This window comes from Chryseobacterium sp. PMSZPI (genome assembly GCF_002835665.1).
GTDB lineage: Bacteria > Bacteroidota > Bacteroidia > Flavobacteriales > Weeksellaceae > Chryseobacterium.
The window spans coordinates 1-57,671 of record NZ_PIZV01000033.1 but is presented as its reverse complement, the minus strand read 5'-3'; the positions used below and the strand labels follow the sequence as shown (position 1 = coordinate 57,671).

The following is a 57,671-nucleotide window of genomic DNA, read 5'->3' as shown; positions in this document are numbered from 1 at the left end:
AATCGAAAAGGCAAGAGCAGAAAGATTTAAGAATCAAAACAGAAACTGGGCACAGTTTCCCGGAGGAATCCGTTCAGCTTTCTATGTTGCATGGGATCCGCAGTCTTTGATGTCTTTAAAGAGAAACATCAGACACATCAACCTTGTGTTTCCCGAATGGTTTTTTCTTGATCCTAAAACCGGGGATTTAAAAACCAATGTAGACCCTGAAGGATATAAGATTATTAAAAGAACAGGTGTCGCAGCAATGCCGATGCTGAGTAATAACTTTGATAGAGAGTTCCGTTCTGAAGGATTGGTGAAAGTGCTTAACGACCCACAGAAGAGAACCAACCTGATTCAAAAAATAACCCAGCAATGTAAAAAATATAATTTCAAAGGGATCAATATCGATTTTGAAGATATGAATCTGGATTCTGACGTTAACCTGATTGCTTTTATGAAGGAACTTTCAGAAACTTTTAAAAAGAATCAGCTATTGGTGACTATGGATATCATGACGGATAATGATGATTATAATATCCAAAACTTAGATCCTTATGTAGATTATTTTGTGTTGATGGCTTATGATGAGTATTCTCCGGATAGTGATGCAGGACCGGTTTCTTCCCAAAAATGGATAGAGGCTCAGACAGGTAAAATGGTCAAAAAAACATCTCCTCATAAAATTATTCTGGGGTTAGGTGCCTATGGCTATGACTGGAGTTCCAATAAGGATGACAATACCTCTGTTACTTATATGCAGGCCATTACAAAAGCAAGTGCCAGCAAAGCGGTTATTGATTTTAATGATAATACTTTTAACTTAAATTATTCCTATACCGATTCTAAAAATAATATGCATACCGTATTCTTTAATGATGCGGCATCCATTTTCAATACAATGCGTTTTTCTTCAGAATATCCATTAGCAGGAACAGCTCTTTGGAGATTAGGAAGTGAAGACAGCAGAATCTGGAATTTTTATGATAAAGATCTCACATTTGCCGGCCTTTCCAAACTTAACTTGAAAACACTGGAAAATGTAAAAGGCCAGACTATGGTGGATTATATAGGAGATGGTGAAGTTTTGGATGTATTGAATACCCCTCATGATGGAAAAATTGCCGTGGAAATTGATCCAAAAGAGAAAATCATTACAGATGAAAACTACATTACTTACCCAAGTTCTTATGAGGTGAAAAAGTATGGAAGTGCTCCTCAGAAAGAACTGGTATTAACCTTTGACGATGGGCCGGATGAAACTTATACCCCTCAGGTATTGGATGTCTTGTCCAAATATCATGTTCCTGCTGCGTTCTTTTTAGTAGGTTTAAATGCAGAAAAGAACCTTCCATTGGTTAAAAGAATTTATCGAGAAGGTCATGAAATCGGAAATCACACTTTCACCCATGAGAATGTGGCCAAAGTAAGTCCGGAAAGAGCTCTGCTTGAATTAAAACTGACGAGACTATTAATAGAATGTATAACAGGGCACAGTACTATTTTGTTCAGAGCTCCTTATAATGCCGACTCAGAGCCTACCACTTCGGAAGAAATTATTCCTGTAGCATTGGCAAGACAGCAAAACTATCTGGATATCGGAGAAAATATTGACCCGGAAGACTGGCAACCTGGAATAAAAGCAGATGAAATTGTAAAACGTGTACTTGACGGAATCAAAAAGCAGAGAGGAAATATTATCTTACTTCACGATGCCGGTGGTGATACCAGAGAAGAAACAGTAAAAGCATTGAAAATTTTAATTCCAATGCTACAAAAACAAGGGTATCACTTTACCAATCTGACCAGTATTTTGCATAAAAGTAAAAATGAATTAATGCCGGAAGTACCGAAAACGAAATCATATTATGTGATGCAGCTTAACCTGGTATTGGCTACTGCAATTTATGGAATAAGCCACTTCCTGGTTGCTTTATTTACCATTTTCATTGTATTGGGGTTGATAAGATTATTGTTAATGGCTTATTGGGCTTTTAAAGAAAGAAAAAAAGAAAAAAAATTAGGTGAATTTCCAATTCAGGAATCTTATCCGAAAGTCTCCATCATTGTACCGGCTTATAATGAAGAAGTGAATATTGTTTCATCATTACAAAACTTGTTGAAACAAACTTATCCTAACTTCGATATTATTATGGTGGATGACGGAAGTAAAGATTCTACCTATGCAAAAGCAAAAGAAGCATTTCCGAATCACCCGAAACTTAAAATACTCACCAAAGCAAACGGAGGAAAAGCCACAGCTCTTAATTTTGGTATTTCACAAACCGATGCTGAATATGTAGTGTGTATTGATGCAGATACAAAATTGCAACAGGATGCTGTAAAATATCTCATTGCAAGATTTTTAAATGCAAGCCCTGAAGAAAAAATTGCCGCTGTAGCCGGAAATGTGAAGGTAGGAAATACCGTAAACTGGCTTACAAAATGGCAAGCGATAGAATATACGACAAGTCAGAATTTTGATAGGCTGGCGTATGCTAATATCAATGCAATTACAGTAATTCCGGGTGCTATCGGAGCATTCAAAAGATCAGTAATTACTGAGGTCGGAGGATATTCTTCAGATACGTTGGCCGAAGATTGTGATATAACAGTGAAAATACTGAGAGAAGGATACACTGTAGCTAATGAAAACAGTGCCGTAGCTGTGACAGAAGCTCCTGAAACAGTAAAACAATTTTTGAAACAACGTTTCCGTTGGACCTATGGAATCATGCAAATGTTCTGGAAACAGAGACAAACTTTCCTTAACCCCAAATATAAAGGATTGGGACTTTGGGCAATGCCGAATATTTTGTTATTCCAATACATTATACCATTCTTCTCACCAATGGCGGATGTGATTATGCTCTTAGGAATTTTATCCGGAAACGGAAGTAAAATATTTACCTATTACCTGTTATTCCTTTTGGTGGATGCTTCCTTAGCATTTATAGCATTCATCATGCAACGGGAAAAACTAACGAATTTGTTGTATATCATTCCGCAGAGATTCGGGTACAGATGGCTGATGTATATTGTATTGTTTAAAAGTTTAAGAAAAGCATTGAAAGGCGAAATGCAGTCCTGGGGATTCCTGAAAAGAACAGGGAATGTAAAAGAGATAACATCTTCTTAATATTTGTTTAAATTTGTTTCTCAAAAAAGTAACAAATACTAAATAAATTATACATATTCCATAAATTGTTATCATAATGAAAAAAATAACGCTTTCTTTGTTTCTAATAGCAGGGATCTGCTCTCAAACTACCATGAGTGCACAAGCAAAAGCTGTAAAAACAGCTGTTAATAGTACGGATAAAGGCTTAGACCTTAGTTTGATGGACACTTCAGTACGTCCACAGGATGATTTTTATAACTATGTGAGCGGAACTTGGATGAAAACAGCTAAAATTCCGTCCGACAAGCCAACGTGGGGAAGCTTCAATAAATTAGCAGAGGATACGGATAACAATTCCATGACCATTCTGAATTCTCTTTTGAAAGATAAGTTTACGGATGGAAGTGAAGGTAAAAAAATCCAGGACCTGTATGCTACTTATATGAACATGCAGAAGAGAAATGCTGACGGTATCAAACCAATCCAGGAAAACCTGAATAAAATTGATGCAATCAAAAACCTTGCAGACCTTCAGAACTATATGGTTTCTGTGACAAAAGAAGGGGAAAACGTTCTTTATGGATGGGGCATCGATGCAGACCTTAAAGATTCTAAAATGAATGCTGTTTATTTAGGAAACGCTTCTTTAGGATTAGGAAGAGATTATTATCAAAAAGTTAATGACAAAAACACAGAAGCTATTGCTGAATATCAAAAATATGTAGCTTCTATGTTAAAAGAGTTAGGCTATAAAAATGCTGATGAAGTAGCAAAAGGAATTGTTGGATATGAGAAAAGCATTGCGCAAACTTATTTGACCAACGAGCAAAGCCGTGATAATACGCTTCAGTATAACCCTAAGACGATGGCAGAACTTTCTGCTTTGGTAAAAGGTATTGATCTTCCTGCTTATCTTAAAAAAGTTGGAGTAAATACAGATAAAGTGATTATCGGAGAATTAGGTTATTATAAAAACTTCGATAAATTGGTGAACGCACAAAATCTTCCTTTAATCAAGGATTATTTAAAGTTTAATATGATCAATGGAAGCGCTTCTTACCTAAGCGAAAAATTAGGAGATATGAAGTTTGCTTTCTACGGAAAATATTTAAGAGGCCAGCAAGAACAAAGAGCCCTTAACAAGAGAGGTTTTGAGGTAATCAACAGAAACCTTGGAGAAGCTTTCGGAAAATTATATGTTGAGAAATACTTCCCTGCAGAAGCTAAGGCTCAAATGGTGGAGCTGATCGATTATTTAAAGAAAAGCTTTGCTGTTCATATCAACAACTTAGCTTGGATGTCCGCTACCACTAAGGAAAAAGCAATGCAGAAATTGAATAAATTCACTGTAAAAGTAGCTTATCCTGATAAATGGAAAGATTATTCGAAATTAGAAATCATTCCTGAAGCTAAAGGAGGAACATTATATAAAAACCTTCAGAACGTTTCCGAGTGGCAGTACAATAAAGACTTAGCTAAAATTGGTAAGCCGGTTGATAAAACAGAATGGGGGATGACTCCACAAACGGTAAACGCTTACTACAACCCGGTAAACAACGAAATTGTATTCCCAGCAGCTATTCTTCAACCTCCATTCTTCAACCCTCAGGCTGATGCAGCTGTAAACTTTGGAGGAATCGGAGCTGTTATCGGTCATGAAATGAGCCACGGATTTGATGATTCTGGGGCGCAGTTTGACGCAGATGGTAACTTGGTAGACTGGTGGACTCCTGAAGATAAAGCGAACTTTGAAAAGGCTACAAAAGCTCTTGCTTCTCAATATGACAAATACGAGCCGGTGAAAGGTACTTTTGTAAACGGTACATTCACAAATGGTGAGAATATTGCTGACTTAGGTGGGGTAAACATTGCCTACGACGCTCTTCAAATGTATTTAAAAGATAAAGGAAACCCTGGAAAAATCAGTGGATTCTCTCAGGATCAGAGATTCTTCCTAAGCTGGGCAACTGTTTGGAGAACTTTATCCAGCGAAAAATACATGATCAACCAAGTGAAGACAGATCCGCATTCTCCGGGTTATTTCAGAAGCTTCGGTCCGCTGATCAATGTTGATTCTTTCTATAAAGCATTCGATGTGAAAAAAGGAGACAAATTATATAAAGCTCCGGAAGACAGAATTAAAATCTGGTAAAAATGCAAACCGTTCAGCAATGAACGGTTTTTGTTTTTTAATGAAGGAGAAATATATCAATAGGAGCGGACTTTAGTCCGCTTACAATAAAAAATTAAAATCGTATGGCTTTAGCCGAAACTTAAAATTAAGTGTTATCAACTTATATCTAATCCTGTCTTTTTCGTCTCGTATTTTAAACGCTATTATTGAAGACTTTTCATCATTTGTCAATTACCCTTTATCACTTATCGTTAAAGTTTGTATATTTGATACGTTTGTGTAAAATCAAAAATTATCTTTAATGAAAAAGCTAAATATTGGAATACTTGCCCTTTCGGGTATTGTATTTCTAAATTCGTGTGGTGCGGCGAAGACTGCAGGGACAGATACAAAAGCTGATGCTACGGCCACTGTGGTAAAACCGGTAAAAGAAGAAGTGAAAGAGGAGGGAATCAATTTATCTTATATGGATACAAATGTCCGTCCGCAGGATGACTTTTTTAGCTATGTGAACGGAAATTGGGTGAAAACCACTCAGATTCCTTCAGATAAAGCAAGCTGGGGGTCTTTCAATGCTTTGAGAGAAAATGTAGATGATGCTTCATTGGATATCTTAAACAAAATTCTTACTGAATCCTATTCAGAAGGATCAGAAGGACAAAAAATACAAAATTTATATGCTTCTTTTATGGATACCAATAAAAGGAATGCAGAAGGTTTAGCTCCTATCAAAGGAGATTTGGCAAAAATAGATGCTATTAAAAATCTTAATGATTTACAAAAATACCTTTTAGAAGCAACAAAATTAGGTGATAATTCCTTCTATGGATGGAGAGTAGGTGCCGATATGAAGAATTCTAAAATGAATGCAGTATATCTGGGCGGACCTGATCTTGGATTAGGAAGAGACTATTACCAAAAAGTGAATGAAGCAAACACTAAAACTTTAGCAGAATATCAGACTTATGTGGGTAAATTATTCGGAGTTTTAGGATATAAGAATTCAACTCAGGCAGCACAGAATGTCGTAGACTTTGAAAAACAACTGGCTAATAATCTATTAACTCTTGAGCAGAACAGAGATGCCAATCTAAGGTATAATCCTAAAAATGTATCTGAACTATCAGGTCTGGTGAAGAATGTTGACCTTGCAAAATATCTGAAAGATGCCAATGTGAATACAGACAGAGTGATCATTGGAGAATTGAAATATTACCAGAATATGGATCAGTTTGTGACGCAGAAAAATCTTCCTTTATTAAAAGATTATTTGAAATATCATTTAATTAACGGAAATGCAAGCAACTTAGATGATAATTTGGAGCAGATCAGATTCGATTTTTATTCAAAATATCTGCAAGGACAAAAAGAACAACGCCCAATGAATAAGAGAGGGTTAAGTCTTGTAAATGGTGTGCTTGGTGAGGCTTTTGGAAAGTTATATGTTGAAAAATATTTTACTCCTGAGGCAAAACAGCAAATGGAAACGTATATTGATTATCTTTTAAAATCATTCAAAACCCATATTGCAAATATAGACTGGATGTCTCCTGAAACAAAAGTGAAAGCTCAGGAAAAACTGTCCAAATTTACTGTGAAAATCGCTTATCCTGATAAATGGAAAGACTATTCAAAATTAAAAGTGGAATCTCCAAAACAAGGAGGTACATTATATTCTAATCTCCAGAATGTTGCTGCTTGGCAATATCAAAAAAATCTGGATAAAATAGGGAAACCTGTTGACAAGACAGAATGGGGAATGACGCCACAAACGGTAAATGCATACTATAGCGGTTCAAACAATGAGATCGTATTCCCTGCAGCGATTTTACAACCTCCTTTTTACAATCCTAAAGCAGATGCAGCAGTGAATTTCGGAGGAATTGGTGCGGTAATCGGACACGAAATTTCTCATGGATTTGATGATAGCGGTTCCCGTTTTGATGGAGATGGAAATCTTAATAACTGGTGGACAGATGCTGATCGTAAAAATTTCGATGCAAAAGTAGGAGAATTGGCAGCTCAATACAGTGCTTATGAACCGGTAAAAGGCAGCTTTGTAAATGGTAAGTTTACAAGTGGAGAAAATATTGGTGACTTAGGTGGAGTAGCGGTAGCATATGATGCTCTTCAGATGTATCTTAAAGATAAAGGAAATCCGGGTAAGATTAGCGGATTTACTCAGGATCAGAGATTCTTTATGAGCTGGGCGACGGTTTGGAGAACAAAAGCAACCGATCAATATATGATCAACCAGGTGAAAACGGATCCACACTCTCCTGGAACGTTCAGGGCATTTGGACCACTGGTAAACCAGGATTCATTTATCAAAGCATTTGATATTAAGCCGGGGGATAAAATGTATAAAGCTCCTCAGGACAGAATAAAAATTTGGTAACCTTACCAAAAATTGTTAGAAAAGAAAGAATCCGTCTCCATGAAATGTGAGACGGATTCTCTTTTAATATGCTTTTTTATAATTCCGGATGACAAACTTTATTCCGGTTTCTATAATATCTCCCATCGTTTTGCAATATTTGAAATTCACATCATAAGTGAGTTTTTGTAAAGCAGTTCTTAGTTCTATAACATTGGCTTCCGGTGCAATATTTTCTTTTTTCATAATGGAGATGAGCTCATCGAATCTGTTTTTGCTGCTGGTCACTCTTTTTACAATTTGAGAACGCACTTCCTTACGATACTGCTCTATAGAACTGGGCTTTAGTTTTTCCAGGACCATGTTTACCATTGGGTTATTTTCTTTAAAATACTGGGGAAGATAGACTTTCAAATTTCCCTCATAAGTCTGCTGATCAAAATCAATAGGGCGAATTCTGTAAATTACCTGGTCAAAGTCGTGTATAGGAATAACAACATAATTATAAGAACGCATGTCGCCAAGAAGTCCGATGAGGCAACGTTCATTGAATTTCACAAATTCTTTGGAAATCTGAGCTTTTTCCAACTCCGTACAATTGGATAAATGCTTCTGAATAAAGACATCTCCGGGAATTCCCAAAATATGTTCCTCTATTAAAGTATTTCGATATATCAGAAAATTGATTCGGTTGGGAGAAAGCAGATCTTCGAGCTCCAGCCCATATATGCGGGAAGCATCCGCCTGTTTAATATAAAAGTTAGTATAATTATCATTCAGAATATTTCTTACCCGAATTCGGAACGGTTTAGAATTTCCGAAGGTACAAAAGTCGATTGTGTCTACTTTCAGATAGGGTAAAGTAGCTTCATCTCCGTCGGAATGAAGGAGGGTGTAAATCTTATTTAAATTGGCTTCGATTTCTTTAAATTCATATTCAGAATACAATACTCCAAGCCATAAAGTATCTTTGCCTTCTTTATCCAGAATCCTCACACTATCACTAAACCTTAAAAGATCTTCATACAGAAAATGAATTTTGGTGGTTCTGTTATACTTCTCCAAATATTGTTGTAATGCTTCTGAAACTGGAAATATTGGTTTTCTAAAGGCTATTTTTACATCCTTCATGATTCTGTTTGCTTTGTTTAAATATAAAGAATATTTTTCTTCATGCTGAATGATTTAATATTTTAATCTGAATTCGGAATATTTTAATTTAGGTTGGGTACTTTTATAAGAGCAGAGTGTTTAAAGTTTTTATTTTATCTTTTTATGATTTATTTTATTTATTTTTCATAGCTTAGTGACATCGTAAGAGAGTGATTTCATGTTAAATAATTATAGATAAAGTTAAATAACTCAAGAAAAATCTTGACAAAATTTTGTATGTTACAGTTTTTTTTTAAATTTAAACACTGGATTGGTAATTTATTTAATTCATCTGTAAATTACTCAGAAACAGATCCAAATCAAAATCGTAAATCTCAAAATAATAATAATATGGCAATGTTTAACTATGGTGTTGGCGGAAACGAGGTAAAAGTAGACGCTAATGAAGCTATTCAGGAAATACAAGAAAATAAATCACTGATAGTAAGCCAACTTACAACAGACGAATCTTATACCCCTGAAATTGTAACAGGATTAAAAACTGTGGAAGACGTTTTCAAACATTTCCAGCCTTCTGTATCCGTACAACACGAAACAGAAGATGGTGGTGTAGTGGAAGAAGAATTCCGTTTTCAAAATCTTGCGGACTTCACTCCTAAAAGCCTTACTCAAAAGTCAGATTATCTGCAACAATTGAGCATGGAGCAGGAGCAGTACAACAAAATTGTACGTCAGCTGAAAACAAATAAAATTCTAAGAAATATGTTGGAGAACGATCAGACAAGAGCTGCGTTCATTGAGGTATTGAAGGATGTAGCACAAGAACTTGAAAAATAATTAAAGACTTACATTAAATCATGGATAGCAAATTACAGGCACAGGAAAGCCAGCAGCAGGGACAGCAGCAACACTCAGGGCAACCGAAAGGGAACCCGCTTGCAGAGCTCAATAAAATAGGAGGTTTTGGCTTTGTTGAATCCGTTGTAGACGGTATTGCCAATATGAACCCAACAAGAAAAGCAAGAAAGGAAATTTTCCTTAACGACAGCAATAAAGCAGACGAGAGAAAAGAACTTCTTCAAAAGATTAATCTTTGGGTAAGTCTTTTGGAAGGTAACGAACCTGCAGATAAAATGGCTGAAACGTGCAAAAATAAAGCACAACAAGCTGATCAGAACTTAAAAACAAATTTAAAAAATACACTCGACGCCGTTCGTATGTTGGAAACCAACTATAGAACTGTTGCTCAATTCTACAAAAATACAGAATTGGACAAAGTGGATAACGTAAATATTGTTAATGCAAGCCTTGAACAGGTTTCAGATTTGGATAATCCTTTATTCATTGATGCTATTTCTGAAGAATTTAAAAACTATTATGACCGTTTGGATCTTAGAGATAACTATTCAATTCTTGCCATACCAGGATATTTAGGATCTAATAAGGTGATTGAAAAGTGGGCAAAAATCTGTAACGAGAACAAAGTAATGATGGTTACAGACTTCGCCAACCTTGATAAACCGGATGATGTTGTAGATTTATTTCATTCCGCAAACCTTACCGGAGGCGAGCTTCACAGAAGTAACGTGATTATGACATGTAACTGGCTGGTAGGACGTGGAAAAGCTGAAGAAGTAGGAGAAGAAGAAAACGTAGAACTTCCACCTTCCACTTCATTAGCCGGGAAAATTCATAAAACCCTGATGTCTCAGGTAGCAGCAGGTAAAAAACATGGTAACATCAACGAAGTAGACGCTGTGAAATTCGAATTGAAGAAAAGTGAAATTTCTCAATTAGAAAAAATGGGTCTTGTTCCGATGGTTAACGAATACGGAAAGATCATGGCATTCTCTGCGAAAACATTATTCACAGGAGATAATATCGGTCTTCAAACATATTCCGTAGTTCGTGTATTCGACTATGTAACCAAAGTATTATTAGACTTCCTGAACAGAAGAGCTTTTGAAAACTGGAATGCTAAAAATGAAGATGATTTGAGAAGACAAATTGTAACTTTCCTAGATAATATCAAAGGACCGGACAAATTGATCGAGAAATTCAAAATCGTTCGTTTCGAACAGGATAGAGTGAATAAAGACAGAGTATGGCTTGATATCCGTATGACCCCATATTTCCCTACAAAAAGTTTCGTTATTAAATTAGACGGACACAAAGGAGATGATGGTAACGAGTGGGATGCAGAATATTCTCAAGAATAAAAAGACTTATTTTTAATAACAAAAACCGATGCAATTTTTACATCGGTTTTTTTCTACCAATACCTATGAATATTATGATAAATAAAAAACTTGCCATTGTATTGCCCGTCTTATTGATGGTGTTTTTGGTAAGTTGTGAGAAAAAATACCAAAGCCCGGGCCAATACGAAAACGATTTATTTGCTGATGAACGCCAGGAAGGGAAGGCCTACATTATGAATGAGGATGAGTGTTTTGAAGGCAGTGAGCTGGTTATTGCAAGCTCAGATGTAAAGTTGGCAGACAGTTCAAAAGGACGAGGAAAGCCATTTTTTATCTATAAAGTAAGATCCGGAAAGGTATTAAAAACCGTAAGGGATTCCACTATAGAATACCCGGTTCAGTTTTTATCGCCATACAGGCTAAAATTGAAAAGCGATTCTATGTACGTCTATTTGAAAAACCTTGAAGGCTATCGTCTCATTGCCAAAGATAGAAATCTTAAATATCAGTGGCTGAAATCAGCTCCGGTATATGCTGTGAAGAAAAAATAAAATAAGCTTATCTTTGTTCCTTCAAAATAAATGAAGACTAAGATTCTTCAAAAGTTAAATAGATAAAGCTTTTTGGAAAAAAATAGTGTAGCCTCAAACTTTCTTCATGTAGGAAACAGGCTTTTGGCGTGGTATAAGAATAATGCGAGAGATCTGCCTTTCAGACAGACGAAAGACCCTTATAAAATTTGGATTTGTGAAATTGTATTTCAACAGACGAGAATCAATCAGGGATTAAATCATTATAACAATTTCATTAAAAGATTTCCGGATGTAAAAACTTTGGCTGAAGCGGAAGAAAATGAAGTATTGCTATATTGGAAAGGACTAGGCTATTATTCCAGAGCCATCAATATTCATAAAGCTGCTAAGCAGATTATGACCGATTATCAAGGGATATTTCCTTCCCACTATGAAGACATTTTAAAATTAAAAGGAATCGGAAAATACACGGCAGCTGCTGTTTCAAGCATCTGTTTTGGAGGGAAAATGCCGGCTGTTGATGGGAACTTTTACCGTGTATTGAGTCGTCTTTTTGCAGATGATTTTGATATTTCAAGTTCAAAAGCGTTTACCTATTTTTCAGAACTGGCAACCTTAGTTATGCCGGAAAACGTGGGCGATTTTAATCAGGCTATGATGGATCTTGGTTCAGAAATCTGTAAACCTAAAAATCCTCTTTGTGAAGAATGTCCTATCCATAAAGACTGCCTGGCTTTTTCTTTGCAAAAGGTTACCGATTATCCTGTAAAAACAAAAAAGGTAAAAGCTGAAGATCTTGCTCTGACTTATTATTTTGTTCAAAAAGATGAGCAATTTCTCATCCGTCAGAGAGGAGATGATTTTATCTGGAAAAAATTGTTTGAATTTCCATCATCCATTCCAAGTGAAATGGAACCCTATATCATCGGGTCCAAAACAGTTAATCATAAGTTGACTCACAAAAACTTAAGCATTGAAATATTTAATGTAAAAGTGACCTCTGTCAAGGTTTGGAATGATTTTATAGCTGAAAATCAATACCTCATTACAGATATTGAGGGATCCCATGAAAAATCCTTCCCCAAGCCTCTCGAAAATTACATTCAAAACTCTCTGAAAGACTGAAATTTGTCTTCCGAAATCTGAAATCTAATTTGTACTTTTGCAAAATGATAAAAAAAGTCATTTTTATTTTTATATCGCTGCTTTTAATTTCATGTGGAAAAGACCCGGTCCCGAAACCTTACGGAGAACTGCGTCTTGAATATCCTGCACCGAAATATCAAAAGTTTGAAAACAATTGTGCTTATACTTTTGAATATTCAAATTTTGCAAACATTACAGCAGCCAAAAAACCTTGCTGGTACTATTTGAATTATCCAAAAATGAAGGCTAAGGTTTTTGTTACCTATTATCCGATACAAAATGACTTTGCTGAGCACATCAAAGAAGCAGAAAAAATGGTATATGAACATACGATCAAAGCAAGTGCAATAGATACCAAATCCTTTGAGTACCCGGAAAAAAAAGTTTATGGAAATTTCTATGAGCTTAAAGGGCAAAGTGCTTCTAATCTCCAATTTTATATTACAGACAGTACGAAGCATTTCGTTACTGCTTATTTATACTTTAATTCAAGACCTAAACCCGATTCTTTAGCTCCTGCAGTAAACTATATCAAAAACGATATGAAACATCTGCTGGATACTTTTGAATGGAAAAAATAATTCTTTTTAAAATACATTGAAAAATATATGAAACTTTTAGTTGTAGGAAGTGTTGCATTTGATGCAATCGAAACTCCATTTGGTAAAACGGATAAAATCTTAGGAGGTGCAGCCACTTATATTGGGATCACTTCATCTATTTTAGGCGTTAAATCCGGTATCGTTTCTGTAGTAGGGGGAGACTTTCCACAGGAACATCTTGACATGTTCACAGACAGAGAAGTAAACATCGAAGGAATTGAAATCGTAAAAGAAGGAAAAACATTCTTCTGGTCAGGAAAATATCATAACGATTTAAATACCAGAGATACTTTGGCTACAGAAGTAAACGTATTGGAAAACTTTGATCCAAAAATCCCGGATTCAATGCAGGATGCTGAGATTTTATTACTTGGAAACCTACACCCTGGCGTTCAGTTATCAGTACTTGAGAAAATGAATAAGCGTCCTAAGCTTGTTATCCTTGATACGATGAATTTCTGGATGGATTGTGCATTGGATATTTTAATGGATATGATTGCTAAAACTGATGTAATCACGATTAATGATGAAGAGGCACGACAACTTTCAGGAGAATATTCTTTAGTAAAAGCTGCTAAAAAGATTCACACTATGGGTCCTGAATATGTAATCATTAAAAAAGGCGAGCACGGAGCTTTACTTTTCCATGACAATAAAGTATTTGCTATTCCGGCGTTGCCATTAGAAGAAGTTTTCGACCCGACAGGTGCTGGAGATACTTTTGCAGGAGGTTTTGCTGCTTACCTTGCTAAAAAAGGGAAATTCGATTTTGATACCATGAAGTCTGCATTGATCGTAGGTTCTGCAATGGCATCATTTACAGTGGAAAAATTCGGAACAGAAAGGATTCAGGAAGTGCAGGAAGCTGATATGTTTGGCAGATTGAGACAATTCAAGGAATTGACGACATTTGATGTGGAGCTGCAGTAAATAAGTCTTTTTAAGAAATATTTATAATAAAAAATTGAGTAAAATTCGTTAAGAATTCTAAATTTGCAACTTGTTTAAAATAGTAAAATGACAAATAAACTAAAAATCACTTTTCTTCTTGGGGTTTTCATGATGATATTCTCTTCAAATATGATGAATGCTCAGATAAAACAAGGAGATTTAGTGGATGGTATTGCTGCTGTTATTGGAGATGAAATTGTTTTGGAATCTGATGTAAATGAACAGATGAATTATGCAAAACAGCAAGGAGCTTCTCACAACACAGATAAATGTGAGTTCTTAGAAAGTCTGATCAGCAATAAACTTCTTGTATACGAAGCAAAAAAAGATACGCTTATTGAAAACCGTTCTGCAGCGATCAAAGAACAGGCTAATGCAAAATACCGTCAGTTGCTTTCTCAATTTCCGGACGAAAAATCAATGCTTGCCGCTTATAAGTTCAGAAATGGTTATGAAATGAAAAACGCTATCGAAAAGATAGATATAGACCAATATTACGGACAAGCAAAATATCAAAGAGTTACTGATAAAGCCGACGTGACTCCAAATGAAGTTACTGATTTTTATAACCTTTATAAAATGCAGTTGCCACAGGTAAAAGATGAGGTTACTTTAGCGCAAATCATGATGTATCCTAAATTAAGTGAGACCCACAAGCAAGACTTAATTAATAGATTGAAAAAGATCAAGAAGGATATTCTCGGAGGTGAAAGCTTTGAGAGCCAGGCTAGAATTTATTCTGAAGATGAAGGATCTGCTTCCAATGGAGGTTTGTATAAAAACATTACAAAAGGGCAGATGGTGAAGCCTTTTGAAGCTGCGGCATTAAATCTTCAGGATAATGAAATTTCTGAACCTATAGAATCTGAATTCGGATACCATATTATTCAATTGTTGAAGAGATCCGGTAAAGTGTATGATGCAAGACATATTTTGTTAAAAGCTACACCGACAGATGATGAGATCAAAACGGCAAAAGCAAAATTAGATAGTATCAGAGGATTGGTTATGAATGGTAAAATGACATTTAAAGATGCAGCCTTCAAATTCTCAGATGATAAAAGAACTAAATTCAACGCAGGAGTAATCCCGGGCGGAGATGGTTCTGATAAAATTGAAAGAGAAAGTGTTCCTGGATCAATCAGTTATGAATTAGCCGGTTTAAATAAAGGAGATATTACAACTGCTTTTGAAGACGATGACAACAGAAGAAAAGTTGTTAAGATTATTAAACTGGATGATGTTATCCCTGCTCACCAAATTACGCTGGAAACAGACTTTAGCAGAATCAAACAGATGGCGCTGAATAAAAAGAAGAATGAAATGGTTGAAAAGTTTGTAAACTCTAAACTGCCAACGACTTTTATCTCTATTGACGGACGTTATGATAATTGTAATTTCAAGTCCAATTGGAAGAAAGAATCAATTAAAAAATAAAATTAAAACCTTCAGAATTTCTGAAGGTTTTTTTGTGCATAAATTAGCTATATGTAAAATGCTCAAATTAAAAGAGTACACAGCAGATTTTCATAGATATTTGCATATGATTTTTTGATTATGTCTGATTTTCGATTTGTGGTTGATAGTATATAATTTTCCAGTTAAAATTTTTCCCGTAAAATCTTTCTTTTTAGTATTTTTACGCATGAGCAATTTTATAGATTTCAACGCAGCAAAAAAACTTCATGATATGCAGTCCGGTCAAAATAGAATTACACAACTTTTCGATATAAAATATCCAATTATACAGGCAGGGATGATTTGGCATTCCGGTTGGAGATTAGCTTCGGCAGTTTCCAATTGTGGCGGATTGGGATTGATAGGAGCAGGAAGCATGTATCCTGATATTTTAAGGGAAAATATTCAAAAGTGTAAACAGGCAACGGATAAACCTTTTGGGGTGAATGTTCCTATGTTGTATCCTAATATCAATGAAATCGTTCAGATCATTCTTGAAGAAGGAGTTAAAATCGTTTTTACATCTGCCGGAAATCCCAAAACTTATACAGAAACTTTACAAAAAGAGGGATTGAAGGTTGCTCACGTAGTTTCATCTACCAAATTTGCAGTAAAATGTGAAGATGCGGGTGTAGATGCTATTGTTGCCGAAGGTTTTGAAGCCGGAGGGCATAATGGAAGAGATGAAACAACAACGTTTTGTTTGATTCCTAATGTGAAAAAACATATTTCTAAGCCGTTGATTGCAGCAGGAGGAATTGCCTTAGGTTCGCAAATGAAAGCCGCAATGATTTTAGGGGCTGATGGAGTACAGATCGGTTCCCGTTTTGCCGCAACGACTGAAGCCAGCGCCCATGAAAACTGGAAAAAGAAAATCATTGAGTTACAGGAAGGAGATACACATCTTACACTAAAAGAATTGGCTCCTGTGCGAATGGTTAGGAATAAATTCTTTAACGAATTGGAAGAGATTTACCAAAGTGGAAGAAATAAAGAAGCATTAATAGCGTCACTAGGAAGAGCCAGAGCAAAAAAAGGAATGTTTGAAGGGGATATGGAAGAAGGCGAGCTGGAAATAGGACAAGTTTCTGCTTTAATTGATGATATTCTGCCGGTAGAAACTGTTTTCAATCATTTATTGAAAGAATTTGAAGAAACAAAAATGCCAAGTTTCTAAGCTATATAAAAGATAAAAAGAGATCGCTCAAAGGAGCGATCTTTTCTTTATTACTATGATTTATAGCCATTATAAATATCTGTGATATTAGTTACTACGATTTCATGTCTTTCAGAGTTATTCCCTTCCAGAATAAAAGTGGCATAATATTCAGAATGTCCTGTAATAGCTTCTTTCTTTTGAACAATTTGTAGTTTAAACCTTGGATTCGTTACATTTCCTGCAACGGTATTGGTTGCCCATACGGCATTTTCAGCGTTGTATGGAGCTTTTTTATATAAAACCAAGTTGCCATCTGTCTGTGCACTTAAGTAAGGTCCGTTATTTCCATCGACAGTATTTACTGTATTAGTAGCCCATAGAACGGGAGTCTTAGGATATTCGGGACCATCCCATTTAACAGGACTGGCATATAAAACTAAATTACCATCTCTTTGAAGATCAAGGTGAAGGCGAACGTTTCCATAAATAATGCCAATTGAACTTGGTCTACTTGGTATGGTAACGGGCTCAAAAGGAAAAAGCTCATTAGCTGTTTGACTTTCAACCAATACAGTTGTTTTTATAGTTGTCCATCTATCTGTTGGGTTAGTATTGTCCACAGATGATTTTGCCAATGCTGCCTGTTGTGTTTCTGTAGTCATATCACTGTCTGTAGAACAAGAAAAATTGACCAGAGCTAATAAAGCTAAAGAAGAAATCTTTAATGTGTTTTTCATGGGTATTGTTGTTGTATTTTTTGTTTACGAGTGCAAATATATAATAAGCACAATAATCTCAAATTTGTGATATATCTATTCTTTTAAACTTATTTTTGTATTTAATTCAGTTTTTCTTTTATTATTTTTAAATATTTAAAACCCTTAGTGGTGTCTTATTTTATTGTTCACTATTTGGAGACTTTATGTTAATTTTTTAATAAATAGATAAGTGATTGAAAAAAAGAGAATTAAAATTTAATCAGTACATCTATAACTTGATTGGATTTAAAATGGATTAAAATTTTAACCTAATTCATATTGCTTTTTGGTAATTTTGTAAGAATAGAAGTCTTGAAAATAAGACTTAACAAAAAAGAATTGAAGAAAATTTATGGTACAGAATACGATAGTAAATGTAGAAGGTAAAAGTCTTTATGTGGAATACAATAATTTATTTGAAAACAGACCGACAATTGTTTTTCTACACGATTCTTTAGGATCAGCACAACTTTGGAGAGATTTTCCAATCAAATTATCAGAAACAACACAATGTAATATCCTCGTATATGATCGTTTAGGATATGGAAAATCAGCTCCTATGCATACCCATGAAAGACCGGTACATTATATGGAATTAGAAGCAGATCTGCTGAATGAGTTATTAAACGAATTCAATATTAATAAGCCAATCTTGTTCGGACACAGTGATGGAGGAACAATTGCCTTGATCACCGCTGCAAAGTATCCGAAAAGAGTAGAGGCCGTTGTTTGTGAAGCAGGACATATTTTTGTGGAAGAGGTTACTCTAAAAGGAATCTATGATGCCTGGGAGGCTTATAAAACGACAAACCTTGCAGAACGCTTACAAAAATACCACGGTGACAAGGTTGAAACCCTTTTCAAAGCCTGGACGGAAACCTGGACCCGGGATGATTTCCGAAACTGGAATATTGAATATCTTTTGAAAGATATCGTCTGTCCGTTACTATTTATTCAAGGAGAAACTGACGAATACGGGACCTTAGATCAGGTTGAAAAAACAGTTACTCAGGTAAAGGGGGCTACAGAGAAATATATTATTCCAGATATTGGACATACTCCTCATAAAGAAGTTCCAGATTTGGTAATGAATAAAGTAGAGGAGTTTATTAAAAGCTTATCAATGTATTTTTGCAGATAGATTATTAAATGTATATTAAGCGTCATTAAATCGAAATATTTTTATGAGACATTTTATTTTTATTCTTTGCCTTTTTTCACAACTAATCTTCGCACAGAATAAAAGGTTTATTTATCAATATACTTTTATTCCGGATTCTACCAATAAAGCTCATGCTATTAAAGAGTTTATGTTTCTGGATGTGGTTAATGGTACTTCTTCATTTTTTAGTCAGCGAAAATATGTGTTAGATTCCACACTGATTGCTCCGCAAAATAAAGGAAAAATGATTATCCCTCCCAGGGATTTGACTTTATTGTACACTATAGAAAAAAAAGATGGCAAAGTTTTTTACAAAGAATTGGAAAGCTCTGCGACAATGAGAATGAAAGTATATGATGATAGAAAAATGGATTGGAAAGTACTTGGAGATAAACAGCAGTTCTTACACTATAATGCTCAAAAGGCTTCCCTGGATTTTGGGGGCAGAAAATGGACAACATGGTTTACACAAGATATTCCTATTCAAGATGGTCCTTATAAGTTTAATGGACTTCCCGGGCTTATTGTAAAGATGGAAGATACAACAAAAAGTCATGTTTTCGAATTAGTTGGAATATCCAACTTATCGGATAAGTATTCATATCCCGAGCAGTATGGATACATGAATGAGGTAGAATTTTCTTTGGCTGAGTTTAAAAAAAAATATTTACAGTATAGAAAAGATCCTGGTGCTGATATAAGACGACTGTATATAGAAGGAAGAATTCCTGATCAACTAGATGCTTCGGGAAAATTTCGCACCGGAGCAGAAATGGTAAAAGAAGTAGAGCAGCTGGAGAAAGAAAAGGTAAAGAAAGATAATAATATTATCGAAATTGATCTAATTAAAAATCAGTAGAAAATAAAAAAGAGGTTGTTTCAAAAGTCAAATAATTTGGCTTTTGTCATTGACTACGTCGAATCTTCGATTTCTGACGCAGGAAGAATCTCTTTGACAACCAATTATATGAGATTCTTCACTGCATTTCATTTCATTCAGAATGACACTTTTGAGATTCTGCCTCTTTTTTATGATAACAAGCAAAGTTCAGACTTAATATTCTTTCTTGCCTGCACTTCATATTTTTCTTTGAAATAATCTGTCTTAAATAAGTTCTCAAGTTCAAGAAAGTGCTTCAGTACTTTTTTTCTTCCCGGCTTATAAAGTAGATCCGGATAAATAGAATACTCTTTTCTGATTTTTTGAGTGTAATCCAGATAGGTCTTCCAGTCTTTTCCAAGAATGGAGAGATCAGCGTCCAAAAGATAATTGATATCATGATCTTCGGATAGTAAATGCTGTTTGGTCGCTAGAATTTGTGCTGAGATGACCTGTGTTTCATCTTGGCTTATTCCGAGTTCCTGAAGTCTTGATGCTGCTGTTATGGCACTATTTTCTTCATTAGATTTGGAAGTAGCGCTATAAATAATATCGTGATAAAACACAGAAAAAGATAGGGCCGTAAAGTTGGAAATATCATTTTTTACAAATTCAAGCTCTTGAAACATATTTTCCAAATGGAAAAGATTGTGATAGTATCTGCCTTTTTCAGTATACTTGGTTTCAATTTCGTTCCAAAGTCTCTTTATTAAGCCGTGATCTTCTGTGGAAAGTGAACAAAGACGTTCAAATTGATTTTTGAGATTCATGATGCGTAAAAAGATAAAAAAAAGGAACTTTTAAAAAGTTCCCTTATTTGCTTCCAGAACAGCTTTTAGCTCAGCCCAGCCTCCGCCGTTATAGCCGTCCTTTAATCCTTGATGAGTAAGATATTCCAATGCTTTTCCACTTCTGTTTCCACTTCTGCAGAATAAGATAACAGGTTTTTCGATGGATAAAATCTCATCTTGTCTGTCTTCTACTTCACCCAGAGGAATATTCTTTGCTCCGTCTATATTTCCGTCCATTTCAAGCTCCATTGGCTCACGAACGTCGATCAGTTCATAGTTTCCAGATTGTATTACTTCTATTAAAGACATAATTGTTTATTTTAAACATTAAATTATAAACGAAAGTACGTAATTTTTTTTGAAACTTTCCTTCGGTTTTAGTTTTAGAAAAGAGTATACCCCAATATAAAGGATACACTGGTATAATCTGAACTTAAATAGACATAATTACGAAGTAGATTTCTGGATGTCCCTACTCTGACTTCAGCACTGAATTTATCATTATATTTATATCCTGCCCCAAATATGAAATTACTTACCGCTGATATTTCTAGATTTGAGTGCTTGAATTCTATAGATGAATTCATACTAAAATCCAGTAAATAGGCAGCATTGATAAATATTTTTGAGCGGTCATTTAAAAAGAAATAATGCCTTACTCCGATGGGTAGCTCTATAGATTTGTAATCTGCAGTAATATTGTATTTGTTTTCAAAGTAACTTCCTTCATTCTCAATAGCTTCTACATTCCCTTTATAGTATTGATAGGTAGGTTCAGTAAAAAGAGCCCATTTGTTTTTATTGAAAGGAAGAACATATTCAAATTCCAATCCGATTCTAAATGAAGTGTAATTTCCAAAATCGATTTTGGCATCATTCGTATGAATAGCATTCAAACTAAGACTGGAAAAATTAACGCCCGGTCTTACATTAAGATGAAAGAGCCCTTTCTTTGCATTTTGTTTTCCGTAATCTGTAATTGAACCTCCTGAGCATTCATTATACTGAGCGAAAATTTTCGTAAGATCTTTCTTGTTGTAATGAGTACTTTGAATTTGCTCTCCTTTAATATTACAATTCAAATGTTGAGCAATCTGTTTTTTAAAATCTTCATTATATCCTATAGTAGATTCATTGATATAGTAGGATTTATAAATAAGCTGTTCCGGTTCCGATTGTTCTGAGGTATAAAAAAAACTTCTGTTGTTACCATCTTCATAATACAGAAGGTCTGCTTTTCCTTCTATGATATATTTAAGGAATAGAGTTTCCTTTTTAAAGTCAGGGTCCCTTTTGTCGGACATTGCGTTTAAGTTGGTGGAAGAACGGTCAAGCATGACAGTAGCTCTTACATACTTTTGATCACCATCAATGCTAAACTCCTGGACATTATTGATGCTTTCCTTTTTTATTTCTGAGGACTCATCTGTTTTGTATTCAAAATCTACAGGATTATTTTTCCAGTCTACGTTTTTTATGAGAACTTCCTTTTTAGTACCGGAATTGTCTACGAAATATCCTTTTTCAAATTTAATTTGTGCATAATATGTACTTGCAGCAAGAAGTCCTGCTAAAAGACCAATTTTTTTCATAGTTATTTAATAGTTTATTAAATTCTGTTGCTTTTAATAGAATTATTTTAAAAATGGCAAATTTATAAAATAATCTTAGTTTTGCAATGTGAAATTATGAATCTAAGCGCAGAAAAATACTCCCAATTGATAAAATCTAAGGCAAAAAGTTTTGGATTTCAAAGTTGTGGTATTTCTAAAGCAGATTTTTTGGAGGAAGATGCACCGCGCCTGGAAGCATGGCTTAAGAACAACTGCCATGGCGAAATGAAATATATGGAAAATCATTTCGATAAAAGACTCGATCCAAGGCTATTGGTAGAAGGTTCTAAATCTGTTATTTCACTTTCCTACAATTACTTTCCGAAAGAAAAAATTTCCATACTGGAGAATTTTAAAATTTCAAAATATGCCTATGCAGAAGACTATCATGAGGTGATCAAAGAAATCCTTCTTGAAATGGTAGCAGAATTACAGGAGGAAATAGGAGAGTTCGGATTTCGGGTTTTTGTAGATTCGGCGCCGGTTTTAGAAAGAAGCTGGGCCAGGAAATCCGGAATAGGATGGGTCGGGAAAAACGCTAACCTGATTACCAAGCAGAATGGCTCCTTTTACTTTCTGGCCGAGATTATCTGTGACTTGGACCTTATCCCTGATCATGAAACAACGGATCATTGCGGAACTTGCAGGAAATGCATAGATGCTTGTCCTACAGATGCGATTGTTTCTGAAAAAATTATTGACGGAAGCCGTTGTATCTCTTATGCAACTATTGAGTTGAAAAATGAAATTCCGGATCATTTTAAAAATAAGATGGAAGACTGGATGTTCGGATGTGATATCTGCCAGGACGTTTGCCCCTGGAATAGATTCTCAGCTCCTCACCAACAAAGCAGATTCACACCTAATGAAGCGCTTAAAAATTTTAAAAAAGGAGAATGGAAGGAGCTTACTCAGGAAATTTTCTCTGAGATTTTCAGAAAATCACCGGTGAAAAGAACCAAATTTGCAGGCCTGAAAAGAAATATTGAGTTTTTACAGAAATCTTCAGACTGATTTTATCCTAAACTTGTGGTGACAATTCCTTATTTGGAATTTTGTGGAGTTCCAAACTAAAGCTGATAAACGACCAGTCCTTAAATTTTTCATTTTAAGGAGGTTAAGATTTATAAATGTAAGTTTCTTGAAAGGCTTTTCCTAAAAAGAAAAATTGACTTTCAGGAGATCAAATCTCACCGAAAATCAACGTCTTTTTTGTATTCTTTTTGGAGCCGTTTTTACTCTTACTTTAAATCTTTTCTGTGACTTGGTATTTTTACGCATATTTGTGAATATTTCGTAACTAAATATAGTCATTTTTTCGATTAAAACAAATACTTTTACCAAAAATTGTAGATTAAATTTTATTAAAAAACATGACCTTGAAAAGTATTTTATTGTATATCTTAAAAATCTTGGGAGTAATCTTAGGAATAGTAATCATTTATGTACTTCTTGGATTATTGATCCCCTTTATTCCTGTTTCAGCAAAAGATGACGGACAAAAGAAAGAAATTCCTATTTACATCTTTACCAATGGTGTACATACTGATATTGTAATGCCTGTAAAAACAGATCTTAAAGATTGGAGCTTAAGCATCCCTTTCGCTAATACAAAATCCAAAAGAACAGATTATAATTATATTGGGATAGGATGGGGAGACAAAGGTTTTTATCTGGAAACCCCTACGTGGGCTGATCTGAAATTTTCAACCGCAGTCAAAGCTGCATTTTGGTTAAGCGATTCAGCAATGCATTGCACTTATTATACAAGTATGAAAGAAGGTGAGGATTGTAAAATGATTATGATAAGCAGAGCACAGTATGAGAGCCTTGTGAAATATGTTGAAGCCAAGTTTGACAGGGATCAGAATGGAAATTTTATGTTGATTCCCACCGATGCAGTTTATGGTGACAATGACGCCTTCTATGATGCGAAAGGAACTTATAGTTTCCTTTACACCTGTAATACGTGGACGAATAACGCTTTAAAAGCAGCAGGACAGAAAGCGGCTCTTTGGACACCATCTGATTTTGGGATTTTTCAACACTATAAATAATACATGAAGAGGGTTTATTTATTTTTCATCATCTTTTGGATATGTTCATGTTCTCAGGAAAGAAAAAATAATAGAGTAAGAACAATAGAAACACCAGTAGCTGTAGAAAAGAAACCTGAAGCTGATTTTTCTAAATTACAAATAAAAGCGGAAGAAGCATTTAAATTCTGTGCTTCAAAGAATCTTAATAAAGATTTCTGTATTCTCATTGATATGAGCCTTCACTCCGGTGTTAACCGTTTTTTTGTCTGGGATTTTAAAAATAATAAGATTTCGAAAAAATATCTGGTAGGGCATGGATGCGGTTCCAATTCCTGGAGTAAAGATGATTCTAAAGCAAATCCGGGATTCAGTAATGAAGATGGAAGCCACCTTTCATCTTTAGGAAAGTATAAATTGGAAGGAAGAGGCTATAGCGACTGGGGAATCAATATCAAATACCAGATGCACGGTCTTGAAGAAACCAACAGTAATGCTTTAAAAAGATTTATTGTCTTTCATTCGTGGAATCTGATGAGTGATACTGAAACTTTCCCGAACGGATCTCCTGAAGGATGGGGATGTCCTACTGTTTCCAACAACGCCATGAAGGAAATAGATCCGATGATTCAGAAATCAGAAAAACCGGTATTGATGTGGATCTATAATTAAACCTTTGTTATACCTTTGCTTTCATAACAATCATGTTAACTGATTCTGCCCTATGAAACATACCCTTTTTCGTGAACAACAGCTCAATTGTAATATAGAAACAGCCTGGAAATTCTTTTCTTCAGCAAACAATCTTTCAGAAATTACTCCGAAAGACATGGGGTTTATTGTGCTGACAAAAATGGATGATGATGAAATTTATCAAGGGATGATCATTGATTACTATGTTTCTCCATTATTCGGAATTAAAATGAAATGGCAAACCGAAATTACCCAAGTAGATTTCCGGAAAAGTTTTATTGATTTTCAAAAGAAAGGCCCGTACAAACTATGGAATCATCATCATGAATTTATTCCTAATGAAAATGGTGTTCTAATGAGAGATACCATTGATTATGAACTTCCCATGGGTTTTCTCGGGGATATAGCGCATCATCTTTTTGTTAAAAAGAAATTGGACTATATTTTCGATTATCGTTTCAGGGTATTGAGTAGGTTGTTTTAGATAGGAATTTACTATTAATAATAGTGGATTAGTCTCAAAAGTTGGGGACTAGACAAAAAGTTTGGTTAATTTAAAAGGAAAGTAAATTAGCTTTTTATTACTCTAAGTTTACACTGAAGTTTTATTTAGACGCAAAGATAAGATACAATTCATTATTGATAAGGGAGCTAAGAAAGCGACAAAAGTCGCTGATGAAGCAATGTAGATATGCGTACGCTTAGAAAGAATCAATACAATTGATTCAGCTCTTTGCTTCCTAAAATACAACACCAGATAATAGAAATCCTTTGCGTTAAATTTTAAAATTAAACAGATCTAAATATTCTAAGCCACACAACGATCCATAATAATGAACAAAGCCACCCGAAAAGGTGGCTTCTATATTATGATAAACCTATCTGCATTATACAACAGAGGTTTGATAATCAAATGTTATTTAACAATCTGGATGTTGATCGCAGAAAATCCTTTTGGAGACTTTTCTTTTTCAAAAGATACTTTGTTTCCTTTTTTTACCGGTTCTGCACAGTTGTTATTGTGGAAAAAGATATTTTCTTTTGTATTGTCTTCAGTGATAAAACCATATCCTTTCTCACTGTGGAATGTAATAATTCCTGTTTTTCGAGGGTCTTCCTCAATAATAGGAGCTGCTCCCAACTGAATATCGTCTAGGTTTACTTCCTGTCTTTCTTCAGGAGGAGTGGAAGTTAATCTTCCAAATTCATCCACGTACATGAAAGTATCCTCCAAATCTTTTCCTTTGTTGTTGTTTGACTTACGTTCTTCGCGTCTTAGCGCTTTTTCTTTTTGCTTTTGAATTTTTTTCTTGAAATTTTCCTTTTTAGAAAAAGAATCTGCCATAAATTATTTTTAGTATTTAGTTGCTATATGTTATGCTATCCACTTGGGATCGTTTTAGACCCTTAAACCACCTGTATTTTCTGTCTTGGATTCCCCAGTCATCAAGAGCTTTAAAATTCCGACAAGTTGTTCTTAGCAGGATTAAAGTTAAAAATGTGGTTGCTCAAAAGGCAAAAGTTGAATAAAGATATTCAAGCTATAATAGAAAACAAAGTGGTAATTTGGCTATTAACGGTACAAATATACAACATTAAAATGAATAATGCTGTTTTAAATGATTGATTATCAGAAATACTTTTAATGAGAATATCAATGAATATTTTACTGTTTAAATAATCCTGAGGGAGAGGTGGTTCTGGAAAAATAGTGATAAAAAATCCCCAGCGTGCTGAGGATATGAAAAAATATATTATAAAATGATATGGTGTGTAATTGTATAATACGGATGGTAAGGCAGCAAATGTTATGCCTAAAATTCACATATGTTAGAGATTTATAGAAAAAAAACAATAAAAAAATTACATCTGGTTGATAGATAATATGGTAGTGAATAAGAGTGTTTTTAGTCTTGTTTAATTTTTTAATGTAAAATATAAAGTCTTGGTGTATACCCGAAAAATTCACCATGTTGAGATCGGTTTTATTATTCATCTTTGTTTCATTAACTTTTAAAATATAAAAAAATGTCAACACACGATGTAAAAGGAAAAGTGGTTTTAATTGCAGGAGGAGGTAAAAATCTTGGTGGATTATTAAGTAGAGACTTTGCTGCAAAAGGAGCTAAACTGGCAATACATTACAATAGCGAAAGTTCTAAAGCTGAAAGTGAAAAAACATTGGCTGAAGTTCAGGCATTGGGAGCAGAGGCATTCCTATTTCAGGGGGATCTGACGAAAGTAGATAATATCGTTAAGTTTTTTGATGAAACAATTTCCCGTTTTGGAGGGGTAGATGTCGCTATCAATACAGTAGGGATGGTATTAAAAAAGCCATTCGCCGAGACTACGGAAGCAGAATATGATACCATGTTCAATGTTAATTCAAAATCGGCCTATTTCTTTTTACAGGAAGCAGGTAAAAAATTGAATGATAAAGGAAAAGTCTGTACAATTGTTACTTCACTATTAGCTGCTTATACTGGCTTATATTCTACATACGCAGGGGCAAAAGCACCGGTTGAACACTTCACCAGAGCAGCATCCAAAGAGTTTGGAGCAAGAGGAATTTCAGTAACGGCTGTGGCTCCCGGTCCAATGGATACACCGTTTTTCTATGGACAAGAAGCTGATGACGCAGTAGCCTATCATAAATCGGCATCTGCTTTGGGAGGGCTTACGGATATCAAAGATATTGCTCCCCTGGTAGAATTTTTGGTAACTGACGGATGGTGGATTACCGGACAAACTATTTTTGCTAATGGCGGTTATACAACAAGATAATTTTGAATCATCCTTAATAAAACACCCCATTGAAATTCTTTTCAATGGGGTGCTTTTTATAAACGATGGAAGTTATGAAGTTTTAACCTTTGTTTTTTCCAGTATGTTTTTAACAATAAAATATCCTCCCAAAAGGACAAAAGGAATACTTAAAATTTGTCCCATATTCAAGCTCATACCATGTTCAAATTCCACCTGATCTACCTTGATAAACTCAATCAGGATACGCATGATAAAAATTAAAAGAATACTGATTCCAAAATAAAATCCTTTTCCGATTTCAATGGTATTTTTCTTATACATAAGATATACAATCAGGAAAATAATTCCATAAGAAATTGCTTCATAAAGTTGAGCAGGATGTCTCGGTAAATCATCCACCTGTCGGAAAATGAAAGCCCATGGAACGTTGGTAGGAACTCCAATGATTTCCGAATTCATAAGGTTGGCCAATCTGATAAAAACACCACCTAAGGGGAGTACAATAGCTATAGCATCCAGTATCGTCATAAATGGAATAGCATATTTTCTGGCATATATCAACAGCATAATAACCAATCCAATTCCGCCACCATGGCTTGCCAGTCCTGCAAAACCTGTGAAATGGTAAGCTCCGTCAGGTGCTTTTTGAATCGGTAAAAAGATTTCAAGAGGATGCTGGGAGTAATACTCAAAATCATAAAAGATACAATGTCCCAATCGGGCTCCTACCAGAATCCCTATAAGAGCGTATGAAAATAAAGCGTCATGCGCCTGTAAACTTAAGTTCTCTTTTTTGTAAATACTTTTTAAAATAGTAAAACATAATACCAGTCCTGTCAGAAATAACAGTCCGTAATATTTTATGGGAATACCTAAAATATTGATGATCTCAGGATTGACATTCCAGTCGATGTATAATAAACTCATTAATGTAGTTGGATTTTATGATGCAAATATAAGAAAATAGGAACTTTTGAGTGCTGAAGACGGTTTCGGGTACTCTATACATTGATTCATAAAGTATTAGTGATAAATCCCACCTGACTTATAGCTTGTTTTATAAGAACAAGAGATTTTTTATACTAAAGAAGCTGAATGCACAAAAAGTCAAATAGCTTATGACAAGTATAAGTAATAAACCTCTGATTTTTATCATATCAGATGTGGTTTTATCTGAAGTAGAATTTCAGCTAATTTAAAATGATTCTTGAAGAAACATTTTATAACTTTATTACCATATCAACACAGAAATATTTAATATGCATCATCAGTTAGAAAAACACTATGTAAACAGGGTGGGCTGGCTTCGGGCAGCAGTATTGGGAGCAAATGACGGATTATTATCCACTACAAGTATTGTTATTGGTGTTGCCGCGGCAGAACCGGAACGCCATATCATCATACTTGCAGCCTTAGCAGGGATGATTGCTGGGGCATTATCTATGGCTGCCGGAGAATATGTTTCCGTAAGCTCACAGGAAGATACCGAAAAAGCAGACTTAATGCGTGAAAAGCGAGAGCTTGAAGAAATGCCGGAAATTGAACTTAGAGAATTGGCTAAAGTTTATGAGCAAAGAGGATGCACCAAAGAAACAGCAATGCAGGTTGCCATTGAACTTACAAAACATGACGCTTTAGGAGCTCATGCCCGTGATGAATTAGGAATTAATGAAATAACACAGGCGAAGCCATTGGTGGCTGCTCTGGCTTCATTTGGATCCTTTGCTGTTGGGGCATTACTTCCTTTTATGGTCTCTTTATTGGCTCCTATTAAGCAAATGGTATACTTTCAATACGGTTTTTCTATTATATTTTTGATGTTTTTGGGAGCGATTTCAGCCAGAGCGGGAGGCTCGAGTATTAAAATCGCGGTATTGAGAATCTGTTTCTGGGGAACGGTAGCGATGGGAGCTACAGCTTTAGTCGGACATGTTTTTGGCGTCAATGTCGCCTAGATTTTTTTGATTGGTGGATTGAAATTTCAATCATATGTTTCAGTAATTCATTTTCCTTTAAAGAATTGTATTCTGATTGATAACTAATGAAATACCTAACAAGTGTTAGTCGTAGAAATACGACACTTTTTCATATTTCCATTCAAATTGTATTGTAATAGAATAAATACATCTAAATTTGGTGATATAAACAACATCAAATCACAAAATATTAACGATTAAAATTTACGATCATGGCAGAAAGAAATTCAAGAGGAATTTTAAAATTCAACAACGGAGAAGGACAGAAGCTATTAAAGCTTAATTACAGTGTATCACGTTCTACTGACGTATCAGGTAGAGTGGCATCCGATCCTTCCAATGCCCTTATCAAGATTACTGTAGAAGCTACGGAAAAATCTGATATCCTGGAAACTCTTCTGAATGGAAAATACAAACCTACTGTAGGAGAAGTAACTTTCAACAAATCTCACGAAGAAGGAACGTTAACAACATTGAAGTGGAATAACGGATATGTTATTCAGCACGAAGTAGACTTTGATGCAGTAGATGATAACAGCATGTATATCACTTTTGTAGTAAGTGCAGAGCAAATTGATCTGGGTAATTCTTCTTATGATGGAGGATGGCCTACAGTATAAGAAACTGATTTTTTTAATTAATATAGATACAAACAGAATAGGAATCATCCTATTCTGTTTTTTATTGTCTTAAAATCTTGCTACCTGGTGGATTCAATAGTGATAAATGCTCGCAAATGGATATCATCTTCTACATCAATAGGTTTAAACAAGTCATACCATCCGGTCCGGAAGCCACTCGCTCCGTAATTGATATGAACATAAAATGTTTTATTTTTTTCCAGATACCCATCTATAACAGTAGAATGACCATAACTGGTAAAATTACCCATATGAAAATAAACAGGTCTTTTATGGATAATTTCATTTTTAATCAATAATATAATACTGTCTTTGTTTATAATGTGTTCGATCTGTTCCGCTCGAGCAATGGAATTCATTTGTTCTTGTGAAAAAGGAATATCTCCGGTAAAACTCGCATAAAAAGTAGCTTTACATGCAAAATGCTTTATGATCTGAGGGGCAGGGTTGATCATTTCTAAGTATTTAGACGTTCCAAAATCTTTACGAATAGCAAGTGCTGTGAGATAGGAGTACCGTGCTATTGCATCTATGGTTTCTGGAGAGCTATTCTCATTGATTTGAGTAGCAAAATGTTTCCAGTTTAAAGTATAATCAGATAGAGTTTCCTTAATGGCATATCCTTTGGAACAGCTGTAGGCAACTGTACCGTAAGGTTTTAAATGATGATAATAAAAGATTTGTGCTAAAGCTGTACTCCAACAACCCAATACTTGCTTGTTGGGAGTATATTGGGCATAAATTCCCCATTGATCCCAGTTTGTTTTTATTAAAAATTTTGCTTTCATATGAACAGGTTGCTGTGCAGGAATCTGATCTGAACTGATTTGAGAATATCCTGTATAGTAAATAATTAATAAAATGACGGATAATAGTTTAGTAAACTTCATAAGGATAATATTTGGTGCAAATAAACAATATCAGAAGTCTTTAGACCACTCAAAACAGGTTTTGAGAGCTCTTTTAATGTCTGGATTTTAGTTTCTGTAAATAGGTTTTAGGAGAATACCCTGTATGTTGTCTGAAAATACGATAAAAACTGGCTTCGGAATTAAACCCGCATTCATAGGCAATACCGGTAAGGCTTAATTGCTTGTAGGCAGGATCATTCAGTCTTTTCTTTACTTCTTCTACCCGGTAGCTATTTACCCAGCCTCGAAAGTTTAGCCCAAATCCAGTATTAATGACTGATGAAACTTGAGAAGTTGGAAATCCAATTGGTCGGGAAAGATCTTTGAGATTGAGCTCCGGTTCCATAAAAAGAAATTGTTTTTCCATTACTTCTGTCAAAGCTGATAGAATATCCTGAAAATTTTCCTGATTTTCTATTGTCTTTATCTCAATATCCGGTAAATCTATTTCAGATATTGATTTTTGAGGCATCCTGAATACCTGCATTTTGGATGCTAACAAGGTATGGTAGCCTTGAAAAGACAAAAAATAAATAAGAATGGTAAGGTAGCCATAAAATATTTGTAGATAAGGAAATGAATTTTTATACTGTAAAATATTAGCAGGCAAAGAAGATAGGAAAAGTACTGTTATCAAAAGCCCGGTTCCGAAAAGAAGGTTGCGAAGCCACTTCAACTCAGAATATTGTGTTGCAGATTGACTTGTAAATAACCAATGCCGATATTTTTGAACCTTTTGAAAACTCAAATACCAGTAAATGCCGGAAGAAAATAACACCAGAATATCCTCTATCCATTTGACAGCATTATAATACAGGTATTGCTCCGCAATGTGATCTTTTGAGTGAATGTTAGTTTGTGATAATGTAACGATATATACTAGGATAGCATGTACCTGGAATATTAATACAGGTGCAAAGTGCCATAATGTTTTTTGCTTAAAAGAAAATTTTTCTTCTGTAAGACAACAGATGTATAAATAAAATAATGGCTGTATAAGAGTATCTATGGCCAGTGGGAAGTAGTGTAGATTAGGATGTTGCCATAAACCAAGTGTATGCAGTAATATTTTAATTCCAAGAAATGCTAAAGTCAGTAAGATAGCGGAAAGCAGTTTTTTGCTGAAAACAGGCGAAGAGTAGTATCCTACAGCAATAGCAGATAATATTCCCTGAATAACACCAAGAATAACAATTGTATTAAAAAAATCAATGGTGTTGCTCATTTATGGAGGTTATTAGTTTATTTCATAATTATCAAATATACATTTTTTACAGAATAAAAGATGAAAATATCTTGAGGGTTGATTTTTAGTCATTTACACGAATTTTTAAGATCAAGAGCAAAAGTTGTGTGACTTAGAATATTTAGATCTGTCTAATTTAAAAATTCACGCAAAGGATTTCTATTATCCGGTGTTGTATTTTAGGAAGCAAAGACTGAATCAATTGTATTGATTCTTTCTAAGCGTACGCCTATCTACATCGCTTCATCAGCGACTTTTGTCGCTTTCTTAGCTTCCTTATCAATAATCAATTGTATCTTGTCTTTGCGTTTAAACAAAATTTCAGTATAAAGCCTAGGAGTAAAAAGATAATTCATTTTTTTTCTTCGGATTAACTAATTTTTTACCTAGTCCCCAAGTTTTGAGACTGATCCATTTTTTACACGATGTCAAATTTAATGATACTCAGATAAAAAATAAAACTCCCTGCAAACAATCTGTTGCAGGGAGTTTTTGTACCCAGGACCGGGATCGAACCGGTACTCCTAAGAACTGGTGTTTGAGACCAGCGCGTCTACCAATTCCGCCACCTGGGCAAGTGTGTTACCTTGTTTCGAATCGGTGTGCAAATATAGAAACTTTTCTTAATACTCCAAAGTTTTTTTGAAGGAATTTTTTAGAAATTTATCTCCAAACCATCGTAGGCAAGGTGTATTCCGGATGGAAGCTGCTTATCTTCAATATCATGCAGTCCTAAATGGTGACTGATGTGAGTTAAAAATAATTTTTTAGGTTGTAGCTCTTCAAACAATTTGATAACGTCCGGAAGAATAAAATGGGCCGGATGAGGATCAAATTTTCTGATACAGTTTAAAATCAGAACGTCTAAATCCTTTAATTTTTCTTTTTCCGTATCGGAAATAAAACCGGCATCCGTAATATAAGCCAGCTTTTTAAATTTATATCCAAAAACAGAAATTTTATAATGAATGACTTCAACAGGAGTGATTTCCGTATCCAAAACCTGGAAAGGAGCGTTTTCAATTTCATGAAGCTCAAAAGCGGGAGCTCCGGGATACCTTACATCTGCAAATGCATACGGGAAACGATTTTTTATTTCATGGGCAACCCTTTGATAGCAATAAAGAGGGACGTCTTTACCGCTTTTGAAAATTAAAGGGCGCATGTCATCCAGACCTATCACATGGTCGTTATGCTCATGAGTAATCAGTGCGATATCTACAGTATGCTCATGGTTTGTAAGCATTTGCTGTCTGAAATCGGGACCGCAGTCGATGAGTATTTTTTTATTTTCCTCCGTAGTGACCATCACGGAAGAGCGTAAGCGTTTGTCTTTGGGATTTTCGGAAGTACACACTTCACATGTACAGCCTATGACGGGCACACCTTGCGAAGTACCGGTTCCTAAAAATTTCAACTTCATTTTGTTTTGAGGTTGGTTTAATTTTGGTAAATTTACAAAAAATTTCATGTCCTAATGTATCAGAAACTAACTCCTAAACAAAAAGCATTAACAATTAATCTAGATCCTACTATTTATGGTACTTTCGCAGAGATTGGAGCAGGGCAGGAAACTGTTCGTCACTTTTTTAGAGCAGGGGGAGCTTCCGGTACGATTGCTAAGGCAATGTCTGCTTATGACAAAGATTTTAGTGATGCTATCTACGGAAAAGAGGTAAAAAACAGATATGTTACCCAAAACAGGCTTCGCAAAATGCTCCGTTATGAAGTAGCATTAATTGAAGAGAGAATATCAAGGGATAATAATCCCGACAGAAAATTCTTTTCTTATGCTAATACGGTAACAACAATCAATTTTGATAAAACAGTAAAAGGCCACGGCTGGGTGGGAATTCGTTTTCAGACCAAAGAAAATGAAGATTACAATGAAATCGTGATCCACGTAAAATTCAAAGAAAACGATGCCACTTTACAACAGGAAACATTGGGTAACCTTGGGGTAAATCTTATTTTCGGAGCGTTCAATTACTTTGATAATCCAAGGACATTAGTTGAGTCTTTATATGATGATATTGCAAAAGATAATCTTGAAATTGATATGATTGATTTCAGTGGACCTGCTTTTGCATATGTTGATAATAGATTGATGTCATTACAGCTGGTAAAAAACGGAATGACCGATGCTGTAATTTTCAATTCAGAAGGAAACAATATGCTTCCTGCAGATGTTTTATATAAGAAAAATATTTTTGCGGTAAGAGGAAGTTTCAGACCGGTAACGAAAGTTAATATCGATATGCTTCAAAACGGTATGGATATGTTTTTTAAAGACGCTATCTGTACTCATGAAGAAACTGAAGTCCTTATTGAAATTACCATTTCCAATCTTCGGGCAGATGGTGATATAGATGAAAGAGACTTTTTAGATAGAGTAGATATCTTAGGTAAATTGGGATATACCGTTATTATTTCAAACTTCTCGGAATATTATAGATTGATCGATTATTTCGCTTCTTATACAAGTGGAGATATTGGGGTGGCCATGGGAGTTAATAACCTTTTGATGGTATTTGATGAGAAGTATTACAAAAATTTATCAGGAGGAATTCTTGAAGCATTCGGAAAATTCTTCAGAAACGGAATGAGAGTATACCTATACCCATATAAAGATCCTGAAACACACCAATTATTAGATTCTTCAAACCTTAAAGTGGAAGAAAACCTGAAAGAGTTGTATAAATATTTCAAACGTAATAATCGTATTGTAGATATTACCAATTATAACCCTGAATTTTTGGAAATTTATTCGCGTGAGATTTTAAGAAAAATAGCATGTTGCGTGAAGGGGTGGGAAACTCAGGTTCCTGAAGGTGTAGCAGAAATGATCAAAGAGCGAGGAATGTTCGGATATAAAGAAGAACTTTCCTTTAAACAATTCTCTTAAAAATACAATATAATGTCAGAATTAAAGAAAAGACTTTCCTCAATTCTTGAAAGTCCAAAACATAATACAGAAGAAAAACTTGAAAAAGTTTGCCACCTGTTGGATCAGGAAATTTCTTATTTCAACTGGACAGGTTTCTATTTTAAAAATGGAGATAAAGATGAATTAATATTGGGCCCTTATGTAGGAGCTCCAACAGATCACACGATCATTCCTTACGGAAAAGGGATTTGTGGTCAGGTTGCTGTTTCCAATGAAACATTTGTAGTTCCTGATGTACATGAAGAAAGCAATTATCTAAGTTGTTCAATCGATACAAAAGCTGAAATTGTTGTTCCGATATTTAAAGACGGAAAAAACATTGGGCAGATTGATATTGATTCTCATACTATCGATCCTTTTACAAACGAAGACCGCGAATTATTAGAATGGCTTTGTAATGAAGTTTCTAAGATTTTGTAATGAAATTCAATAGGGATAAAATAAATATAGACTCCGACTTTTATAGTCGGAGTTTTTTATGGATTATTGGTGGTAATGACAAACATAATTAAGGGTTCATCCCCTGTGTTTTCAATAGAATGATAACCTATGGAATTGATGGCCGTAATGTCTCCTTTTTGAAGTGCTTTTTTTCGTACGGCTCCTTCTGTTCCGGTTCTTTCACTATATTTTCCGATTCCGTGGATGACAACATATAATTCCTGTTCATTTCTTTCATTGTGGGTGTGAAATCCGGATTCATCACCTTTATTCAGTAAAACCATATAAGCAGCCAGACGATTGTTGGCCAGTTCCTTTGGGTCAAACATTTGTATCATGTGCACGGTTCCGTTTCCGCCATACATATTTTCACGTTTATCTATGCGTGTGATGCTTCGTTCATCCGTTCCAAATGCCATTACATAGAGGTTGATATATTTTGAAACTTCCCGTATAACGTGATCAAATTCTACTCCTTCAGATAATATAACAGTACCAGACATACGATTTTAAATATTAATAAAGTTCAATGTACCAAAAATTATATCATGAGGCAAGTTGCTATTATTTTTTAACGTTTTATTTGTCATTCTGTAAGAATTTAAACATAGTATTCAAAGCCTCACAATAAAAAAATGATTGTAAAGCTTATGTATTTTTCTTAACGATATACTTTTTAATCTCAGAAAATTTAAGTGTTAAAACTTTGTGTCTAGAAAATCATATTTGCATGGCATGTATTTCTGCCAGTAATTCTTTAAAGTAATTTTCACATTTCGCAATATGCGTCCCGTACCAGGAGAAAGCTTCCCCGTCAACGATCATTATCTTTTTTTCAGGATAAAAAGCTCTTAATTCCTCAATATGTTTCTCTTTAAAAGGGAATGGCTCGGAAGATAGCATGATAACGTCTGCCTTTGCAAGGTCTTCTGTTGTGATGATAGGATAACGGGTTTTGTCTTTGAAAATATTATCAAAACCAATTTCGGATAAAATTCTATGAATAAAGGTGTCGGAACCAATTGTCATGTAAGGATTTTTCCAGATAAGATAGGCTGTTTTTATTTTTGTGTTAAGTTTTGTCTGATGAAGAATTTCATAGATTTTAAGATTGAATAATTGGGCCCTTTCTTCCTTTCCAAATAGCTTTCCAAGATTTTTAAGCAGGTAGTAGTTGTCTTCAATCGTTTCAACGTTGGTTACATTAACTTTAAAATTAGTCATTAAAGCTTCTACTTGTTCTTTGACGTTTTCCTCTTTATTGGCAAGAATGAGATCAGGTTGTAAAGCTTTAATCTTATCAATATTTATATTTTTTGTTCCACCAATTACAACAATGTTTTTTATTTTATCTTGGGGGTGAATGCAGAATTTTGTTCTGCCGACAATTTCATTTTCGGTCAGACCCAAATCAAATAAAGCCTCAGTAATGGAGGGGACAAGTGAAACAATTTTCATATTGGCATGTTAGATGATGCCTAAAATTACAAAAGTTTTCCGGTTAAGAAAAGTCCGGCTACCGTAAAATAAATGATAAGCCCCGTAACGTCTACTAATGTGGCTACAAATGGAGCAGAGGAAGTGGCAGGATCGAGTTTTAATTTCTTTAAAACAAATGGAATCATAGAGCCTGATAATGTTCCCCATAATACAATGGCGATCAAAGATACGGAAACACTCAATCCTACATATACCCAATATTGACCATAATCGAAAAGCCCTATCTGCTGCCAAAGCATAATTCTGATAAAACCGATAACCCCTAAAATAGCCCCAAGGCATAACCCGGAGATAATTTCCTTTCTCATAACGTACCACCAGTCTTTTAAACTGATTTCCTGAAGAGCCATAGCACGGATAATCAACGTAGCGGCCTGTGAACCGGAATTTCCTCCACTGGAAATAATTAAAGGGACAAATAAGGCCAGGACAACGGCTTTTTCAATTTCTTTATCAAAATATCCCATTGCGGAAGCAGTCAACATTTCCGAGACGAATAGAATAATTAGCCATGTTGCTCTTTTTTTGATCATTTCTGTCCATGAAGTCTGGGTGTAAGGAAGGTCTAGTGCTTCCAATCCCCCGAATTTCTGAATGTCTTCCGTGTTCTGTTGCTCAATTTGGTCAAGGATGTCATCTATTGTTACAATTCCTACCAAAACACCGGCTTCCGTAATGATGGGAAGTGCTCCACGGTCATATTTTTCGAAATAAGTTACCGCATCTTCTTTGGTTGTGGTTGTAGTAATAGCAACAAAATGGTTATCTGTAATATCCGAAACCAAAGTATCTTCTTCAGCAAGAAGTAAGGTTCCAATGGCAAGGTCATCGATGAGGCGGTTTCTTTCGTCCACCACATACAGATAGTTCATTGTTTCTACTTTTTTGCCTACTTTTTTGATTTGCTGAAGACATCGTTTCACAGTCCATTCCTTACGGATCTGGATATAATAAGGGGTCATCAGACGGGCAATAGAATCAGAATTATAGCCCAAAAGCTTTAATGCAATTCTTCTTTCCTGTGGATTAAGATGATTGATGGAGTACTTAATCAGCTCATCAGGGAAATCCTCAAAAAGGGCAGTCCTGTCATCCGGAGTCATTGCATTCAGGATCTCGGAAACTTCGTCGCTACCGATACTTCTGATGGTATCCTCTTGGAAATCAGGGTCAAGGTGAGAGAATACCTCCGCTTTGTATTCTTTGGGAACTTTCAAAAATGCCAACAACCTCTCGTCAGCAGGAAGGTCGCTGAGAGTTTCGGCAATATCGGCAGGATTGAAGATAAGTTCGTTTCTAGAATTCAAAGCGTGAAATTTTTGGATATGCAAAAATAATTCAAATTTTTAAGACAAAGCAACAAACTGGGAAAATTAAGGATTAATTAAAGTTTAATATCATATAATAAAGACGAAAAAACATCCGTAGAGACGGATGTTCAAAAAATTAAATTTTAAAATTATATGTATGCCTATATTATTCAAAAATAGGTTCACATTCCAGAATAGGGGATCGTAAGCACATTCCTCCTTCACAACATTCACCAGGATCACACTGTGCACTGGTGCCGCATTTTTTAATTAATCCGCTACCTTTAATCCCTTTTTGCTCATTTCTATTGAGCTTTTTGAATTTTGGATTTTTCATTTTTCATAATAATGGATTTAATATTAGAATTCCGGATTATTCTTCCATACAGATATATTCCATGCACACACCTCTACAGCACGATCCTATAAAACATGGTTTGGTTGCACTGCATCTGATGGGCCCGGCACCTCCATTAATTTGTTTGGCGGCTTTTCTGCTGATTTTCTTTAAGTTTTTCATATGTTTTAATTTTTAATTTGTTTTGTATACTTATTCCAATGGGCAAGGATATACTACACATGTGTTACGGCAGCATGATCCTCCGGGACATTCAAAATGTTCCGTACATCTTTTGATGATTCCGTTACCTTTGATCTCTTTTTGTTCTGCTCTGTTTAGTTTTTTGAAATTTGGATTTTTCATATTGATTAAGTTTTAATGAGTAATGATATATTTATTCCATACAGATAAATTCTTTGCAAATGCCATCGCAACACCATCCCACGGTACAAGGATCGGTTATGCTACATCTGTTGAACCCTCCACCTTTGATTTGCTTGATGGTTTCTCTACTGAGTTTCTTCAAATTTTTCATAAGATTTAGTTTTAACGCTAGACTAAAGTAGTGAAAATTTTTAAATAAATCATTATTTAGTGAAAATATTTAACTGATATACAGTTATTTGTGTTTTGTTTTCTTTGATGATGGAATTTTAAAGAATAGTGATTAAGAGAGGACCATGAATATTAAAAGAATAAATTCATGATGAATAGTAAATTGATAAGAGGGAATTTTCTAACGAAAATAAAAGTAATACGGTTTAGGATCAATCATTGATAACTGATGTAGAAAATAAATAAGATACTAAATGAAAAGATTGTTATACGTAGAATTGAAACCTTAATCTTTAAACGTTAAACTCAGAGTTCTGCTTCTGTCGGTTTCAACTTCCTCAGTTTCTTAATAATTTCTTTTATAGCTCCTTCCGTACCAATTTTGACTGAGTTTGTGGTAGAGCCTAGCAGACGCATATTTTTTCGGTAGGTATCATGATCTGATTCAGTTACCAGATTTCCATCTGCCCCGAAAAGCTTCATGCTTACTACAACCTGGTTGGAAAATACATATTTCCCAATACCAACTTTGAAATATCGTACCTTGGAAACAATAGCAAAATCAGCATCATTGTTGGAACAATAATCCACAATAGTCTGTTTATCTATGCTGTCAAAGGGAAGCTGAACTTCTGCCCGGAGCATTTTATTTCTTCTGCCACTGAAATTATCAGAAACGGCATCGAAAAAGGCATTGTAAGTAGGGTCCTTTATTTCATCAATATCAGGCTCTACCTCGGGATTGAAGTATAGTACTTTTTTTATTTTATCATCAGCATTTCTCTGTGCCTTTACCAAAGTAACGCCGACTGATAAAAAAGTAATCACTGCTGTAAAGAATATAATTTTTTTCATTTGTAATTCGAATGCAAAATTACTGCCTTTTCGTTGGATAGCATAAAATTTATTAAGAAATTTTTAACATTTTTTTCTATCAAATTTGATTTATGAAATCAATAATGTTTGCAGAATCAAAAAATAGTCGTAATTTTGCACCCGTTACATAATAATCATTAAACAATATTGGAATGTACTTAACAACAGAAAAAAAGCAGGAAATTTTCGCAAAACACGGAAAATCTGCACAAGACACAGGGAGTGCTGAAGGACAAATTGCTCTTTTCACTTTCAGAATCAACCACTTATCTCAGCACTTAAAGGCTAACCGTCATGATTTCAACACAGAGAGATCTCTAGTGAAATTGGTAGGTAAGAGAAAAAGTTTACTAGATTACCTTAAAAACAAAGATATCGCAAGATATAGAGCAATTATTGCTGAACTAGGTTTAAGAAAATAATCTATAAAGATTTTCAAAAAATAAGGCAACTTCGTAAGAGGTTGCTTTTTTGTTACATGGTAACCACAAAAGTCGCAAAAGTTTCTGGACATTTAAGTTTTTTAGGTTTAAAGTTTTCTGCATAGAAGTTCACATAAGTTTTAAAAATCAAAGCTTTTTAGTAGATCTGCTTTATCTGTTTAATCTGCGGAGAAAAATTATACGTAAAGATCTGTGAAAATCCGTGTCATCTGTTGGAAAAAATAAACCACAAAATCCCAAAGATTTTAAAATGATCATTCAGGCTGTTGATAAGTGCTCTTAAGTTTTTGAAAAATCTATGATTTTGACGGGCTGGCCAATTTTACTCAACCTCCTTGCCAATTTTTCCTAAATGTGTATTCTGGAAACTATCCTGATATTTCAATCCATAACCTAATATCCTATCGAACGCGGAATGTGAAAATAAAATAGCTCCGATCATTTGTAAATAGGGAAGTGCTAAAGCTGTTCCGACAAAATATACAATAATAGCGACTCCCAAATGATGAAACAGGTTATAACAAAATGCACCTACCCTATTATTAATCGTATATCCCAACATGGAAATATCCGGCGCAAGAAATAATCCTACAAACCACCACCATGAATAACCTGTTTGTGCAAAAGCAAATACTCCAAGAATTAAAAAAGCTGCATATTCAAGTTTTAATTGAATTTTCATTTGAAGGAGGTTTTAAATACCATGAGATAAGTATATCTTTTTAAGAAAATGTTACATTTTAAATTGTTATACTGCATGAATAAAGGATTTGTATAAAACAAATAGGCTGTCCCATCTTGGGACAGCCTATTGCTTTATATTATTATCGTGTAGTATTTAATGCCCTGATTTAGCCTCGGTACTTTCTATATGACTAAGATATTTGGTACAATAGGCACCAAAAATCAGAATAACCAGATAGCAGAATACAGGAATAATAAATGAGTGCTGTACTCCAAACTGATCTGCAAGATATCCTTGAAAAATTGGAACAATAGCTCCTCCCAGAATGGCCATTACAACCAAAGAAGACCCTTGGCTTGTATATTTTCCTAACCCTGAAATTGCTAATGTATAGATATTGGAGAACATAATAGAATTGAATATACCAATGCCTAGAATACTGTACATTGCCAATTCTCCGTGATTTACCATTGCTGAAATTAATAATACAACATTGATGGCTGCAAAAATAGATAAGGTTCTTGCCGGTGCTGCTTTTCCAATAAAAAACGCTACAAAGTTGAGCAATATAAATACTAAGAAAAAGCTTATTTGGTTAAAACTAAGATTTACAATGCTGAAAATTACCAGAAAAACTAATGCTGCAGCACCTAGCATAAAAATAGCTTTTTTAGCTCGACTAATCGATTGATTTAACGAAATAGCTCCTAAAAATCGACCAATCATTGCTCCTCCCCAGTATAAAGAAAGGTAATTTTTGCTGATGGCTTCATTGAATTTCATGGTTTCTTCAAGGAAGCTGATGATGAAACTTCCTACTGCTACTTCACCCCCCACGTAGCAAAACATGGTGAAAACTCCGAATTTTAAGTGGTTGAATTTTAATGCACCCCAACCTTGGACAGTTTCTTCGGTTTCCATTTGAAATGAAGGAAGTTTTACTCTTGAAATTAATAATCCTACTAATAAAAGAATAGCTGCGAAAATTAAATAAGGAATTCTTGTTGCTACCGCACTGAAAGTTCCATCAGGTTCTGAAAATAGTTCAAAAATCAAATGGCCTCCCAACACCGGCGCAATCGTTGTTCCGAAAGCATTGAAAGCCTGGGTCATATTCAGACGACTGGATGCAGATTCTTCACTTCCCAACAAGGAAACATAAGCATTGGCGGTAATTTGTAATACCGTAAAACCTAGCCCGAGGATAAATAAAGCCCCTAGGAATAACGGGTAATAAGAGAATGTGGCCGCCGGATAAAATAAGACGCAGCCTAATGCCGCCAAACCGATTCCGAACAAAATTCCTTTTTTATAACCTAATTTGTTAATGGGATCTCCTTTTGAAATGGAAATCAGAAAATAGATCAATGAACCAATAAAGTAAGCTCCAAAGAAACAGAACTGTACCAACATGGATTCGAAAAAGGTAAGCTTGAAAAGTTGTTTCAGATAGGGGATCAGAATGTCATTCATACAGGTGATGAATCCCCACATAAAAAAAAGCAGGGTGATGGTGATCAACGGAACCGTGTAATTCCTGCTTTGCGATTGTACTTCTTTATTCATAAACATTTATTTTATTGAGAAAGAGTTGGTGAGACTCTGTCTTGGATAAGGATACCTCCTTATTTTTTGCCAACAGCATATTATTTTTTGTGAAGCAGGGCAAATATAGGAATCAGCCTATGTTTCTGCAATGATTTTACTATTTTTTATAATGATATGTATACTTTCTAACGGTAAAAATATTATTTTCTTTTTTTGGGACAATAATACGAAAACACGCGGGCTTTTAATATAATATTTTCAAAAAAGATGATTTTTACTTTTATAAATTAAGAAATAGGTTTTGATCTCTGACAGGTATTTTTAAATCTTTCATTAGCTGATAGACAAAAAAATGTATTTTGAAGTCTGATTTCTACAATTGAAAAAATTTAATATATCATTATTATTAGTACCTTTGCGTACGAAAATTTAAAGAGTTTAAATATTAATCATACTCAATACGGAGTATAAAGAAGCAAATTTATGAGTATACCTCAAGCGTTTACAGAAACGATTACCCTTGCAGATGGCAGGGAAATCACTATTGAAACGGGGAAATTAGCTAAACAGGCTGATGGATCTGTTGTTGTTAAATGTGGTGGAACAATGCTATTAGCAACTGTTGTAGCCAATAAAGAAGCAAATCCTGGTGTAGACTTTTTACCATTAACGGTAGATTACAGAGAAAAGTTCTATGCAGGTGGAAGAATTCCTGGGAACTTCTTCCGTAGAGAAGCAAAACCATCTGATGATGAGGTGCTTACTATGAGATTGGTGGACAGAGTATTGCGTCCTCTTTTCCCTGAAGATTTCCACGCGGAAGTACAGGTGATGATCTCATTAATTTCTTACGATAAAGAAGTTATGCCTGAAGCATTAGCAGGTTTGGCAGCTTCTGCAGCGATTGCTATTACAGATATTCCTTTCGATGGACCAATGTCTGAAGCAAGAGTCGTAAGAATCGACGGACAATTGTCTGTTAACCCAAGTTACGAAAACTTATTGAAAGCAGATATCGACATTATGGTTGGAGCTACTAAAGACTCAATCGTAATGGTAGAAGGAGAGATGAAGGAGATTTCTGAGCAGGAAATGATCGAAGCGATCAATTTCGCTCACGTGGAAATTAAAAAACAGATTGAAGCTCAGGAAAGATTAGCTGCAAAAGTTGGAAAAGCTTTCCCTAAAAGAGAATATAGCCACGAAGAGCACGATGAGGCAATCCGTGAAAAAGTATGGAAAGAATGTTACGACAAAGTATATGAAGTAGCAAAGACTCCATCCAATAAAGAAGAAAGAGGAGAAAAATTCAAAGCAGTTCTTGAAGAATTCTTAGCACAATATGCTGAAGATGAAGAGGAATTGGCAAGAGTAACTCCTTTCGTTAAAGTATATTACCATGACGTAGAGAAAGAAGCAATGCGTCAAATGATCCTTGAAGATAATATCCGTCTTGATGGTCGTGATCCACAAACAATCCGTCCGATCTGGTCAGAAATCGATTACCTTCCGGGAGCTCACGGTTCAGCAATCTTTACAAGAGGAGAAACTCAGTCACTGACTGCTGTTACTTTAGGTTCTGTAAAGGATGCGAATATGATCGATAGCGTAATCACGCAGCACGACGAAAGATTCTTCTTACACTATAACTTCCCTCCATTCTCAACAGGTGAAGCAAGACCTTTAAGAGGTACTTCAAGAAGAGAAGTAGGACACGGAAATTTGGCACAAAGAGCTTTAACAGCTGTTATTCCTGCAGAAAATCCATATACTATCAGAATTGTTTCTGATATCTTAGAATCAAACGGTTCATCTTCAATGGCAACTGTTTGTGCAGGAACATTAGCATTAATGGATGCCGGAGTTCAAATTACAAAACCGGTTTCAGGTATTGCAATGGGTCTTATTACCGATAAAAAATCAGGTAAATTTACTGTACTTTCCGATATCTTAGGAGATGAAGATCACCTTGGAGATATGGACTTCAAAGTAACAGGTACTGCAGACGGTATTACAGCTTGTCAGATGGATATCAAAATCCAGGGACTTTCTATGGATATCATGGAAAAAGCATTAATGCAGGCTAAAGACGGAAGATTACACATCTTAAACAAAATCACGGAAACAATTTCTCAGCCAAGAGCAGACGTGAAGCCTCACGCTCCGAAAATGGTTGTTATGGAGATTCCAAAAGATTTCATTGGAGCTGTAATCGGACCTGGTGGAAAAATTATCCAACAATTACAAAAAGATACTGAAACTGTTATTGCTATCGAAGAGATCGGAGAAATCGGTCGTATTGAAATCGCAGGAACAGACAGAGAAAAAATCAATGCTGCTATTGCTAAGATCAATGAAATTACTTTCGTACCGGTTGTAGGTGAAGTCTACAAAGGTAAAGTTGTAAAAGTAATGGATTTTGGTGCTTTCGTAGCAATTGCAAAAGGAACAGAAGGGCTTCTTCACATTTCAGAAATTGAGTGGGCTCGTTTAGATAAAGTTCCTTATGCTGAAGGTGATGAAGTAGAAGTTAAATTTATGGGCTATGATGATCGTAAGAAAATGAAGCTTTCCCGTAAAGTTCTTTTACCAAGACCTCCAAAACCGGAAGGTAAACCAAGACAAGAAGGACAAGGAAGACCTGAGGGACAAAGAAGACCTGAAGGACAAAAACCACAAGGTGAAAGACCTGCGGAAAATCAAACTCCTTCCACTGAAGCATAAGATGTATTCTTAAATATAGAAATCCCTCAATTTTGAGGGATTTTTTGTTTTTATGATCGTGAAAATTTTTCAGGATATTTGTATAATTTGCAAAATCAACGAGAGATTATATAAACTCTTCTTGACGATATCTGACTTCGAAATAGATTGAACAAATCTCTGAAAGATGATTGCAATGAATTATTGTTTTTTAATTAATTTTAAAGAATAAAACCTAAGATCATGGCTTACAATATTGAATTAGCGGACAAAGTTCGGGAACGGCTTTCAAAGGTTCCTGATATTAAGGTTGAAGAAAAGAAAATGTTTGGCGGATTGGCATTTTTAGTGAATGAAAAAATGTGTATTAATATCAGTCATGATAACCTGATGTGCCGTTATAATCCGGAAAAGGAAGAAGAAGTGGCCGAAAAAATAGGATTTCTTCCCATGATCATGAGAGGAAAGCAATTAAAGGAATATTGTTATGTAGAGCCTATTGGATTTCAAAAACCTTCAGACTTTGAATATTGGATTAAAATTTGCCTGGATTATAATAAAGTAGCGAAGGCTTCTAAGAAGAAGTAGGTAATGAAGTTTGGAGGAAAAAGATTTCTACAATTTACCCTGTATTTTGAATTTAATCTTAAAAATTTAATGCTCAAGTTTCCAGTCTCTAATGTTCTTCTCTTGTATAAAACATAAAATACTCTATAGTAAGAATGAAAATTAAACCATTAAGGAAAGTTAAGATGGTAAGGGAAGTTAAGTTTCAAATAAATTTGAATTTGAGGCAGTATGTTTAATAAATATCAGAAGATATTTCCCCTTAATCATCCTTAATGGTTTAAAAAAATAAATAAGAAATTTATTAAGGGGTATTATCAATAATTCTATCGTACAATTTTTCCCTTATACTAATTAAGAGCCTTGTTGTTTTTTCTAAATCAGGGTAATCGGGGAGAGTGGATTCGGAATGATGACACTCAACAGATTGTATTAGGTCCTCCGCTTTTTTCATGACGGTTTCATAAGGCCGGTTTCCTGCTTTAATATCCAATAATTCATTTCGGTTTTCCACACGGATTTTAAGCGTATTTGTTTTAAAAATAGCTTCACACGATTGTAAAAGTCGAATGGTATGCATCATATTCTTACTGTCATAATTCTGACCATGTTTTTGATTAACATTGTAACGGTCTTCGTTGCGTTCAGAAACCCATTTCCAGTATTCCCGATATTCTTTACAATAGGTGGAATAGGCATCCAGATTGCAAAACAGATAGGCGATAGGTTTTTCGTTTTTAGGAACAGATGACACGGAAACCTGATTGGCTTCGTCATGATGCATAATACCTTTATATTCTAGTGTACCTGATTCATCATAGAATAAAGCAAACATTCCCTTTGTATGATCAATAGCTGCCAATCCGCATTTTTCCTGATTTTTTCCGGATTCAGAAAGCCATTTTCTCAATGGAACGGAACTTTGTCCTTCGAGGATAAAGCAAAAGTTCAGGATTGATTTTCTTTCCTTTTCAATAGGATTTAAAATCTTTTTATTAAGTCCTTTGGCCTTTTTGATCTGTGAAATCGCATAGCCTGCAAAAGTGTCTTTACAAAGTTTAGAGATAAAGTCTTCAGGTTTCAGCAGGTCTATCAACGGATGTTTGTACAGTATACAATCTTCCGGACTTGCTAAAACTTCAAGGATATTGGGATTGTTTTTCTGTAGGAGTTCTACAAATCTTCCGATTTCATAATAGATAATATCATTGGTTTCATTGGAAATCTGTGGAATATAATTTAGTCCGAAGAAGTTATCTTTCGGTAAGTAATATATTCCACGGATGTCCGTATCAGAAGTTTCCGTAGCCAGTCCAAAAGCACGGCTTCCGGAGATGGCTTCAAAGAGGATGAGATTTTTATTTTTGAGGTCTTGGATGGTCATTTATTATTTGAAACTAAGCATATTTTAACTTGTTTCTACAGTATTTAATTTTTATTATACTCCTTCTGTTGATTGCTCAAGCTCACGAGCCGATTGTAAGAATTCTTCCACATTCATTTCTTTAAAGAAAAGCAATCCGTGTGTTGCCCGGAGACGTGGGCTGTCATTATCATAGAAATAAGGTTTTCCTAATATCAATTGGGCTGCCTGAAGCTGTTCAACCCAGGTTTGTATGGAAAGATGGCTAAATTTTCCATTATATCTGTAGCTCGGGAAAGAAGCATTTACCTGGCTTAGATAGCTGTTGGTAAAACTTTCATCCATTGTACTCATTCCATTGAGGGATACCGGGAAAATATGAGTGATATCAGCGGCATGAAACTGATACCAGACATTTCTGTAGCCCCATATTTTAAGTTGGGAAAGATCTTTTTCCTTACCCCATTCCCTTACAGCGGCTGCAATGGCTTGCAGCACTTTATAATGGGTATCTGGACCACTTCCTTCAGGATCGAATGCTAAACTTATTACCGTAGGATTAATGGTTCTCAATTGTTGTAAAATAGGAATGACATCCCTTTCTCTATTGGGTTTTTCTGTAAAAATAGCTCCTGTATAAAAGCCTAGTCTTAAATGATGAATGTTTTTGGTTCTCACCCCAAAATGTGCCCATACCAATTCCTCTTCATACTCACGGATCATTCCTTTTAAGGTTTGGATCTTGGGTTCAGGATTTTGCCCGTCATAACTGGCATTGATTACAGAAATGATATCACTAATCTTTGTTTTTAGCTCCTGGATTGTTTTCAAGTTCCACAATTCTATGATATTTCTTGCCATTCTGTGGGAGACGGCTCTGGATCTTTCGTCAGCATTTTCAGAAGCGATATTGATAAGATAATGATAGACATCTTTGTCTTTCTTATTTTTATAGCCTACATCAAAAAAATCCGGATAGTTGAGCATTTCAATTTCTCCTTTTTCTATGAAAGAAAGAGTATTACTGAGGATTTCTATTAAAAAATTATTCGTTACTGCAGTAAAACCGGAGGTAAGAACAGAGTAATGAGATTCATTGGTCTCATTACGGGATTGATAATGAATATAAGGTAAAAGGCCTAAAGAAATATCATCGTGATGCGGTCCTGTATGATAAAAAACCTCATGACTGAGTAACTCGGTTCCTTTCTTTATTTTGTTTTTAATAGAAGTGATTACAGATTCTACGGTATTCTCATTAAGGTTGGGAATCAATCGGGTATACTGATCTGATTGGAGGTCTTCCAGGCTAAGATGCTCAGCATATTTATTGAGTTTCTGAGTCAATAGCATAACTGCTTTATCAGTTTTTTCCTGGGACCAGGTTCCGGAATGGTAATAATCGTCAATAAAATCATTCAACATACTGGCAGCACCCAGCGTCAAATAAAATCTTCCGTTTTCAAGAGAAGACAGTACAGAGGCAGGATATAGGTTGGACGGAGGAAGTTCCAATGCATTTTTAATCATGGGAGCTTTTGCCTCTCCTGCAGCGAAAATAATGGCTGTGGCATTTTTATTATACGTGATTGTTTCCAATCCTATGGTAATGACAAGTCGTTCTCTGGAAATTTCAATCCCTCCAAGGTCACCAGCAGCAACAGCCTGGGTTTCAAAATTAGTGGCAGTTAAACGTGTTGTTGAATAAGGATCAGAACCTTTAATGTTAAAAGCAATATGTCCATCCGGACCAATTCCTCCAAGGAAAAAACCAATTCCTCCAAGCTGACGAATTTTTTGTTCATATTCCGAGCACCAGTTATCAATCAAAAAAATGGATTCCTTTTGCAATTTTTCTAAAGGATTCTCCGGTTCTCGGTATCTAAGTTCCAGGTTAACCTTATTGTTGGGAAAGACGTCTGCAAAATGCTTCCCATTTGCTAAGGGAATTTCATCACAATTGATCAGCAATGCATTTTCTCTTTTTAATCCTAATCCTTCAATATAATATTTGTTGACATAATGATAAAAGCTATTAGCCTGAGATGACTTTATAGGATAGAATTCATCGATTTGAACGAAATGAAGTTCTGCCAATGAAGGCTTAGCCTCTAATAACAAATGATGTTTTTTTCTAAGTGCAAGGATTTCTTCCTGATCCCAGTTTTCAAGAATATGTTGGGTCCAGAAAATAAAATATTCCGGAGTTTTTCCTGTGGGAAGACTGATCACGCCTTTGGGGTTTTCTGATACCCATTCCAAAAATCGGAATGCTGTTAGCATCCCTAAATTGGGGAAGTTGTCCACAGCAATATAAGGGACATTTGTTGTGCTATTTCTTGAAATAGTATTTAAAAATGATTGTTCTACCGGTGTAAAGTTTATTTTGTGATCCATTTTCAGGTATTTTTTGAAATGAAACTTAAAGTTATTGATAAATTGTCGATCTATCACATTTCTATATTGTGAATTTAACGTAAACAATTTCTATATTTTCTAAGCTAATATCTCTCTAAAAACCCTTTCCATCTCCGCTTTATCAGACTTTCCTCCGCTTAAGCTTTTACTTTTTTCCTCATTGTCCATCACAGTTTTCTCCAGAAATGCAAACAATTCCCAATCATTCGGATGATCATATGATTCTCCTTTTGTTGCTTTTAATACCACAAGATTTTCTATTTTTTTTCTGGTGTAATCATCGACTAAAACAAGCAGATCCCTAAACAATACAGGAGGAACTGTCCCTTTTTCTATGATCCATTTTCCGGTTAATGTAGTTCTCAGACAATAAAAATAACTTTTTAGTTTTATTTCATCAGCTCTGCAGGCTTCCAGGTATTTTTTGCTCATGCTTAAATAATGATAGGAAACCGCTATTGGAGAAAAACAGGCATCGGCCAAAGGTCTAAATAACTTCATAAACTTCTCATCCTCTTTATAAACTATTGGCGAGTAGAACCAACTCAATAAGGCGGCATTTGACTTTAGCAACAAGTGGAATGTTTTTCTTAAATCCCAGCCGGAGCCATCCAGATCATCTTCCGTCATAAACTCTATGGTTTCATCTTTATCCCAGGGTGAAAGATACCAATCCTTTTCATGGCGGTATATAAAACGTATATCGTAATCACTGTCAGGAGAAGCGAATCCCCAGGCCCGACTTCCGGACTCAACGGCAAGAAGGACTTTTACACCTCGACTTGCCTCAACTTCTTTTATTTTTTCTAGTATTTTTGATGTCATTGTTTTCAATTTTATAATGCAAAGTAATTAAGGTAATACGTAATCTTATTGCGTAGATGGAAAAAGTTCAAAGTTTAAGATTTTTGTACTTCCGCTCAAGATTGACGATTCATTTGCGAAGCAAAATTCACCATTCATATTTTGAAGTTTAATAGAGCACCTACATTAATACATCGGACAAAAATTGCTCAAAATACCCTTCATTTCACTAATATTGCACTTTCTCAATTTAACATAACAACTTACATCGATGTTATCAAACGAATTACAGCATAAAATTGATTTTAAAACAAAACCTTTAGGAGCTTTAGGATATCTTGAACAACTTGCCCACAAAATAGGAATGGTTCAAAAGACTACTTTTCCTCAATTGTTGAATCCGCATATGGTTGTTTTCGCTGCCGATCACGGGATTGCAAGAGCGGGGGTAAGTGCCTATCCACAGGAGGTGACTTATCAGATGGTGATGAATTTTCTGGGAGGAGGGGCTGCCATTAATGTTTTTTGCAGGCAGCATGGTATTGAAATTAAAATTGTAGATGCAGGTGTCAATTTTGATTTTTCAATCGGCTTGAATTTAATAGATAAAAAAGTCAGAAAATCCAGCCGTAATATTCTGGAAGAACCAGCTATGACTTTTGAAGAGTATCTACAGGCATTGGAAAATGGAAAGTCAGTTGTTGCTGAAATTGCTGAAACGGGCTGTAACATTATTGGATTTGGTGAAATGGGAATTGGAAATACCTCTGCATCTTCATTGATGATGAGTAGATTGTTTGATATTCCAATAGCTAGTTGTATCGGGCGTGGGACAGGTCTGAATGATGATCAGTTACAAAACAAGATCAATATTTTAACAACAGCCATGGAAAGGTATCCGGAAGTGAAAACTGTTGATGAGGTAGCACAAACTTTTGGAGGCCTTGAAATTGTACAAATGATTGGTGCGATGGAAGAAGCTTTCAACCAAAATATGCTGATTATGGTGGACGGATTTATTGCCACTATTGCAATCGCTACTGTCTGGAAAAAGAATCCTGAGATTTTGAACAATTGCATATTCTGTCATGTAAGTGATGAAAATGCTCATCTTCAATTGTTAGAATTATTGGGACAAAAAGCATTGCTTAATCTTAATCTTCGTTTAGGAGAGGGGACGGGCTGTGCATTGGCGTATCCGCTTATTCAAAGTGCTGTTAATTTTCTGAATGAAATGTCCAGCTTTGAAGATGCTCATATTTCAAATAAAGAATAAATGAAAACGGTAAAAAACGAACTGATCTATTTTGCTACAGCTCTGATGTTCTTTACAAGAATTCCAGTGCCGGTTAAAATTCCCTATTCAAGTGAGATTATGAATAAGTCTCAAAAATATTTTGCATGGATTGGGCTCTTGGTAGGATTGATTAATGCAATGGTTTTATATCTTTCTTTTCAGCTTTTTAACCTGGAAATAGGAATTGTACTGATGATGATCACCAGTGTCCTATTAACCGGAGCATTTCATGAAGATGGTTTTACGGATATTTGTGACAGTTTCGGAGGTGGGTATGGAAAGGAGAAAATCCTCACCATTATGAAAGATAGCAGAGTGGGAGCATATGGAGCAATTGGAATTGTTTTGTTGTTTGCATTGAAATTTTTCAGTCTCCAGGCTCTTGGAAATCTTGATTTGATGAAGTCTTTAGCGATTATTATTATGGCTCATTCATCAAGCCGTTTTATTTCGGGAACAATGATCTATACCCATCAGTATGTAACGGATATTGATGTCAGTAAATCCAAACCTTTAGCCAATAAGCCATTGGACACAACAGCTTTAATAGTAGGATTCCTTAGTGTTTTAATTGCTTTTGCGGTAATGCCGGATTGGCGATTGATTTTTGCTTTTGCCTTGGCTTATTTGGGGAAAGTCTGTATGGGGTGGTATTTTAAAAAGCATATTGGCGGGTATACCGGAGATTGTTTGGGTTCTGTACAGCAGGTTTGTGAAGTTTTATTTTATTTAGGAACAATAATCGTATGGAAATTCATCTGATCCGCCATACAGCTGTAGAAAATCCGGAAAACTTGTGCTATGGTTTTGCGGAAATGCCTTTAAGAAAAGAGTATCTGGAAGATTTTAATAGCTTACATTTAGATGAAAATTTTGATTTAGTGATTTCAAGCCCGGCACAACGTTGTTGTCTTTTGGCAAAACATTTTAAATTGAATTATTCAACCGATGAAAGACTTCGGGAAATGAATTTCGGAAACTGGGAGCTAAAGAAATGGACAGAAATTCCGGAAGAAGAAATTAATCCGTGGTACGAAGATTTTATCCATGTAAAAGCATCAGGCGGAGAAAGCCTCCTTGAAATGCAAACCCGTGTCCTCAGCTTCTGGAATGAGCTGATTATTAAAAAAGACGTTGAAAAAGTTCTGATTATTGCCCATGCGGGTGTAATTCGTCTTATTCTACAATCTGTGCTACAGTTTCCTTTAGAAAATATGTTCAGCATTCAGATTGATTATGGAAAGAAAGTCATTATTGAAGTTAAAGAGGATTATTTTTCCATCAAAAAAGTAAATGTATAATAAACCCTTTATTTTAAAATAAATCTGCGTTATCTGCAAAATCTGCGAGAGTGAAAATCTGAGAAATCCGTGGGAATAAAAATGTTCCCACAGATCACACAAATCGCACAGATATTTATGCTTAAAAAAATCTGAGCTATCTGCGAGAGTGAAAATCTGAGAAATCTGAGAAATCCGTGGGAATAAAAATGTTCCCACAGATCACACAAATCGCACAGATATTTATGCTTAAAAAAATCTGAGCTATCTGCGAGAGTGAAAATCTGAGAAATCTGAGAAATCCGTGGGAATAAAAATGTTCCCACAGATCACACAAATCGCACAGATATTTATGCTTAAAAAAATCTGAGCTATCTGCGAGATTGAAAATCTGAGAAATCTGAGAAATCCGTGGGAATAAAAATGTTCCCACAAATCACACAGATGTTTATGCTTGATCTATCCATACACTTTGTCTTTCCGGTAGGAATCTATTTCATTATTTCTATATTTAAAAGGTCAAAAGGATATTGACTAAGTATAAAAAAGCCAAATGACAAAATCACATGGCTTTTGAAAATATTTATTTAAATACTCTGATAAAGCTATCTTTTTCCAGGCTTTCCAGAGAGAAATCAAAATCAGCTTCCGCTTTTTCTGTTGTAATCTCTGCACCAAGTTCTTTAATCAGTTCATTGAAGGACATTGCTTCATACCATTGCTGATACAATGCACTTGTGGCCATCATAGATACTTCAGTATTTCCTGAAACATGAGAATGACCCGCTCCGAAATTCAACAGTACGAAACATTGCTTTTCGTTTTTTGGCAGCAACATTCCCAGAATCATTTGCTTCTGCACAGAATTACATCTGGTTTCTGCAAAGAGTTGGTTAGGATTCATCATATAGTCATAAGAGATATTATCTCCTTTACCGATGACAATTTTATATCCACAGTTGGCATCTCCGCTGAAAACATTGTTCATGACAAGTGTTGGCGTACTCAGCCCTTTATTGGCATAAAGATATTCAACAGCACCGTTAGGAGCAGAGGTCATATCTCCGGAATACATCAATTGTCCGTCAGCATGATTATAAGCTGCATTCCAACCTGTTTTTCCCGCGATATTCAATCCTGAAAGGTCAAGGTCACGGGCACCCCATTTATCTTCCCAATAGATACCAACGGCTAATCTATCACCGTAAAAACGGGTTCCGGTAGGAATATTTCCAACAAACATTTTTTCAGAAGTTGGAAGGGCAAACTCTATATACTCAGGGAAATAGAACTTCTTTCCGGAAATATGTTCATACTTCAGCTTTAGAAAATCTAAGATAAACTCATAGTTGAATTGATTCACATCAGTTTCTTTACCTTTTTTAACCCATGATTTTCCGTTTCTGACTCTGTAGACAAAAGTATCCTGGCCATACATTCTTGAGTAACACGCTGATAATGCTTTAAATAATGCAAACGGTGTCGCATTTTCCAGCCAATGCCAATCGCTGTTTTCCAGCAATGTATTGGTAGCATTATTCAGTGGATTTGAAACTAATGGCTTATGATTGACCTTAGATAACTTTGAGATCTTATTAATCGCTTTTGGAGCTCTGTTTTTATAAGCAAGGAATAACGGCTTAAATCTGTTGAAAATTTCTGCCAGTTTTTCCATACCAAAGCTTTCAAACAGATACGTTGGGTTGAATTTACTTTGCTTGATTAAACCAATCAATTCATCATTTTTGATTAATAGCGTCGTTTGGGTGGTCTTATAGATCACATAACGGAAAAACTCAACAGGATTTTCAGGGTAAATATCGTATCGATCCGCTATTTTTATAATGGCTTCCTTATTTCTGATATTTTCTTTTCCTGTAAAATCATATTCCAGTTCCGTATGAAGAATATGCAGCAAATTATCAATCGTTTCTTCTTTCAAAGCGATTCCGGATTGCAGAAGGGAAAGACATTTTTCCTGCATTTCTTCTATGGTATAAGCTTTTATGATTTTAAAGATCAGCTTTGTATCAGGAACATTCAATACTTCTTGAGGAATATAGATCTCACTCTGGAAATCACTTCCATAGGTTGAAATATAATGTTGAATCTGCTCAAGAAACAAATCAAATCTGGAAGTATCCTTTATTTTTTTCCAGGATTTATGGAATGTTTTATTCAAATCATTTCCATTCAGTTTTTCTTTTGAATAATAGGAGATGATCTCTTTTTTAGCCCAAACTGCATGAGGTTCAATAATAAAACCGTCATTAGAAATAAATGGCTCTGCATTTGATTCTTTGGCCAGTACAGCATTGAATAATTGTAATGTTTTCATTGTTTTAATTTTAAAAAAATAAGTGAGGAGTAAGTTCATTAAAAGTGAAGTGTTATAGGAACTCCTTTTACCTATAGTTTTATAAAGCGGGGAGTAATGACCAAATATATAGGAACTCCTTTTGCCTTATGAGTTGTAAAAAGGCGGAAAGTATTTCTAACTTATAGGAACTTTCTTTGCCTTAAATTGTATTGAGGAGCAGACAGGACTCGAACCTGTGACCCACAAACCTGGTGATTTATAGGAACTTTATTTGCCTGAAGCGAAAAGTAGTCTTTGTTGCTCTACCATCTGAGCTACTGCCCCTGCCGTATGAAAAAAGTTTTCATGAACCTTACAGGCTTTTACACCCATAAGGTTTGGTTATTAGTTTTGGTTATTTTGTAAACATTACTGATGGTCAAAACCTGTAAGGCTTACTATTAAAAATTATGCTTTTCTATATTTTTTCTTTTTCTTCCAAGGTGCATTCTTCTGAACGTCACCGGCCATGATACATCCGTATGGCATTACTTCGTCCAGTACCTCACAAAGGCCATATTCCTCAATTTGTGCCCTTACATTTTTGGCACTTTTATAAGCACTTGGCAATTCTGAAATATCAATTTCGTTTGAGTAAAAACGGATATCCAAACCTTCGGTTTCTTCTTTAAAAATGTCTTCAGTTGTTTTATGAGCTAAAGATCTTTTATGCTGACTTCTGCTGAAATTTCTTCCGGCTCCGTGTGGTGCAAAACCCAGATTTCTTTCGGTTGTTTTTCCCTGAACGATCAATACCGGTTCTGCCATATTTAATGGGATCAGCCTTGGTCCAGTGATATCAGGCATAAACTTATCATCTAATGGAGTAGCTCCTTTTGCATGATAAAACAGGTCTCCATCTTTGAAAACAAAATTATGTTCATTCCAATATCTGTTTTCTTTTTCCATTTCCATTTTGTTGAGCACAGCATCATGGATAGACGTATGATTTTCTTTGGTCCATTGTCTGATCAGTTGAAGAGCTTCCCAATAAGATTGACCATCTTCAGTGTCATAAGGAATCCAGGCGTTTTCTTTTAATGTTTCCGGGGAAATATCCATTCTATAGTGGTTAGCTACTTTCATTCCTTTGTCATAAAGAGCTGCACCGGGTGCTCTTGATCCATGATGGGTTACCAGCATCGTATTTCCTGTGTTTTTAGAAATACCCACAAACAGGAAATGATTTCCGTCCCCCTGTGTTCCCATATGAGAACGGGCAATGCTGATCAGTTTTTCATCATTTAAGAAATTATTTTTTCTGAAGGCATCCATCAAGTCTTGAGACATTGGCATCTGTTCTCCTCTTGGTCTTCCTCCATATCCAAAATGAGTGACAGAATGGGCTGCATCCAAAACTTCTTTAGGATTTGCTTTCCCAAAATCGGTTAACATCACAGAGCAACAAATATCCGCACTATGGAATCCAGGATGGATTGCATTTTGTGCTACCACGACACCACCTACCGGAATCTGACCTTCAGGACCTGTAGGGCAAGCGTCAGGCATTAGAGCTCCCCCAATCAATGTTGGTGTTTTCATCAGAACTTTCATCGTTTTGATTACTTTTTCTACGTTGTCGTTTTCACTTTCATGCTCGGCTCTGATATTGATGACAAAATCCTTGGCAGTTTCATGAAGAGGAATCAGCTCAGGTTGTTTGAATTGTTCCAGGTATTCTTTGGTCTGAATTTCATCCAGATTATTTTCATTGATATAGATAATGGCATCTTTAAACCATTTTGCTGGTCTATATCCTAATTCGATTAAGTGATTTCCATTAAATTCCATTGTTATTTCATTTTGATGATGCAAAGTAATAATCTTATTGCGCAATAGTTTTGCGTAGATATGTTTTTTTAATTATTTTTACAAAAACAAAAGATAAAAGCAAATTGACTAAGTCGTGATTTTGCTTATTCACCCAAAACATTAATCATTAAAACCAATACTATGGTATTATTAGAACAATTAAAACATTTCCC

At 35.1% G+C, this 57,671-nt stretch carries 53 protein-coding genes and 2 tRNA genes (1 of these 55 running past the window's edge); 28 read left to right on the top strand and 27 right to left on the bottom strand.

The genetic code is table 11. The annotated features are described in order from the left end of the window. The 3 genes from CW752_RS06885 to CW752_RS06875 all read left to right on the top strand — a co-directional run. Positions 1-3,121, top strand: the 3' portion of a protein-coding gene (locus CW752_RS06885) for a polysaccharide deacetylase family protein (RefSeq protein ID WP_101239017.1). Its footprint begins 278 nt before the window's first position; 3,121 of the gene's 3,399 nt are visible here — the last part of the coding sequence; the start codon falls outside the window, past its left edge; the stop codon is at positions 3,119-3,121. A 76-nt stretch (positions 3,122-3,197) separates the two neighbouring features. After that, positions 3,198-5,255 carry a M13 family metallopeptidase gene (locus CW752_RS06880; RefSeq protein WP_101239016.1) on the top strand — a complete coding sequence of 686 codons (2,058 nt, stop codon included), beginning with the start codon at positions 3,198-3,200 and terminating at the stop codon, positions 5,253-5,255. A gap of 283 nt (positions 5,256-5,538) precedes the next feature. Further along, the gene (locus CW752_RS06875) at positions 5,539-7,635 is read left to right on the top strand and encodes a M13 family metallopeptidase (protein WP_101239015.1); all 2,097 of its coding nucleotides are present in this window, start codon (positions 5,539-5,541) and stop codon (positions 7,633-7,635) included. A gap of 63 nt (positions 7,636-7,698) precedes the next feature. Here CW752_RS06875 and CW752_RS06870 read toward each other — a convergent pair whose 3' ends face one another. Continuing rightward, positions 7,699-8,745 (bottom strand): hypothetical protein, encoded by a 1,047-nt coding sequence (locus CW752_RS06870; RefSeq protein ID WP_101239014.1) that lies wholly within the window; start codon positions 8,743-8,745, stop codon positions 7,699-7,701. Between the two features lie 372 nt (positions 8,746-9,117). Between CW752_RS06870 and CW752_RS06865 the strand changes: the two genes are divergently transcribed. The 8 genes from CW752_RS06865 (at position 9,118) to CW752_RS06830 (ending at position 16,795) form a co-directional block, all read left to right on the top strand. After that, positions 9,118-9,564: a type VI secretion system contractile sheath small subunit gene (locus tag CW752_RS06865; RefSeq protein WP_185117588.1), complete on the top strand. Its 447-nt coding sequence runs from the start codon at positions 9,118-9,120 to the stop codon at positions 9,562-9,564. Positions 9,565-9,584: 20 nt separating this feature from the next. Further along, positions 9,585-10,946, top strand: a complete 1,362-nt coding sequence (locus CW752_RS06860) for a DUF5458 family protein (protein WP_101239012.1) — start codon at positions 9,585-9,587, stop codon at positions 10,944-10,946. Positions 10,947-11,020: 74 nt separating this feature from the next. Then, the gene (locus tag CW752_RS06855; protein WP_228401653.1) at positions 11,021-11,479 is read left to right on the top strand and encodes a hypothetical protein; all 459 of its coding nucleotides are present in this window, start codon (positions 11,021-11,023) and stop codon (positions 11,477-11,479) included. Positions 11,480-11,551: 72 nt separating this feature from the next. Beyond that, positions 11,552-12,586, top strand: coding sequence for an A/G-specific adenine glycosylase (mutY, locus tag CW752_RS06850; protein WP_101239010.1), 1,035 nt, complete (start codon positions 11,552-11,554; stop codon positions 12,584-12,586). A gap of 44 nt (positions 12,587-12,630) precedes the next feature. Beyond that, the gene (gene gldD, locus CW752_RS06845; RefSeq protein WP_101239009.1) at positions 12,631-13,188 is read left to right on the top strand and encodes a gliding motility lipoprotein GldD; all 558 of its coding nucleotides are present in this window, start codon (positions 12,631-12,633) and stop codon (positions 13,186-13,188) included. 27 nt (positions 13,189-13,215) lie between these two features. Next, positions 13,216-14,139: a PfkB family carbohydrate kinase gene (locus CW752_RS06840; RefSeq protein WP_101239008.1), complete on the top strand. Its 924-nt coding sequence runs from the start codon at positions 13,216-13,218 to the stop codon at positions 14,137-14,139. An 87-nt stretch (positions 14,140-14,226) separates the two neighbouring features. Beyond that, positions 14,227-15,597, top strand: a complete 1,371-nt coding sequence (locus tag CW752_RS06835) for a peptidylprolyl isomerase (RefSeq protein ID WP_101239007.1) — start codon at positions 14,227-14,229, stop codon at positions 15,595-15,597. Between the two features lie 208 nt (positions 15,598-15,805). Next, positions 15,806-16,795, top strand: a complete 990-nt coding sequence (locus CW752_RS06830) for an NAD(P)H-dependent flavin oxidoreductase (protein ID WP_228401651.1) — start codon at positions 15,806-15,808, stop codon at positions 16,793-16,795. Positions 16,796-16,848: 53 nt separating this feature from the next. Here CW752_RS06830 and CW752_RS06825 read toward each other — a convergent pair whose 3' ends face one another. Next, positions 16,849-17,514 carry a hypothetical protein gene (locus CW752_RS06825; protein WP_101239006.1) on the bottom strand — a complete coding sequence of 222 codons (666 nt, stop codon included), beginning with the start codon at positions 17,512-17,514 and terminating at the stop codon, positions 16,849-16,851. Positions 17,515-17,887: 373 nt separating this feature from the next. On the opposite strand from CW752_RS06825, the gene CW752_RS06820 reads away from it, so the two are divergent. Both CW752_RS06820 and CW752_RS06815 read left to right on the top strand, forming a co-directional pair. Continuing rightward, positions 17,888-18,676, top strand: a complete 789-nt coding sequence (locus CW752_RS06820; protein ID WP_101239005.1) for an alpha/beta fold hydrolase — start codon at positions 17,888-17,890, stop codon at positions 18,674-18,676. Between the two features lie 43 nt (positions 18,677-18,719). Then, positions 18,720-19,556 carry a GLPGLI family protein gene (locus CW752_RS06815; RefSeq protein WP_101239004.1) on the top strand — a complete coding sequence of 279 codons (837 nt, stop codon included), beginning with the start codon at positions 18,720-18,722 and terminating at the stop codon, positions 19,554-19,556. A 170-nt stretch (positions 19,557-19,726) separates the two neighbouring features. Here CW752_RS06815 and CW752_RS06810 read toward each other — a convergent pair whose 3' ends face one another. From CW752_RS06810 to CW752_RS06800, 3 genes are all read right to left on the bottom strand, one after another. Further along, the gene (locus tag CW752_RS06810) at positions 19,727-20,347 is read right to left on the bottom strand and encodes a hypothetical protein (protein WP_101239003.1); all 621 of its coding nucleotides are present in this window, start codon (positions 20,345-20,347) and stop codon (positions 19,727-19,729) included. Positions 20,348-20,377: 30 nt separating this feature from the next. Continuing rightward, positions 20,378-20,677, bottom strand: coding sequence for a rhodanese-like domain-containing protein (locus CW752_RS06805; protein ID WP_101239002.1), 300 nt, complete (start codon positions 20,675-20,677; stop codon positions 20,378-20,380). Between the two features lie 74 nt (positions 20,678-20,751). Next, positions 20,752-21,960, bottom strand: coding sequence for a PorT family protein (locus CW752_RS06800; protein WP_101239001.1), 1,209 nt, complete (start codon positions 21,958-21,960; stop codon positions 20,752-20,754). 96 nt (positions 21,961-22,056) lie between these two features. Between CW752_RS06800 and queG the strand changes: the two genes are divergently transcribed. The 4 genes from queG (at position 22,057) to CW752_RS06780 (ending at position 25,194) form a co-directional block, all read left to right on the top strand. After that, entirely contained in the window at positions 22,057-22,995 is a 939-nt protein-coding gene (queG, locus tag CW752_RS06795; RefSeq protein WP_101239000.1) for a tRNA epoxyqueuosine(34) reductase QueG, read from the top strand. A gap of 365 nt (positions 22,996-23,360) precedes the next feature. Beyond that, positions 23,361-24,038 carry a TIGR02117 family protein gene (locus CW752_RS06790; RefSeq protein WP_410493635.1) on the top strand — a complete coding sequence of 226 codons (678 nt, stop codon included), beginning with the start codon at positions 23,361-23,363 and terminating at the stop codon, positions 24,036-24,038. 3 nt (positions 24,039-24,041) lie between these two features. Beyond that, positions 24,042-24,689 (top strand): murein L,D-transpeptidase catalytic domain-containing protein, encoded by a 648-nt coding sequence (locus tag CW752_RS06785; protein ID WP_101238998.1) that lies wholly within the window; start codon positions 24,042-24,044, stop codon positions 24,687-24,689. Positions 24,690-24,741: 52 nt separating this feature from the next. Continuing rightward, positions 24,742-25,194, top strand: coding sequence for an SRPBCC family protein (locus CW752_RS06780; RefSeq protein ID WP_101238997.1), 453 nt, complete (start codon positions 24,742-24,744; stop codon positions 25,192-25,194). Between the two features lie 432 nt (positions 25,195-25,626). Here CW752_RS06780 and CW752_RS06775 read toward each other — a convergent pair whose 3' ends face one another. Beyond that, positions 25,627-26,055: a cold shock domain-containing protein gene (locus CW752_RS06775; RefSeq protein ID WP_101238996.1), complete on the bottom strand. Its 429-nt coding sequence runs from the start codon at positions 26,053-26,055 to the stop codon at positions 25,627-25,629. Between the two features lie 683 nt (positions 26,056-26,738). Between CW752_RS06775 and CW752_RS06770 the strand changes: the two genes are divergently transcribed. Continuing rightward, positions 26,739-27,494 (top strand): SDR family oxidoreductase, encoded by a 756-nt coding sequence (locus CW752_RS06770; protein WP_101238995.1) that lies wholly within the window; start codon positions 26,739-26,741, stop codon positions 27,492-27,494. 72 nt (positions 27,495-27,566) lie between these two features. Here CW752_RS06770 and lgt read toward each other — a convergent pair whose 3' ends face one another. Further along, complete coding sequence (lgt, locus tag CW752_RS06765) at positions 27,567-28,403, bottom strand: prolipoprotein diacylglyceryl transferase (protein ID WP_101238994.1); 837 nt, start codon at positions 28,401-28,403, stop codon at positions 27,567-27,569. A 332-nt stretch (positions 28,404-28,735) separates the two neighbouring features. On the opposite strand from lgt, the gene CW752_RS06760 reads away from it, so the two are divergent. Then, a complete protein-coding gene (locus tag CW752_RS06760; RefSeq protein WP_101238993.1) occupies positions 28,736-29,431 on the top strand; it encodes a VIT family protein in 696 nt (231 codons plus the stop codon). Between the two features lie 233 nt (positions 29,432-29,664). After that, positions 29,665-30,072 (top strand): type VI secretion system tube protein TssD, encoded by a 408-nt coding sequence (gene tssD, locus CW752_RS06755; RefSeq protein ID WP_101238992.1) that lies wholly within the window; start codon positions 29,665-29,667, stop codon positions 30,070-30,072. Between the two features lie 80 nt (positions 30,073-30,152). On the opposite strand, the gene CW752_RS06750 is transcribed toward tssD, so the two are convergent. The 4 genes from CW752_RS06750 to CW752_RS06735 form a co-directional block, all read right to left on the bottom strand. Then, a complete protein-coding gene (locus tag CW752_RS06750; protein ID WP_101238991.1) occupies positions 30,153-30,983 on the bottom strand; it encodes a C10 family peptidase in 831 nt (276 codons plus the stop codon). A 73-nt stretch (positions 30,984-31,056) separates the two neighbouring features. After that, positions 31,057-32,229 carry a helix-turn-helix domain-containing protein gene (locus CW752_RS06745; protein WP_101238990.1) on the bottom strand — a complete coding sequence of 391 codons (1,173 nt, stop codon included), beginning with the start codon at positions 32,227-32,229 and terminating at the stop codon, positions 31,057-31,059. Positions 32,230-32,745: 516 nt separating this feature from the next. After that, positions 32,746-32,825 (bottom strand) — tRNA-Leu (locus tag CW752_RS06740). 80 nt (positions 32,826-32,905) lie between these two features. Then, complete coding sequence (locus CW752_RS06735; protein ID WP_101239032.1) at positions 32,906-33,673, bottom strand: MBL fold metallo-hydrolase; 768 nt, start codon at positions 33,671-33,673, stop codon at positions 32,906-32,908. 54 nt (positions 33,674-33,727) lie between these two features. On the opposite strand from CW752_RS06735, the gene CW752_RS06730 reads away from it, so the two are divergent. After that, complete coding sequence (locus CW752_RS06730) at positions 33,728-35,155, top strand: nicotinate-nucleotide adenylyltransferase (RefSeq protein ID WP_101238989.1); 1,428 nt, start codon at positions 33,728-33,730, stop codon at positions 35,153-35,155. A 12-nt stretch (positions 35,156-35,167) separates the two neighbouring features. Then, a complete protein-coding gene (locus CW752_RS06725; protein WP_101238988.1) occupies positions 35,168-35,617 on the top strand; it encodes a GAF domain-containing protein in 450 nt (149 codons plus the stop codon). 56 nt (positions 35,618-35,673) lie between these two features. Here the strand turns inward: CW752_RS06725 and CW752_RS06720 are convergent, their stop codons facing one another. From CW752_RS06720 to CW752_RS06705, 8 genes are all read right to left on the bottom strand, one after another. Next, positions 35,674-36,141 carry a cupin domain-containing protein gene (locus CW752_RS06720; protein WP_101238987.1) on the bottom strand — a complete coding sequence of 156 codons (468 nt, stop codon included), beginning with the start codon at positions 36,139-36,141 and terminating at the stop codon, positions 35,674-35,676. A gap of 217 nt (positions 36,142-36,358) precedes the next feature. Continuing rightward, positions 36,359-37,096: an ABC transporter substrate-binding protein gene (locus tag CW752_RS06715; RefSeq protein WP_101238986.1), complete on the bottom strand. Its 738-nt coding sequence runs from the start codon at positions 37,094-37,096 to the stop codon at positions 36,359-36,361. A 26-nt stretch (positions 37,097-37,122) separates the two neighbouring features. Then, positions 37,123-38,463, bottom strand: a complete 1,341-nt coding sequence (gene mgtE / locus CW752_RS06710; protein ID WP_101239031.1) for a magnesium transporter — start codon at positions 38,461-38,463, stop codon at positions 37,123-37,125. A 151-nt stretch (positions 38,464-38,614) separates the two neighbouring features. Next, on the bottom strand, positions 38,615-38,785 hold the full coding sequence (locus tag CW752_RS16875) for a hypothetical protein (protein ID WP_185117587.1): 171 nt from the start codon (positions 38,783-38,785) through the stop codon (positions 38,615-38,617). 36 nt (positions 38,786-38,821) lie between these two features. After that, a complete protein-coding gene (locus CW752_RS16870) occupies positions 38,822-38,968 on the bottom strand; it encodes a bacteriocin-like protein (RefSeq protein WP_185117586.1) in 147 nt (48 codons plus the stop codon). A gap of 30 nt (positions 38,969-38,998) precedes the next feature. Further along, complete coding sequence (locus CW752_RS16865; protein ID WP_185117585.1) at positions 38,999-39,151, bottom strand: hypothetical protein; 153 nt, start codon at positions 39,149-39,151, stop codon at positions 38,999-39,001. A gap of 31 nt (positions 39,152-39,182) precedes the next feature. Next, entirely contained in the window at positions 39,183-39,323 is a 141-nt protein-coding gene (locus CW752_RS16860) for a bacteriocin-like protein (RefSeq protein ID WP_185117584.1), read from the bottom strand. A gap of 326 nt (positions 39,324-39,649) precedes the next feature. Further along, on the bottom strand, positions 39,650-40,198 hold the full coding sequence (locus CW752_RS06705) for a pyruvate decarboxylase (protein WP_101238985.1): 549 nt from the start codon (positions 40,196-40,198) through the stop codon (positions 39,650-39,652). Positions 40,199-40,371: 173 nt separating this feature from the next. On the opposite strand from CW752_RS06705, the gene rpsO reads away from it, so the two are divergent. Beyond that, positions 40,372-40,641: a 30S ribosomal protein S15 gene (gene rpsO / locus CW752_RS06700; RefSeq protein ID WP_100377935.1), complete on the top strand. Its 270-nt coding sequence runs from the start codon at positions 40,372-40,374 to the stop codon at positions 40,639-40,641. A gap of 343 nt (positions 40,642-40,984) precedes the next feature. Here the strand turns inward: rpsO and CW752_RS06695 are convergent, their stop codons facing one another. Together CW752_RS06695 and CW752_RS06690 are read right to left on the bottom strand one after the other, a co-directional pair. Beyond that, positions 40,985-41,344: a DUF4260 domain-containing protein gene (locus CW752_RS06695; RefSeq protein ID WP_101238984.1), complete on the bottom strand. Its 360-nt coding sequence runs from the start codon at positions 41,342-41,344 to the stop codon at positions 40,985-40,987. 156 nt (positions 41,345-41,500) lie between these two features. Next, on the bottom strand, positions 41,501-42,913 hold the full coding sequence (locus CW752_RS06690) for a sugar MFS transporter (protein ID WP_228401649.1): 1,413 nt from the start codon (positions 42,911-42,913) through the stop codon (positions 41,501-41,503). Positions 42,914-43,378: 465 nt separating this feature from the next. On the opposite strand from CW752_RS06690, the gene CW752_RS06685 reads away from it, so the two are divergent. After that, positions 43,379-45,619, top strand: a complete 2,241-nt coding sequence (locus CW752_RS06685; RefSeq protein WP_101238982.1) for a polyribonucleotide nucleotidyltransferase — start codon at positions 43,379-43,381, stop codon at positions 45,617-45,619. A 222-nt stretch (positions 45,620-45,841) separates the two neighbouring features. Then, positions 45,842-46,186 carry a TfoX/Sxy family protein gene (locus tag CW752_RS06680; protein ID WP_101238981.1) on the top strand — a complete coding sequence of 115 codons (345 nt, stop codon included), beginning with the start codon at positions 45,842-45,844 and terminating at the stop codon, positions 46,184-46,186. Positions 46,187-46,469: 283 nt separating this feature from the next. Here the strand turns inward: CW752_RS06680 and CW752_RS06675 are convergent, their stop codons facing one another. From CW752_RS06675 to CW752_RS06665, 3 genes are all read right to left on the bottom strand, one after another. After that, positions 46,470-47,549: a DNA polymerase beta superfamily protein gene (locus CW752_RS06675; protein ID WP_101238980.1), complete on the bottom strand. Its 1,080-nt coding sequence runs from the start codon at positions 47,547-47,549 to the stop codon at positions 46,470-46,472. A gap of 54 nt (positions 47,550-47,603) precedes the next feature. After that, entirely contained in the window at positions 47,604-49,925 is a 2,322-nt protein-coding gene (locus CW752_RS06670) for a glucosamine-6-phosphate isomerase (RefSeq protein WP_101238979.1), read from the bottom strand. 99 nt (positions 49,926-50,024) lie between these two features. Beyond that, complete coding sequence (locus CW752_RS06665; RefSeq protein ID WP_101238978.1) at positions 50,025-50,771, bottom strand: DNA polymerase beta superfamily protein; 747 nt, start codon at positions 50,769-50,771, stop codon at positions 50,025-50,027. Positions 50,772-51,021: 250 nt separating this feature from the next. Between CW752_RS06665 and cobT the strand changes: the two genes are divergently transcribed. Genes cobT through cobC form a run of 3 tightly spaced genes read left to right on the top strand, consistent with a single transcriptional unit; the run spans position 51,022 to position 53,348 of the window. Next, positions 51,022-52,026: a nicotinate-nucleotide--dimethylbenzimidazole phosphoribosyltransferase gene (gene cobT, locus CW752_RS06660; protein ID WP_101238977.1), complete on the top strand. Its 1,005-nt coding sequence runs from the start codon at positions 51,022-51,024 to the stop codon at positions 52,024-52,026. Continuing rightward, on the top strand, positions 52,027-52,809 hold the full coding sequence (locus CW752_RS06655) for an adenosylcobinamide-GDP ribazoletransferase (protein ID WP_101238976.1): 783 nt from the start codon (positions 52,027-52,029) through the stop codon (positions 52,807-52,809). Further along, positions 52,794-53,348, top strand: coding sequence for an alpha-ribazole phosphatase family protein (gene cobC, locus CW752_RS06650; RefSeq protein ID WP_101238975.1), 555 nt, complete (start codon positions 52,794-52,796; stop codon positions 53,346-53,348). Before CW752_RS06655 ends, cobC begins: the two co-directional genes overlap by 16 nt. Positions 53,349-53,910: 562 nt before the next feature. Here the strand turns inward: cobC and CW752_RS06645 are convergent. The 3 genes from CW752_RS06645 to CW752_RS17120 form a co-directional block, all read right to left on the bottom strand. Then, positions 53,911-55,665 (bottom strand): hypothetical protein, encoded by a 1,755-nt coding sequence (locus CW752_RS06645; RefSeq protein WP_101238974.1) that lies wholly within the window; start codon positions 55,663-55,665, stop codon positions 53,911-53,913. A 194-nt stretch (positions 55,666-55,859) separates the two neighbouring features. Continuing rightward, a tRNA-OTHER gene (locus CW752_RS16760) sits at positions 55,860-55,971 on the bottom strand. Between the two features lie 123 nt (positions 55,972-56,094). Then, the gene (locus CW752_RS17120; RefSeq protein WP_410493636.1) at positions 56,095-56,895 is read right to left on the bottom strand and encodes an RtcB family protein; all 801 of its coding nucleotides are present in this window, start codon (positions 56,893-56,895) and stop codon (positions 56,095-56,097) included. Positions 56,896-57,671: the final 776 nt, after the last annotated feature.

Coding starts and splice junctions, on each gene's coding strand:
- CW752_RS06880 (WP_101239016.1), top strand. CDS start 3,198: ATGAAAAAAATAACGCTTTCTTTGTTTCTAATAGCAGGGATCTGCTCT.
- CW752_RS06875 (WP_101239015.1), top strand. CDS start 5,539: ATGAAAAAGCTAAATATTGGAATACTTGCCCTTTCGGGTATTGTATTT.
- CW752_RS06870 (WP_101239014.1), bottom strand. CDS start 8,745: ATGAAGGATGTAAAAATAGCCTTTAGAAAACCAATATTTCCAGTTTCA.
- CW752_RS06865 (WP_185117588.1), top strand. CDS start 9,118: ATGGCAATGTTTAACTATGGTGTTGGCGGAAACGAGGTAAAAGTAGAC.
- CW752_RS06860 (WP_101239012.1), top strand. CDS start 9,585: ATGGATAGCAAATTACAGGCACAGGAAAGCCAGCAGCAGGGACAGCAG.
- CW752_RS06855 (WP_228401653.1), top strand. CDS start 11,021: ATGATAAATAAAAAACTTGCCATTGTATTGCCCGTCTTATTGATGGTG.
- gldD (WP_101239009.1), top strand. CDS start 12,631: ATGATAAAAAAAGTCATTTTTATTTTTATATCGCTGCTTTTAATTTCA.
- CW752_RS06840 (WP_101239008.1), top strand. CDS start 13,216: ATGAAACTTTTAGTTGTAGGAAGTGTTGCATTTGATGCAATCGAAACT.
- CW752_RS06835 (WP_101239007.1), top strand. CDS start 14,227: ATGACAAATAAACTAAAAATCACTTTTCTTCTTGGGGTTTTCATGATG.
- CW752_RS06830 (WP_228401651.1), top strand. CDS start 15,806: ATGAGCAATTTTATAGATTTCAACGCAGCAAAAAAACTTCATGATATG.
- CW752_RS06825 (WP_101239006.1), bottom strand. CDS start 17,514: ATGAAAAACACATTAAAGATTTCTTCTTTAGCTTTATTAGCTCTGGTC.
- CW752_RS06820 (WP_101239005.1), top strand. CDS start 17,888: ATGGTACAGAATACGATAGTAAATGTAGAAGGTAAAAGTCTTTATGTG.
- CW752_RS06815 (WP_101239004.1), top strand. CDS start 18,720: ATGAGACATTTTATTTTTATTCTTTGCCTTTTTTCACAACTAATCTTC.
- CW752_RS06810 (WP_101239003.1), bottom strand. CDS start 20,347: ATGAATCTCAAAAATCAATTTGAACGTCTTTGTTCACTTTCCACAGAA.
- CW752_RS06805 (WP_101239002.1), bottom strand. CDS start 20,677: ATGTCTTTAATAGAAGTAATACAATCTGGAAACTATGAACTGATCGAC.
- CW752_RS06800 (WP_101239001.1), bottom strand. CDS start 21,960: ATGAAAAAAATTGGTCTTTTAGCAGGACTTCTTGCTGCAAGTACATAT.
- queG (WP_101239000.1), top strand. CDS start 22,057: ATGAATCTAAGCGCAGAAAAATACTCCCAATTGATAAAATCTAAGGCA.
- CW752_RS06785 (WP_101238998.1), top strand. CDS start 24,042: ATGAAGAGGGTTTATTTATTTTTCATCATCTTTTGGATATGTTCATGT.
- CW752_RS06780 (WP_101238997.1), top strand. CDS start 24,742: ATGAAACATACCCTTTTTCGTGAACAACAGCTCAATTGTAATATAGAA.
- CW752_RS06775 (WP_101238996.1), bottom strand. CDS start 26,055: ATGGCAGATTCTTTTTCTAAAAAGGAAAATTTCAAGAAAAAAATTCAA.
- CW752_RS06770 (WP_101238995.1), top strand. CDS start 26,739: ATGTCAACACACGATGTAAAAGGAAAAGTGGTTTTAATTGCAGGAGGA.
- lgt (WP_101238994.1), bottom strand. CDS start 28,403: ATGAGTTTATTATACATCGACTGGAATGTCAATCCTGAGATCATCAAT.
- CW752_RS06760 (WP_101238993.1), top strand. CDS start 28,736: ATGCATCATCAGTTAGAAAAACACTATGTAAACAGGGTGGGCTGGCTT.
- tssD (WP_101238992.1), top strand. CDS start 29,665: ATGGCAGAAAGAAATTCAAGAGGAATTTTAAAATTCAACAACGGAGAA.
- CW752_RS06750 (WP_101238991.1), bottom strand. CDS start 30,983: ATGAAGTTTACTAAACTATTATCCGTCATTTTATTAATTATTTACTAT.
- CW752_RS06745 (WP_101238990.1), bottom strand. CDS start 32,229: ATGAGCAACACCATTGATTTTTTTAATACAATTGTTATTCTTGGTGTT.
- CW752_RS06735 (WP_101239032.1), bottom strand. CDS start 33,673: ATGAAGTTGAAATTTTTAGGAACCGGTACTTCGCAAGGTGTGCCCGTC.
- CW752_RS06730 (WP_101238989.1), top strand. CDS start 33,728: ATGTATCAGAAACTAACTCCTAAACAAAAAGCATTAACAATTAATCTA.
- CW752_RS06725 (WP_101238988.1), top strand. CDS start 35,168: ATGTCAGAATTAAAGAAAAGACTTTCCTCAATTCTTGAAAGTCCAAAA.
- CW752_RS06720 (WP_101238987.1), bottom strand. CDS start 36,141: ATGTCTGGTACTGTTATATTATCTGAAGGAGTAGAATTTGATCACGTT.
- CW752_RS06715 (WP_101238986.1), bottom strand. CDS start 37,096: ATGAAAATTGTTTCACTTGTCCCCTCCATTACTGAGGCTTTATTTGAT.
- CW752_RS16875 (WP_185117587.1), bottom strand. CDS start 38,785: ATGAAAAATCCAAAATTCAAAAAGCTCAATAGAAATGAGCAAAAAGGG.
- CW752_RS16870 (WP_185117586.1), bottom strand. CDS start 38,968: ATGAAAAACTTAAAGAAAATCAGCAGAAAAGCCGCCAAACAAATTAAT.
- CW752_RS16865 (WP_185117585.1), bottom strand. CDS start 39,151: ATGAAAAATCCAAATTTCAAAAAACTAAACAGAGCAGAACAAAAAGAG.
- CW752_RS16860 (WP_185117584.1), bottom strand. CDS start 39,323: ATGAAAAATTTGAAGAAACTCAGTAGAGAAACCATCAAGCAAATCAAA.
- CW752_RS06705 (WP_101238985.1), bottom strand. CDS start 40,198: ATGAAAAAAATTATATTCTTTACAGCAGTGATTACTTTTTTATCAGTC.
- rpsO (WP_100377935.1), top strand. CDS start 40,372: ATGTACTTAACAACAGAAAAAAAGCAGGAAATTTTCGCAAAACACGGA.
- CW752_RS06695 (WP_101238984.1), bottom strand. CDS start 41,344: ATGAAAATTCAATTAAAACTTGAATATGCAGCTTTTTTAATTCTTGGA.
- CW752_RS06690 (WP_228401649.1), bottom strand. CDS start 42,913: ATGAATAAAGAAGTACAATCGCAAAGCAGGAATTACACGGTTCCGTTG.
- CW752_RS06685 (WP_101238982.1), top strand. CDS start 43,379: ATGAGTATACCTCAAGCGTTTACAGAAACGATTACCCTTGCAGATGGC.
- CW752_RS06680 (WP_101238981.1), top strand. CDS start 45,842: ATGGCTTACAATATTGAATTAGCGGACAAAGTTCGGGAACGGCTTTCA.
- CW752_RS06675 (WP_101238980.1), bottom strand. CDS start 47,549: ATGACCATCCAAGACCTCAAAAATAAAAATCTCATCCTCTTTGAAGCC.
- CW752_RS06670 (WP_101238979.1), bottom strand. CDS start 49,925: ATGGATCACAAAATAAACTTTACACCGGTAGAACAATCATTTTTAAAT.
- CW752_RS06665 (WP_101238978.1), bottom strand. CDS start 50,771: ATGACATCAAAAATACTAGAAAAAATAAAAGAAGTTGAGGCAAGTCGA.
- cobT (WP_101238977.1), top strand. CDS start 51,022: ATGTTATCAAACGAATTACAGCATAAAATTGATTTTAAAACAAAACCT.
- CW752_RS06655 (WP_101238976.1), top strand. CDS start 52,027: ATGAAAACGGTAAAAAACGAACTGATCTATTTTGCTACAGCTCTGATG.
- cobC (WP_101238975.1), top strand. CDS start 52,794: ATGGAAATTCATCTGATCCGCCATACAGCTGTAGAAAATCCGGAAAAC.
- CW752_RS06645 (WP_101238974.1), bottom strand. CDS start 55,665: ATGAAAACATTACAATTATTCAATGCTGTACTGGCCAAAGAATCAAAT.
- CW752_RS17120 (WP_410493636.1), bottom strand. CDS start 56,895: ATGGGAACACAGGGGGACGGAAATCATTTCCTGTTTGTGGGTATTTCT.